We start from the raw sequence: 57,671 nt of genomic DNA, 5'->3' as shown, positions 1-57,671 counted from the left end.
TCCTATAGTGTATGGTTGTTGTTGCTTGTTTCTATTTCGCTTTTTGCATCACAAATAGAGGAAAGCGACTTACAGCGTGATATTTACGGCTTTGCGTGTTTAGTTTGGGGCTACCTTTTTGGTGGTCAAGCGCAATTTTGGGGGTGGCTACGCGATAGGCGTGGGGCGCTGATTGCGTTCGCCATTATACTTACTCTGTCTTATGAAGTCGGGTTTAAAGTAGTAGGATACCAACCTGATAACCTGCCGATAAAAACCATTGCATTATGGTCGTATTACTTAGCTAAAGTATTCAGCGTATTTGCAATTTTGGCACTGGCAGACAAAGTCTTCGTAAAGGCGAGTCCCGCGGTAGTTAAAGCGAATGGTTATGTTTTTCCTTTCTATGTAATTCATCAAAGCGTGATAATTGGCGTCAGCTATTTTATTACGAATACAGCACTGTCTGCGCCTACGGCAATGGCGTTATCTGCCGTCGTGAGTATGTTGCTTTGTTTCCTATTATTACTGCTGTGTAAATATAGTGCCGTGACAGGCGTGTTTTTAGGTAAAAAAGCGCCGGCATCCCATTGGCTGTCAGGTAAAACGGCCCAAATGATCATAACCGCTTTTACGTTGCCCTTAGCATTGAGGCTAGTAGGCTTAATATAGGGAAGGGAGGGAGTATCCAAAAGCGCAGTTTTGGCATGTTTACGTTCGCAATGAGGTACAAAAAGCAAAAAGGCGCGAATTAAAATAATTCGCGCCTTATCGTTTGTTTATTCGTTTTACGTACGCTGTGGCGTAGGTTAAAAAAAGTTGCTAAGAAAAAGCATCTGTTTCGACCCCAGCCAGCCCACATTTTTACTTAAGGTGTTTTACCAAGCCTTGAACTACCTTTGCACTACCGGCAACAATTTCGCCCTTGTGTAGTGGGTCGTTATTACCTTTAAAGTCTGTAACCAAGCCGCCTGCTTCGCGAACAATAAGTTCACCCGCTGCGATGTCCCAAGATTTGATGCCGCGTTCCCAGTAACCGTCGTGACGACCAGCTGCAACATAAGCAAGGTCTAGTGCTGCACTGCCTGCACGGCGAATGTCGCCCACTTCGTGGAATATTTTGTTCAGACTAAGTGCGTATTCACCGAATGCAGCTTTGTTTTTGAACGGAAGGCCAGTAGCAATAATGGTTTCTGTTAAATCACGAGGCTTAGAAGCGCGAATACGGTAACCGTTAAGCTGTGCACCTTGACCACGGCTAGCGGTAAATAGTTCGCTGCGAATTGGATCAAATACAACCGCCTGGTCCAAACGACCTTTATGAAGAAGTGCGATAGAAACCGCAAAGTGGGGAATGCCTTTTACAAAGTTAGTGGTGCCATCTAGTGGGTCGATGATCCACTGATAGTCTGTCTCTGTGCCGTTAACTTCGCCAGACTCTTCACCTAAGAAGCAATGTTCTGGGTAAGACTGCTGAATTTTATAGATAATTGCTTGTTCTGCTTCTTTATCAACTTGAGTAACAAAGTCGTTCAAACCTTTCGACTCTGTTGCTACTTCGTTATATTTTTCAAAACCGCGAACAATAACTGTTCCAGCCGCACGCGCAGCGCGCACCGCAATATTCAGCATAGGATGCATAGATAAACCACCAATTGTAAAAGACCAATGAAACGAACCAGCTGTATAAAAAATAGCTAGTTATTTTCGAAAACGGGCGGAGTCTACCAGAATCCACGCACGATGCAAATGAATTCAAGGGTGAACGCAAGGCGAAGTAGAATAGCTTTTTGCCACTTTAAACGGCGATGCCTAGCAATGGGGCTGACAACATAGATAGTGCCGCGGTCTTTCGTTATGAGAAACGTCGAAAGAAAGCAAACTACATAAGCAATCGAACAGGTAGCATGCCGTTGTGAGTGAATAGCCATCTATACTGCCGCTGTGATAAACTTGCCCTAATTGAAGTTCATTAGATGATGCTTAACATATCAGTATCATCCTTTTTTGAAAGTACGTAGGTATCACAGGCATGCTCGAAAATATTCGCATCATTTTGGTTAACACCTCTCACACTGGGAACATTGGCTCCACCGCACGAGCGATGAAGACTATGGGGCTCAGTAGCCTTTATCTTGTTGACCCAGTGAACGAACCTGATGGCCAAGCAAGCGCGCTTGCTGCAGGCGCTGGGGATGTACTTGCGAACGCAAAAATTGTAGGTACGCTGGAAGAAGCGGTAAAAGACTGTGGTTTAGTTGTAGGCACATCAGCCCGTTCTCGTACGCATTCTTGGCCTATGCTTGGCCCTCGTGATTGCGGTGAAAAGCTAGTTCAAGAAGTAGAGAAGTACCCGGTCGCATTGGTCTTTGGCCGTGAAAATAGTGGCTTAACAAATGAAGAATTACAGCAGTGTCATTTCCACATGTGTATTCCGGCGAACCCTGAATACAGCTCGCTTAACCTAGCTGCTGCGGTTCAAACCTTATGTTATGAAATTCGCATGGCCTTCCTAAATCGTGAAACCTACCCAAGCGTAGAGGAAACGTACCCATTAAACGAAGATTTAGAGCGTTTTTACGCGCACCTTGAAACGACACTAGAGGGGACATCGTTTATACGCAAGAGTCACCCTGGTGTGGTTATGACTAAGCTTCGTCGTTTGTTCAATCGAGCACGCCCAGAGTCGCAAGAGTTGAATATCTTGCGCGGTATTTTGGCGTCTATCGATAAATCGGTTAAGTCAGCAAGTGTAAGTCAAAGTGACTCAACTGAAGCGCCGGTTAACGAAAACACGTCGAAAGAAGAGCAAGAGTAAGCATTATGTTCGCCCGTATCAAAGATGACATTAAAGGGGTTTTCCATCGCGACCCAGCGGCAAGAAATACCTTTGAAGTGCTAACTAATTACCCCGGTCTACATGCAGTATGGCTACACCGCGTAAGCCACAAGTTGTGGAAGGCTGAATGGAAGTGGTTGGCACGCACGTTATCAACCTTTAGTCGCTGGCTGACGGGCATAGAAATTCACCCTGGAGCAACACTGGGCAGGCGGGTATTTATAGACCATGGTATGGGCGTGGTCATTGGCGAAACCGCAGAGATTGGTGACGATGTTACGCTATATCATGGCGTTACGCTTGGTGGTACTAGCTGGAAAGCCGGTAAACGTCATCCAACCCTTAAAAAAGGGGCGGTAGTAGGCGCTGGCGCTAAAGTGTTAGGGCCTATTATCATTGGTGAAAATGCCAAAGTCGGCTCAAATTCCGTAGTGGTGAAAGATATTCCAGACGGCGCCACTGCGGTGGGTATCCCCGGTCGTATTATTATCTCAAAGCAGGATGATGGGAAAGCGACGGTTAACCCCCAGCGTGACAAAATAGCGCAAAAATACGGTTTTGATGCGTACGCTGTAGCGCCCGATAACCCAGATCCTGTGGCCAATGCCATGGGAGTAATGCTTGAGCACATGCATCAAATGGATACCAAAGTTGAGGAAATGTGCAAGGTCATTCAGTCATTAGGTGGTGATGTGTGTACCGATAATTTACACAACATCAGTGCTGAAGATTTCGCGGATACGGGCTTTGACTTGACGGAGGCCCATGAACGAGAGAAAGCGCATTCGTCTTTCGACCCGGCAATTTAACGCCTTAGTTCCACGTCTGGATTAAGGTGTGTTTTACAAATTGTTAACGTACGTGTTGACTCCCCCGTAACTCCAACATACATTGAAATCAAAATGTTAGTTGTCACGTTTCAGGGCGGTTATGCAAAACACGTTGCCATTTCTAGACGTTTTAATCGTAGGGGCCGGTATCTCGGGTGTTGGCTGTGCGTACCATATTCAAAAGAAATGCCCTGACTTGTCATACACTATTATAGAAGCGCGTGCCGACCTCGGTGGAACATGGGACTTATTTAAATACCCAGGCATTCGCTCCGACTCTGATTTATTCACCTTTGGCTACGACTTCAAGCCTTGGAAAGAGAAAAAGGCCATTGCAGATGGCCGCTCGATAAAAGCTTATGTCGAGGAAACGGTAAACGAGAACGGCATAAAAGAGAATATACGATTTCGCACACGCGTTATTGATATCGATTGGCAAGGTGACAAGCAGTATTGGCTTGTCACGTTAAAATCAGAACAGAGCGAGCACACCGAGCAGGTCGCTACGAGGTGGGTGTTTAATGCCTCAGGCTATTACCGTTACGACAAAGGCTATACGCCTGATTTTAAGGGACAGTCGGCGTTTAAAGGTAAAATTGTCCACCCTCAGCACTGGCCAGAAGACCTAGAATATCAGGGTAAGCGCGTGGTGGTCATAGGCAGCGGAGCAACGGCAGTTACTTTGGTGCCAGCACTGGCTCAAACTGCTGCACACGTTACTATGCTCCAAAGAACGCCGTCTTACGTATTGCCTGTACCCGTAGAGGATCCTGTCGCAAAGTATTTACGTGCGTGGTTTAACGACAATATTGCATTTAATGCCGCCAGGCGCTTTAACATCGCGAAACAGCGCTGGGTATACGCATTTTGTCAGCGCTTCCCGAAGCGAGCTCGAAAGATAATACGCAGCCTAAACGTTAAGATGCTGCCCGAGGGGTACCCTGTCGATACGCACTTCAACCCGCCTTATAATCCGTGGGAACAGCGACTTTGTGCCGTCCCGGGCGGTGATTTATTCGAGTCTATTTCTAAAGAAAAGGCGTCCATTGAAACGGATACTATTGCTACGTTTACCGAAACAGGCATTAAGCTTGATTCAGGTAAGCATATAGAGGCCGATATTATTGTAACGGCCACGGGTTTGAACCTTCTTCCGCTAGGGGGGGTAATTCCTAAAATAGATGGCGAGGCTGTTAAACTACCTGAGTGCATCACCTATAAGGGGATGTTACTCAGTGGCGTCCCTAATTTTGCCATTGCGGTGGGCTATACGGCATCTTCTTGGACACTAAAAATTGGCCTTCTATGTGAGCATTTTACCCGTTTGCTTAATCATATGAATAAACGAGGCTTTACGCAGTGCACCCCTATTGCAGAACCGGATATGGAAACACAACCACTGCTTAACTTTGGCGCGGGTTATATTCAGCGTTCACTCGATAAGTTACCCCGGCAGGGTACGCGTTATCCTTGGTCGATGTCATTTAATTATGCCGAAGACGTGAAAATTTTCAGAAAGGGACGTGTTGACGACCCAGCGTTGAAATTTGAAAAACGTCATGAAAAAAGGGCCTGACAAGGTCGCACACGCCCAAGGTATTTTCATAAAAAAAAGCGATTGATTAAATCAATAATACTTGACTAATTTACTGGGTTTTATACTTGACCATTTTAGTCAGGTATGTGAGAATTTCGCCATTATATAACGGCGGGAGAATCCAATGAAACTCACTTCTAAAGGGCGCTATGCGGTTACCGCAATGCTTGATGTCGCTTTGCATTCAAAGCGTGGTCCAGTGCCTCTTGCCGACATTTCAGAACGACAAGAAATCTCTTTATCTTATCTTGAGCAGCTGTTTTCTCGCTTGCGCAAAGAGCAGTTAGTCGACAGTGTTCGCGGCCCCGGCGGCGGCTACCTATTGGGTCGAGAAGCGAGCGAGATAGCCATAGGTGAGGTGATCCGCGCAGTAGATGAGTCTATCGATGCGACGCGCTGCCAAGGGCAGGCCGATTGCCAAGGCGGTGATCGTTGTCTAACCCATAGTCTGTGGCAAGATTTAAGTGACCGCATTGCGGCGTTTTTAAATTCAATTACCTTAGGTGAATTAATGGCAAAGCGGGATGTACAAGAAGTAGCGGGTCGTCAAGACGGCAATGCATCACTTCGTCATATCACCAAAGATATTGAAGTAAGTATTCAACTTTAAATAGGTTTTGAGCATCGCATGGCTTTATCAACACCCATTTACTTAGATTACGCGGCAACAACGCCGGTCGACCCTCACGTCGCTGATGCGATGTCGAAGTGCCTAACCCTAGATGGCAACTTCGGCAATCCTGCTTCTCGCAGTTACCGTTTCGGCTGGATGGCAGAAGAGGCCGTCGACGTTGCCAGAAATCAAATTAGCGACGTACTTAATTGCGACCCTAGAGAGGTCGTGTTTACCTCAGGTGCAACGGAATCAAACAACCTTGCGATTAAAGGCGTAGCACAAGGATATCAGGAAAAAGGAAGACATATCATCACGGTGAACACCGAGCATAAAGCGGTGTTAGATACCTGTGAGTACCTCGAAAGCCATGGCTTTGAGGTGACTTATTTAAGCGTCAAGCAAGACGGCTTACTTGATATTAATGATTTGAAAGGCGCCATGCGCGACGACACCATTTTAGTGTCGGTCATGCATGTCAACAACGAGCTTGGTGTAATTCAAGATATGCAAGCTATTGGCGAGCTTTGCCGTGAACATGGAGTGCTCTTTCACGTGGATGGTGCACAAAGTGTAGGCAAGATTGCTATCGATTTAGCCCACGTGCCTATCGACTTGCTTTCTATCTCGGCGCATAAGATTTACGGGCCGAAGGGAATGGGAGCTTTGTATGTGCGTCGCCGCCCTAAAATTAATTTGGTTGCACAAATTCACGGTGGCGGGCATGAACGCGGTATGCGCTCTGGGACGCTGGCCACTCACCAAATTGTAGGGATGGGGGAAGCACTCGCGTTAGCCGCGTCGAAAATGAAAGATGACAGCACTCGCATACTCTCACTGAGGGAGTCGCTTTGGCAAGGTTTACAGCAGCTTGACGGCGTTTATCTAAATGGCCATGCCACTCAGCGAATCCCTGGCATCTTAAACGTCAGTTTCGCCGGTGTTGACGGTGAAAGCTTGATGATGGGACTGAACGATATTGCTGTGTCATCGGGCTCAGCATGTACATCGGCAAGCCTTGAACCCTCTTATGTGTTAAAGGCTATTGGGCGAAGTAATGAATTAGCGCACGCCGGTATCCGTTTTAGTGTTGGGCGTTTTACAACCCAAGACGACATAGATTACGTAGTAAAGAAAGTAGTAGACGTAACTACACGATTACGTGAAGCCGTAACGGCTTAAACCTTCTACGAATCTGAGCCAAAGCGAAGACGATGAACAAAAATTAATGGCCATACGGCGGTGACGAAGCCGTAGGCTCCGTTAAATTAGTATTTACCGCCGTAAATTAGTGGCTGAATATTTGAGTGAAATAGTCGGGTATTATATACTACGGCACCAAAATTTTAGGCTGTCCTCAATGTAACTGGCAGCTTCAACTGCGCTACGCAACGTTTTTATAACGAGCCGCGTTCAGGTTGAGCAGAGATTATGCGATAAATTACCAAGACCGTGGGGTAATTTATTTGCCAGTTAAGTAACGAATTTAGTGGCAGCAAATGCAGGCAAACAAGTGAGATCCCAACATGAGTGAACAGATCGAACAGGCGTTAGAAAGAAAGTACGATGCAGGTTTCTATTCAGAAATCGAGTCAGAAACGTTTGAAAGCGGCCTGGACGAGTCGGTTATCCGCCGCATATCAGCAATGAAAAACGAGCCTGAATGGATGCTTGAATGGCGCTTGAAGTCGTACCGTGCATGGCTTGAAATGGAAGAGCCAGACTGGGCGCATGTGGATTATCCAAAAATCGACTATCAGTCCATTTCTTACTACTCGGCACCAAAGAGTATGAAAGACAAGCCTCAGTCGCTAGACGAGGTGGACCCAGAGTTACTGCGTACCTACGAAAAGCTTGGTATTCCGCTTCATGAGCAAGAAATGCTGGCGGGTGTAGCTGTAGATGCGGTATTCGACTCGGTTTCCGTTGTGACGACATTCCGCGAAAAGTTGGAAGACGCGGGGGTAATTTTCTGCCCGATTTCTGAAGCGGTTCAGAAGTACCCAGACCTTGTGAAAAAATATATCGGTTCTGTGGTTCCTCGCACGGACAACTACTTTGCGGCACTAAACAGTGCAGTATTTACTGACGGTTCATTCGTTTATATTCCAAAAGGCACCCGCTGCCCTATGGAGCTATCAACCTATTTCCGTATAAATGAAATGAACACCGGTCAGTTCGAACGTACGCTTATTGTTGCCGATGAAGGCAGCTACGTGAGCTACCTAGAAGGCTGTACCGCGCCTCAGCGCGATGAAAACCAGCTGCATGCCGCTGTGGTTGAACTGGTCGCGATGGACGATGCGCAAATCAAATACTCGACGGTACAAAACTGGTACCCGGGCGATGAAAACGGTAAAGGCGGTATTTACAACTTCGTGACCAAGCGCGGTGTTGCACACACGAACGCTAAAATCTCTTGGACGCAGGTTGAAACGGGCTCTGCGGTAACGTGGAAGTACCCAAGCTGTGTACTTAAAGGCGACAATAGCGTAGGTGAGTTCTACTCAGTAGCCCTAACACGTGGTCGTCAGCAGGCAGATACCGGTACTAAGATGATTCACGTGGGTAAAAACACCAAGTCGACCATCATCTCTAAAGGTATCTCAGCAGGGAATAGTAACAATGCCTATCGTGGACTGGTTCAAATGGGCCCGCGGGCAGACGGTGCACGTAACTTTACCGAGTGCGACTCGCTGCTGATTGGCGACAAGTGTGGTGCACACACGTTCCCGTATATCGAAAGCCGCAATCCTTCAGCCATTGTTGAGCACGAAGCGACAACATCGAAGGTGAGCGACGAACAATTATTTTTGTGTCAGCAACGTGGCTTAGACACAGAGAAAGCCGTTTCTATGATTGTTAACGGTTTCTGTAAAGAAGTATTCAAAGAGCTACCAATGGAATTTGCCGTAGAAGCCGGCAAACTGCTCGAAATTAGTCTTGAAGGTTCAGTGGGGTAATCAATGCTTAGTATCAAGAATTTACATGCCAGCGTGGAAAAGAAAAACATCATTAAAGGTCTTAACCTTGAAGTTAAACCTGGTGAAGTACACGCTATCATGGGCCCCAACGGTGCCGGTAAAAGTACACTAGGTTACGTACTATCTGGCCGTGATGGCTACGAAGTGAGTGATGGTGAAGCCACGCTTAACGGTAAAGACTTACTTGAGCTTGACGTTGAAGAGCGCGCTCGAGAAGGCCTGTTTTTAGCGTTTCAGTACCCAGTTGAAATTCCTGGCGTAAGCAACATGGAATTTATGAAAGAGTCGGTTAACGCCATGCGTGAAGAGCGCGGCGAAGCGCCACTGACGGCTGCTGAGTTTCTTAAAAAAGCGAAAGAAGCCTGTAAGCAAGTTCAACTTCCCCTGGATTTCTTAAAGCGTGGCGTTAACGAAGGCTTCTCTGGTGGTGAGAAAAAACGTAACGAAATCATGCAAATGATTTTGCTTGAGCCAAAGCTTTGTATTCTGGACGAATCAGACTCTGGCCTTGACGTTGATGCACTACAAGTGGTTGCCGATGGCGTAAACAGCCAGCGCGACGGTGAGCGTAGCTTCATTGTTGTTACCCACTACCAGCGTCTTCTCGACTACATCAAGCCTGACTTTGTACACATTCTTGCCGACGGTAAAATTGTGAAAAGTGGTGATGCGTCACTGGCACTAGAAGTTGAAAAGAGTGGTTACGCTTTCCTAGGTAAGGCGTATGAGGAGGCCGAGGCATGAGTCAATGGCTAGAACAGGTCATTGATACAGCACAGCGCGACGATTATCTATCGCCCGTGCGTCAACAGGCCTTAGCACAACTAAAAGCCGACGGCTGGCCAGCGCGCAGAAACGAAAGCTGGCGCTTTACGCCGCTTACGCCAATTGAAAAGCGTGAAGCAAAGCAAGCAGTTCAAGCTGACAACTTGCCAGTACCGGCTATTGATAATTTAAATGCTATCGATCTTGTTTTTGTCGATGGCGTGCTGGTTACACAGGTTAATACGCTTGATGTGCCAGCTGGCATGAGTATTACGTCACTAAACAGTGATGATGCTGCTACGCAACAGGCGATTAGCAGCGTGTATGGCAAAGTTAAGCCTAGCCGTCATATGTTTGGTTTGGTAAACGATGCGCTATGCCAACATGGTATTTTTATTAATGTTGAAGCAGGCGTGAAAATCGACACACCAGTGCGCATTGTGAACATGGCGTCGCAAAATGTAGATGCCCACACGCGCGTGGTAGTAAAAGTAGCAGAAGGCGCAAGCGCCACTGTTATCGAGCAAGGCTTTGGTGATACTGAAAGCTTAACCACGGCGTTTGCTGAATACGATTTGGCGGATGATGCTCATCTAGAGCACTATCGTTTCGCTATGTTTACTGGCAAAGCAAAGCAACTAGGCGGTAGCCACTTCAAGCTACACAACCGCACCACGCTCAATAGCACCATGGTGGGTTATGGCAGCGAACTGTCGCGCTTAGACGTAGACATTCACCATGCGGGCGAGTTTGCTGACGCGAAAATGAATGCTGTTTATTTGTTGGCAGAAGGCGAGTTGTTCGACCTGCACTCTACCATTGAGCACGCTATGCCTAACGGTACTACCGAGGAAAATGCGCGCGGTATTGTGGGTGATAAAGCGCGCGCTGTGTTTAACGGTCGTATTCATATTCACCGAGACGCACAGAAAACGCTGGCTGAACTGAACAACCGCAATTTGTTATTGTCACGCCGCGGCGTAATTAATACCAAGCCTGAGCTTGAAATTTACGCAGATGACGTAAAGTGTGCCCACGGAGCAACCGTAGCTGAAATTGAAGAAGAAGCCTTGTACTACATGCTGACTCGTGGCATTCCGCGTAGTAAAGCACTTGTTATGCTTAACTTCGGCTTCATTCAAGAGCTGATAAACGATGTACCAAATGGGGCAATCCGTGAATGGCTTGCGCCACTGTTAAGTGAACGCTTCGCCCAAATGGAGGTGAAATGAGCCTAGACGTTGCAGCACTTCGTGCCCAGTTTCCTATTTTATCAAAGACGGTAGACGGCAAACCGCTAGTCTACCTAGATAACGCAGCGACCACGCAAAAACCACAAGCGGTAATAGACGCGTTGGTAGACTTTTATACGGGCACGAACGCGAACGTGCATCGCGGTGCTCATCACTTGTCTGATGAAGCCACCCGTCGATATGAAAATGCACGTAGCAGCGTCGCGAGTTTCATTAATGCCAACGCCCGCGAAGAAGTTATTTGGACGTCGGGTACCACTGAGGCCATTAACATCGTGGCCAATGGCCTAGGTCAGCTTCTCGGTGAAGGTGATGAAGTGATGGTCACCGAGCTTGAGCACCATGCTAACTTGGTTACGTGGCAACAGGCCTGTCGTCGCGCTGGCGCTACGCTCAACATTGTACCTATTTTCGATACTGGTGAGCTTGATGTAGAAGCCTTTGATAGACTGCTTTCAAGTAACACCAAAATGGTCGCCTTCCCGCACGTGTCAAATGCCTTGGGAACGGTAAACCCAATTAAACTGCTAACGCAAAAAGCCAAAGCAGTAGGGGCCTGGGTTTTGGTTGATGGTGCGCAGGGTATAGCCCATGGCGGTGTAGACGTACAAGACATCGGCTGCGACTTTTACGCATTTTCAGGGCATAAGCTTTTTGGCCCAACAGGCATTGGCTGCTTGTGGGGTAAAAAAGAGGTCCTAGAAACCTGGCCAGTATGGCAGGTTGGTGGCGAGATGATCAAGGATGTCACCTATCATGAAGCCACGTGGGGCTCTTTACCTAACCGCTTAGAAGCCGGTACACCAAATATCGCCGGCGCTATCGGAATGGGGGCGGCAGTTGACTGGTTTAGCGCCCTTGATGTAAACGCATTACACGAACATGAGCAAAAGCTGCTGGCCTATGCCACCGAGCAGGCTGAAGCCTTTGAAGGGATGCGTATTATTGGTACAGCACCAAACAAGGTTGGCGTGTTAAGCTTTTTGCTTGAAGGTGCGCATCCAGCCGATGTGGGCTTTATTTTAGATAGACAAGGCGTGGCTATTCGCACAGGTGATAACTGTGCGCAACCACTGATGAAGCGATTCGGCATACCGGGTACCGCTCGTGCGTCGTTTTCAATTTACAATACGCTTGAAGAAGTAGACAGCTTATTTGCTGCGCTTAAAAAAGCAAAAATGATGTTGGCCTAAGGAGGCATTATGAGTGTTGAAACGTTTGTACCTAGTACAAAACTCATTACGCTAACTGACAGTGCCGTTAAGCATTTCGAAAGTAAGCTTAAAGACAAGCCTGGTCAGTTAATTCGTTTATCAACAAAAGTAAGCGGCTGTACGGGCTATGCTTACGTGCTTGATTTCGCTGACAGCGCCCAAGCAGATGATGAAATTATTGAAATTTCTCCCCTTGTTAATGTAGCGGTTGCCGCAGATGCAACCGATCTTTTGCGTAACACCGAGATTGACTATGTTATGGAAGGCGTAAACGGCATTATCAAGTACAACAACCCAAATGTTGTTGATGAATGTGGGTGTGGCGAGAGTTTTAACGTAGGTTAATTGCCGCGCAAAAGCACTTCAGTTGTAGAATTAAAGAGTACTAAGTCGTTTATGAAACAAAAAATGGTGACCACCGAGCGCGATTGTAAAGCGCGTTTGGTGCCAGCGGGTAACCCAACTGTTATCCCTGAAGGCGAGTTTGTGAATATCACCCAAGAGCTCGGTGGTAACTACACGGTAACGTGGCGCGGTAATATGTACCGCATTGACGGTACTGACGCGGGCGCTATCGGTCGCAAAGCGATGACATTGACCTTTGATGCGCCAGAAGATGGTAACATCAGCGAACAGCAAGTGTGGGATGCCTTAGAGACTATTTTTGACCCCGAAATTCCAATTAATCTGGTTTCATTGGGGCTTATATATAAAGTCGAAATTGATCAAGCATCCGGTGACGTCAATATTGATATGACGCTTACCGCACCGGGTTGTGGCATGGGACCGGTTCTGGTCGGTGACGTGGAGTATCGTGTAGCCATGGTGCCCCATGTGAAAAACGTCAATGTTGAGCTAGTGTTCGACCCAGCATGGTCACGAGACATGATGAGTGAAGAAGCGCAGCTTGAAGCGGGCCTTTTCTTCTAAGCACACTAGCCATCGTTTATCGCCTTGTCGTTTAACCTTATTACAGATTTTAAAAGCGGAAATAGAAATGCAATTACCAAGTAGTGAAGAGATTATTGATGATTTAGCGTTCTTCGACGATTGGGAACAGCGATATCAGTACATCATTGACTTAGGCAAATCTATTCCAGGTTTACCCGAAGACGCGAAAACCCCTGAGCGCCTAGTGAAAGGCTGTCAAAGCAGTGTATGGTTAATCGAGTCCTATGACGGGAACAAAATTACCTTTGACGTAGATAGCGACGCGGTTATCGTTCAAGGTTTATTAGCATTAGTGCTTGCCGCCTACAACGATAAAACCCCAGCAGATATCGTAGCGTTTGATATCGATGGGTACTTCGAAGCGTTAGATCTGGAGCGTCATATTACCCCAACGCGGGGTAATGGCTTGCGTGCTATTGTGGGTAAAATCCAAGAACTAGCCAAAGCTAACGCTTAGTATTTGGTGGCTCATCGCTTTTCCGACATCGTTTTATTCGGTCGTCGCTGAGTTGATAGGGCAGGTTGTGTTGCAACTGAACATCTGCCTTCGCAAAATAATGTATACGTTGTCATCATATTGTCATAGCTAGTGCGCTATTCTGATATTACATTTGCAAGTAAAAACAATGCGTTAAGCCTGATTTGATAAAGGCTCTGGTCAAGCTGCTATTTATTGCCTATAATTCGCGGCCAAAATTTTAAGATACATACACTATTATTTGTTTGGAGAGATAACATGGCTCTTGAGCGTACTTTTTCGATTATCAAGCCTGATGCGGTAGCTAAAAACGTTATCGGTGCAATTTACAACCGTTTCGAATCTGCAGGTCTTCGCATTGTGGCATCTAAGATGATCCACATGAGCAAAGAGCAAGCAGAAGGCTTTTATGCAGAACACAAAGAGCGTCCTTTCTTCGGCGCACTTGTTGACTTCATGACGTCTGGTCCAGTTATGGTTCAAGTACTAGAAGGCGAAAATGCTGTTCTAGCTAACCGTGAAATCATGGGCGCAACTAACCCAGCTGATGCAGCTGCAGGTACATTACGTTCAGACTACGCTGCGTCAATCGACGAAAACGCAGTTCACGGTTCTGACGCGCCTGAGTCAGCAGCACGCGAAATTGCTTACTTCTTCTCTGAAGAAGAAATCTGCCCACGTACTCGCTAAGAATACGCTGGTAGGAAAAAACGAGGCCTTAGCGCCTCGTTTTTTTGTTTTCGGCGTTTGCAACGGTTTCTTACAGCCTAATTAAATCGTCGCTTACCCTCATCTTCTCTTCACCTATTCGCTTTTTTCACAGCTGCGCTTGAAGCCGCGCTTGAAAGTAACAACGAAAATCACTAACTAAGGTGCTTGGGGGTACCATCTATTTGCCAAGTGGAAGCAACCTCGCTGGCACGGCAATCTTAACCATACTCTGCGCTAAATCGACTTTTTCTCATTTCTCATCTGTGGTAGAATCCGCGCAAATTTTAATCAGCGCACGTCCTCTGCTCATTAGGTAGTCAGAACGCTGGTTATTACATCAATTTCAGCAGTAAGAGGGGGAACCCTCGAAGGTAAAAGGGTCATCTTATTCATGGCAAAAACTAACTTATTAAACCTAAATCGCGAAGGCTTGCGCAATTTCTTCAAGGAAATGGGCGAGAAGCCGTTTCGTGCCGATCAGGTAATGAAATGGATTTACCAGCACGGTGTTAGCGATTTCGAGGAAATGAGTAACCTCAATAAAAACCTTCGTGCCATGCTTATTGAGAACTGTGAAATTAAAGCACCTGAAATTGCGTATTTTCAAGAAGCCAGTGACGGTACTATCAAGTTCGCATTGACCCTTGAAGGTGGACAGGAAGTGGAATCGGTGTGGATCCCCGAAACCGATCGCGCAACCTTGTGTGTCTCATCACAAGTAGGTTGTGCACTAGAGTGTACGTTCTGCTCGACGGCGCAGCAGGGGTTTAATCGAAACCTTAGCGTCAGCGAAATTATTGGTCAGGTATGGCGTGTTGCTACATTCCTTGGTCTGTCGAAAGACTCAAGTAAACGCCCAATCACCAACGTAGTAATGATGGGCATGGGTGAGCCATTACTTAACCTTAAAAACGTTGTACCGGCTATGGATATCATGCTAGATGATTTTGGGTTTGGTTTGTCTAAACGTCGCGTAACGTTAAGTACCTCTGGCGTGGTGCCAGCGCTTGATATGCTGGGCGACCAAATAGATGTAGCCCTTGCGATATCGCTTCACGCGCCAACGGATGAACTACGCAACGAAATCGTGCCGGTTAATAAGAAATACAATATAGAAGCATTCTTAGCAGGCGTACGTCGTTATCTAGCGAAATCAAAGGCAAACCAGGGCCGTGTAACGGTTGAGTACGTGATGCTTTCAAATATCAACGACAGTACTGAACAAGCGCACCAGCTGGCGAAAGTATTAAAAGATACGCCGAGTAAAATTAATTTAATACCGTTCAACCCATACCCGGGGTCACCATACACCTGCTCGAGTAACTCCCGTATCGATAGATTCTCGAAAGTGCTTATGGAATACGGGTTTACCACGGTTGTTCGCAAGACCCGCGGCGATGATATTGATGCTGCGTGCGGTCAATTAGTAGGCGATGTAGTTGATAGAACGAAAAGATTGTTAAAAAAACAGGTGAAGGGCGAAGCGATTTCGGTAAAAATGGCCCAATAATCATTAAGATAATAGGGTAAGACTATGGTTGCGGGATTGCGTACTTCACTTCGGGTTAGTTTATTGAGTGCTGTTATAATGGTGACTGGCTGTGTGAGCAACAGCCAGTCTGATTTATACGGGGGCAACTTCGATCATGAGGAAGCCGCTAAAACGAGAACGTCCCTTGGTCTTACCTACCTTCAAAATAACAACTACACGCAAGCGAAAAAGAATTTAGACAAAGCGCTGGCTTTTGACCCTCGCTCTGCCGATGTTCAGTTTGCCATGGCCTACTACTATCAACTAGTAGGCGACAACCGCCGTGCCGAAGAGTTCTACAAAACAGCGATAGACTTAGCGCCTGAGAATGGTGACATTGCAAACAGCTATGGTGCGTTTAAGTGTCAAAACGGGGAATACGATAAAGCTAAAGCCTATTTCTTTGATGCTATCAACAACCGCCTTTATGCAAATGCAGCGCAAACTTACGAAAACCTTGCGCTATGTGCACAAAGCCAAGGAAAAGTGGATGAGGCGATAGGCTACCTTCAAGACGCCTTGAAACACCAACCAGCCCGAGGAAAAACCCTCTTTCTATTAAGCGAGCTCTACGCTGTGTCTGAGCAGTGGGGCCTTGCTGAGTCTTCATTGAGTAAATACGAGCGCGTCGCAAAAATCACACCTGACTATTTATGGTTAGCGTATGAAGTTGCCAAAGGCCAAGGGGATCTTGAAGCGGCTAGCGACTATGGCGAAATGATGGTTTCGGTGTTTCCCGAAAGTGAACTGACGAAACGCTACCTTGTTCAACGAGATAGTTTGCAAAATAGGGTCGTTAGAACTGTTAAGTCTTCGCCTGTCAACGAAGTAGAAAGCCAGCAGGCGGACGCTCAAGTGGAAAAGCAAAAACAGGGCGAAAAGGCAGAGCAATCAACCACTTCAGAGGCAGAACTTGATGATGCGGGGGAGCAAAGCCAGCGTGTTGAGCCCAATGACGATGAGCAAACCACAACTTCAACATCCCCTTCAGATAACGAACAAAAGCAAAATATTGAATTATCTGAGCAAAGTGACAAATTCCATGTAGTAAAAGAAGGTGAAAACTTATATCGTATTTCTTTATTGCACAATATCAAAATGGCGACACTGCTAAAGTGGAATAACCTAGAAAATACTGGCGCTATTATTGCTGGTCAGACGCTTTGGTTAGTACCACCGAATATGCAGGAGGAATAAGGTTTAATGGTGTCAGAAGAAAAAGCGAATCAAGAAGTAACTTCGCAACAACAAGAAAATACGCCAAGCCCGGGGGCAATGCTAAAAGCGCGCCGTGAAACGCTAGGTTTGTCCCAACAAGACATTGCCGATAAATTATTTCTAAAATCATTTCAAATCAATGATTTAGAAAGTGACGTTATTGATGAGAAATCGTCGGTTACGTTTACGAAGGGATACGTAAGAAATTATGCTAAGCAATTAGGCATGAATTCTCATGAGGTTATTGAAGCGTTTGAGCGGTTTCACAACCAAACATCTGTTCCGTCTTCTGAAAAGCTACAAAGTTTTTCAAAGCGTGTCGCAAAACAGACACACGATGACAGATGGATGATGGTTACTTACATTATTCTGCTTCTTATTATAGCCGGTGTAGTGGTCTGGTGGTATCAACAACCTAATGACGAGTCTGTTGCCGAGTTACCCCTTACCGAAGCGGTCAAGCGTGAAGCTGCTAATACGCCTATTTCATCAACCGAACGTGGAACGAGTAGTTCACAGGCCGAAAAGCGTATTTCATCAGACAATACTGCCTCGCAAGCATCAACCTTAGGTAATGACACGTTAACGTCGCGTAGCGCTGAAGTGGGCGAGTCGCAATCTGGCGAAGACACCGGCCCACAAGATGATGACTTTGCTCAAGACGGTAGTTTAAACGATGGGGCTATCTCGGCCCCAGATACAACCGTCGATGATAGCAATAATCTAACGGCGCTAGTTAGCGGCGACAATGAAGCTCAACAGTCTGGCCTGAAAATCAATACACAAAGTAGTGCAGCACCTATCTCAATGACTTTTACCTTTGACGATGATTGCTGGGTAAATATTAAAGACGCGTCTGGTGAAGCAATAGCCTATGGGGTTAAGCAAAAAGGGCGCGTTATGGAAATTCAAGGCGTACCTCCTGTTGAAGTTACGCTCGGTGCACCGGATAATGTGCGCATATCAGTTAACGGCGAGTCTGTTGATATTTCTTCATACCAAAATGGTAAAACAGCTCGGTTCGCACTTCCTTTATAGGTAATTAGATGTTTGCAGAAAGCCCTATTAAACGCAGAAAGTCTACGCGTATTAATGTAGGTAATGTTCCCATTGGCGATGGTGCTCCCATTGCTGTTCAATCCATGACAAATACTCGCACCACAGATGTGGCAGCGACAGTAGATCAGATAAACCGAATTGTAGCTGTCGGTGGTGAGATAGTTCGTGTATCTGTACCTACCATGGAAGCGGCAGAAGCATTCAAGGAAATAAAGAAGCAGGTAAGCGTACCCTTGGTCGCCGATATTCACTTTGACTATCGTATAGCCCTGAAAGTGGCAGAGTACGGCGTAGACTGCTTGCGCATAAACCCGGGCAACATTGGCAATATGGAGCGCATTCGGTCTGTGGTTGACTGCGCGAAAGACAAAAATATTCCTATTCGGATTGGTGTTAATGGCGGATCGCTAGAGAAAGACTTACAAGAAAAGTATGGTGAGCCCACGCCAGAAGCGCTGGTTGAGTCAGCCATGCGCCATGTAGATATTCTAGATAAACTCAATTTTGACCAGTTCAAAGTCAGTGTTAAAGCTTCTGATGTATTTTTGGCTGTTGGCGCCTATCGCTTATTGGCACAAAAAATCGACCAACCCCTTCATTTAGGTATTACCGAAGCCGGAGGGCAACGAGCTGGGGCGGTTAAAAGTGCCGTCGGTTTGGGTATGCTTCTGGCCGAAGGCATAGGTGATACAGTACGTGTTTCACTTGCTGCTGACCCGGTCGAAGAAATCAAAGTTGGCTTCGATATCTTAAAGTCGCTGCGCATTCGCTCTCGCGGTATCAACTTTATTGCATGCCCTAGCTGCTCAAGACAAGAGTTTGACGTTATCGGCACGGTAAACGCGTTAGAGCAGAGGCTAGAAGATATTCTAACCCCAATGGATGTTTCCATTATCGGGTGTGTGGTTAACGGCCCTGGGGAAGCTGAAGTATCAGACTTAGGGCTTACCGGCGCACGCAATATGAGCGGCCTTTACGAGGACGGGAAACGGGTTAAAGAGCGCCTTCCAAATGACGATCTCGTTGACAAGCTAGAAGCGAAAATCCGTGCTAAAGCAGCGCGCCTAAGCGAGCAAAATAAAATTCAGGTTTCGGTGAAAGACTAAGAGACCTTTTTGTTCGTTGTTGTTTACTCCCAAAGCCCCTATAATGCGGGGCTTTTCACTATTTAGCAGTATGAGAATTTCACGTGGCTAAGACTATTCAGGCAATTCGAGGCATGAATGACTGCCTACCGGAGATTTCCGGCACATGGCAAAAGGTAGAATCTGTACTTCGTCAGGTTGTGGCGAGTTATGGCTACCAGGAAATACGCACCCCCATCGTTGAAAGCACCGATCTATTTAAGCGCTCTATTGGTGAAGTTACCGATATCGTTGAAAAGGAAATGTATACCTTTGAAGATAGAAATGGCGATAGCTTGACGCTGCGTCCAGAGGGTACAGCAAGTTGCGTGCGTGCGGGTAACGAGCATGGGTTACTGTATAACCAGCAACAGCGACTATGGTACATGGGCCCAATGTTTCGCCACGAGCGCCCACAAAAAGGTCGCTATCGCCAGTTTCACCAATTTGGCGTTGAAACCTATGGCATGGATGGACCTGACATAGATTTAGAAGTGATCCTCCTTAGTGCACGCTTCTGGAAATCCTTTGGCATAGAGCAGCATGTAAAACTACAAATCAACACGCTAGGCTCGAACGAGGCACGTGCGGCGTACCGCGATACTCTTGTGGCGTTTTTAAAGGAAAGAGCTGACCAGCTTGATGAAGATTCGCTGCGTCGCCTTGAAACCAACCCGCTTCGCGTGCTTGATTCGAAGAACTCAGATGTTCAGGCTGCCATTGCAGACGCGCCGGCCCTTATCGACCACTTAGATGATGAGTCTAAGGCACATTTCGACACATTGTGTGCGCGACTTACACAAGCCGGTATCGAATTTGAAATTAACCCGCGCTTAGTGCGTGGGTTAGACTACTACAACAGAACAGTGTTTGAATGGGTAACCGATAGCTTGGGTGCGCAGGGCACAGTGTGTGCTGGCGGTCGTTATGATGGTCTAGTCGAACAGTTAGGTGGTAAAGCGACTCCAGCGGTTGGTTTTGCCATGGGTATTGAACGTTTGGTACTGTTACTGACTACGCTAACCGAAGAAGGCCAAGATACAAGCTTTGCCGATGTTTACGTGACAGCTATGGGTGACGATGCCCAGCCTTATGCCATAGAAGTGTCAGAAGCGCTTCGTAACGCGCTGCCTAATATCCGCATTATGATGCACTGCGGTGGCGGCAACTTTAAAAAGCAATTGAAGCGTGCAGACAAAACCGGTGCACGTTTGGCGCTGTTGTTAGGTAGTGACGAAATGCAGTCTCGTGAAGTGGGTGTAAAACCACTACGCGACGGTCAAGAACAAGTTACAGTAAGCTTTGACACCTTAGCGGATAAGGTTGCTGAGATGCTGAGCGCAAAATAAGAAGAGGACATCATGGAACAGTTCGCAACAGAAGAACAACAAGTAGAAGCGATAAAGCGTTTTTGGAAAGAGCACGGTACTGCCATCATTGTGGGCGCAGCGCTAGGTTTAGGCGGCCTTTGGGGCTGGCGCTACTATTCAGAAACACAAATTGAGAGCAAAGAAGCAGCATCAGTTGCTTATCAAAATGCGGTTGAAACCTTCGGAAGCGAAGGTAGCGATGCTAAAGTGAATGCGTTCATTGAAGAAAACAAAGACAGTGGCTATGCCAGCATTGCCGGTCTTCTTGCCGCGAAACAAGCAGTAGACGCCGGCGATTTAGATGCCGCTGCGTCTCATTTAAATAGCGTAGTCACCTTTGCTGAAAATGACGAGCTTAAGGTACTTGCGTCACTTCGTTTGTCTCGAGTGCAAATTGAAATGAACCAGCTGGACGCGGCGTTGTCTACGCTTAGCAACGTAACTAACGACGCATTTTCAGCAGAGATTTCTGAATTAAAAGGCGATGTGTATCAAAAACAAGGTAAGTTTGATGATGCTCGTTTAGCTTATTCAAATGCGTTAGAAAAAAATGCCAATAACCCGCTTTTACAAATGAAGCTAGATAACTTATCGGTTTCAGCATCTCAGTAAGCGTTAGCCTTTGGGCTGGTATAAAAAATAAAGAGGTACGCAATTTGTTTCACAACACGTGTGGCCGTAAAGGTCGATTTGCTCGCACGATAGGTATGGCATTAGCAGTGTCTATCACAATGTCTGGCTGCTCTACAATTTCAGACTGGTTTGCTGACGAAGAAGAAATCGAAATTCGTCGTTTAAAACCAATTGAAGCCAAATTCTCTCCAACGCTGGCTTGGGAGCGTGATATTGGTGATGGTGTTGATCATTACTTTTCTCGCCTTCGTCCTGTCTATGCTTATAATAAGCTTTACGCAGCAGACCGTCACGGCGCAGTAGTGGCGATGGAGCCGGAAACGGGTAAAGTGTTGTGGGAAAAAGATTTCGCGCAATTTCGCTCTGAAAGCATGATGAGCGCAGTAACCAAATTATGGCGCAGCGGTGAAACAGCACGGATCGGTGGTATTTCAGTAGCAGATAGACACGTATTTATTGGTACTGAAAATGGCTATATCGCCGCGATGGACGCAGAAACCGGCGAACTGGCGTGGGATGCAACCGTGCCAGGTGAAATCTTAGCGGCGCCAGCTGCCGATGAGGGTATCCTTGTGGTAAACACAGGTGCAGGTAGCCTTTTTGGCTTCAATACCCGTACTGGCGAAGAGGTGTGGAGACATGAAGGTGACACGCCCCCGTTAACACTTCGTGGTATTTCAGGTCCTATCGCCTCAAACGGTGGTGTCATAGTTGGAACACCCACCGGAAAAATTCAGGTAAACCTTATCGAAACCGGTGTGTTGGCGTGGGAAACGGTTATAGCAACACCATCAGGTGCAACAGAACTTGAGCGTATTGTCGATATTGATACAACACCTGTTTTATTTGGTGGAACAGTTTACACGGTTTCGTATAACGGCACGCTAGCAGCCGTTGAATTGCGCTCGGGCCGGGTTATTTGGAAGCGTGAATACGCATCGTTTCGTAACTTGAACATCGACGGCAATAAGATTTTTGTTGTTGATAACAACTCAAATGTATACGCGCTGGATAGACGAAATGGCGTAGAGCTATGGTCTCAGGGTTTGCTCAAGAAGCGCTCATTAACTGCGGCTACACCGGTTGGCGATCACATTGTGGTTGGCGACAACTGGGGCTTCTTGCATTGGATTGAGCAAGAAACTGGCGAAGTGGTAGCGCGACTGGATGTGGGTGGCGATGACGAAGACGACGCTATTTTCGCAGCACCGCTAAAAGTTGACGACAGTGTTGTTGCTGTTACGCGAAATGGTGTAGTGGCATCGGTACAAGTACCTAACTAATCGATGTAGATACGCTACAGTAAATAAGCTTAACGAAGGCGCTTCAAGGCATACTTGAAGCGCCTTTTCTTTTGGCGGGCGAAAACCCATCAACCGATTAAATAACCCCTAGGCATTCTCGAAAGGCTCACGATTAAACTCGCAGCGAACTGCATTGGTATTAGGTAGTGAACAAGGTATAATGCGGCCATTCTCAAAAGCCTCTTGTAAAACACCACGTATTTAGAGACGCAATCTCAAAACCAAGTTAGTTGTATTTGGTGTGTGGCTTGTGCTTTTTTAGCTTTCATGACCCTTAGGATCTGATAAATGTTACCCGTTGTTGCTTTGGTTGGCCGCCCGAATGTAGGTAAGTCAACCTTGTTTAATCGCCTTACAAATACCCGTGACGCACTTGTTGCTGACTATCCGGGGCTAACTCGTGACCGTAAATACGGCCAAGCGAAATTTGAAAAGCGTCAGTTTATTGTAGTGGATACCGGCGGTATTACAGGCGACGAAGAGGGCATTGATGCAGAAATGGCACAGCAGTCGCTTTTAGCCATAGAAGAAGCAGACGTCGTACTGTTTTTGGTTGACGCACGAGCGGGTTTACTTCCTGCAGATCAAGGTATTGCCGATCACTTACGCCGTATTAATAAACAGATCTTTGTCGTTGCTAACAAAGTTGACGGTATTGACGGTGACAGTGAAAGTGCAGAGTTTTACTCCCTCGGACTTGGTGCAATAAAGCAAATTGCTGCGGCACATGGTCGCGGTGTTAGCCAGTTACTGCAAGATGCGCTAAAACCCCTTGAGTCAGACTTCCCTGATATGGAGATCATCGACGAAGCGCCTGAAGAAGAGGAAGATGCAGAAAGTCAGCGTCAGCGCTTACAAGAGTTGCCTATTAAACTGGCTATTGTGGGTAAGCCAAATGTGGGTAAGTCTACGTTAACAAACCGTATTCTTGGTGAAGAGCGGGTGGTCGTTTACGACATGCCTGGTACCACACGCGACAGCGTTTACATCCCAATGGAAAGGGACGAACGAGAATATATTTTGATTGACACCGCAGGTGTTAGAAAGCGTAAAAAAATCAGCGAAGCGGTAGAAAAATTCTCGATTGTAAAAACGCTACAGGCTATCGAAGAAGCCAACGTCGTGCTGCTGGTTATCGATGCAAGAGAAGGCATCACCGATCAAGATTTGAGTTTATTGGGTTTTGTACTCAATTCTGGACGCTCACTGGTGGTGGCGGTAAATAAGTGGGATGGGTTAAGTACCGATATTAAAGATGATATAAAGCGCGAGATGGACCGTCGTCTAGGCTTTATAGACTTCGCGCGTATTCACTTTATTTCTGCTTTGCACGGTTCAGGCGTTGGAAACTTATTTGAGTCGGTACAAGAAGCTTACATGAGCGCGACGAAGCGTATTAATACTGCGCTGCTTACTCAAATTATGGAAATGGCGCAAGATGACCACCAACCGCCACTTGTGCGCGGTCGCAGGGTGAAAATGAAATACGCTCATGCAGGCGGGTACAACCCACCTGTTATCGTTATTCATGGTAATCAGGTAGATGATTTACCGAGCTCGTATAAACGCTTCTTAATGAACTACTTCAGAAAAGCGTTAGAAATAATGGGCACGCCTATCAAGATTGAGTTCAGAGAGGGTAACAACCCTTTTGAAGGTAAAAAGAACAACCTTACTTTGGCGCAGCAGCGCAAGCGCCGTCGTATGATGTCTTACTACAAAGAGAAAAAGTAAGCGTCGATTTAAATAGCTACCTAGTTGTATCTAGGTAGCAACCCCTTCCTTTATTTGCGTGCTTTTAAGCTGCCGCCCCTCGCTATATTGTGAGTAAAACTCCACATAATCTAAACCTTTTTGCCTTTGATGGGTATTTCGCTTATTCCAGCCTCCTAAGCAGTACGTGCAGGATATATAGGGCACGAAGTCTTGATGTATCGAATTACATGGCGCGTGTAAACCTTGCAGGAATGGGTGGGCCGAGTCGAGGCAAGAGAGGCTTCATTACTTATGTTTACGACGTGTACCGGGCGCGCTATCAATAGAAAAGCGCATGCGTAGAAATATGCGTAATTAATTGAATGCTGGTGTTCTTTTTGCACTACCTAGTTGCTACGCATGTTCTTCTGTCTACGGCGAGGGCTTGCTAAACAGCAATAAACATCATTTATAAATGACATTGGCAAGCAGCATTAGGGAGTTACTGTGTCAGTAGTGAAATCATATAACCACACCTCATCACTTCAAAAAAACCAGGTGTATAACTGGTATGACAGATACAAACCAAAAGAACAGTTAAAAACTTATGTACTTAGCGATAATGTGAAGCCAAAAGCAACGCCTAAAACCTCTTTTATCAAGCGTCTTTCCGCGAAATAGCGACCTCGCTTAATTGCCTGAATATCAATGTAAGCTACCCAATGGCAAATGTACTTACTGTTGAGGCCGCTGCAACAGCAGTGCGCGCACGTTTTTCATCATTTTAGATTCTTCTGGTACTTCTATTTTTACAATGAGTTTATCCACTATATTGTCGGAATAGTCGGGCGGGAAAGTGGTAGATACTTTAATAATTTTATCTTGTCGTCGAAAAACGTAGGTGGTGGCATAGATAGATGGTGATGATTCAGAAGTTGCGCTAAGGCCTAATCGCCATCCAAAAATTTGATTATTAACCTCGTAGCGAGCAGCGGGCTTTACTTGGGACAAGGTGAGTTTTTGTATTTGTGCGTTACTCTTGGCTCGCTTTAGGTCTTCCTCTAACTGCTTTGGCAGCAACTCATTTTCGTCGAGAGTAAGTTGTTCTAAAAAGGGGTAAACGGTAACGTCAATTAATGCATCTTCGTATGCCGGATGCGTATAACGGGTTATCGCGCCGCTAAAGGGGTCAGCGTAAAGCTGAGTAGCTAATTTGGTAAATTCACCCACCGCACTAGGTACCTGTAACGCGCTTTCATAATTGCTTGCCTCTAGCGCGGTAAATAAATATTGGCTTGTGAATAGCCCCGTACGTTCTGCATAGTCAAGCCATTTTGAAACAAGTGTTTGTGGGGCTTGTTGTTGGGCGTTAGCTATACCTTCTTGTGAACCCTGCCTTTTACTTTTTATTTTATTAGTATCGTTATTTAATGACGCACTAAACGACGCTGAGTCTATTTCAATGCCGCGCCACTGTATTGTAAATTCAGCATATTGTTTAGCGTCTTTTGGCATTAAATTATCATGTGTAGAACTTGGTGCTGGGCCGACATTTGCTATAAGCAATTCGTAGTCGTTACCCTCGCCAAAAGGGCGAAGGTTAGTAAAAACGCCAGATTTTATTATTTGCTCAATAAAGGCATCGGGGGATATGGCATCTTCGATACATAATTCGTTGTTAGCAAATAAGGCACTTTCATTGACGTAGCCATCAATACTTTCATGTTGAGGTTTAAAAGAAGTGACCGTTTTAGTTTCAACATCTATTTGGCGTTGGGTTTGACAGGATTGTTGCAGGGCGTCGCTGGGATAGGTAGAGAAAACGGATACCGGTAGGTTAACTTCGGCTCCCCAGGCCAAACTGGGTAAAAGTGAGAGGGAAAAATACAGGGTAAAAAGCAACACAAACCCCTGTATAACGGGTGCTGCAAAAAGCGCCCGTCGGTGTAATGTGAAAAAAGAATTCGGGTTTACCTTAACGGGCATAAAACTAAAGGCTACCTATTGCCGTTGAATATTTGTCACTGTACTGGTTATTTCGCCATCAGTCACTCGTGTTTTTATCTCATCGCCTACATTAACCTTGCTAACGTTATTAACCGTAGTGCTATCAGTAAGGGTAATGCTGTAGCCTCGAGCCAACGTAGAGAGCGGGCTTACAGATTGTAAGAGTGTTACGGAACCACCGAGTTCACTTTTCTTGTTTTTGAGCAAGGTAGTCATAGTAGCGATCAACTTAGCGTTTGCGTAACTAAGTTTGTCTTTCGCTCGGGCTACACGCGCCGCAGGCGATTGTTGATTTAATCGGTAGTTAAGCGCATGAACGCGCTTTTCCGCCGTGGACATATCCCTTTGCATTGCGTGTACTAAGCACAGCTGTAACCTGTCTAAGGTTTGCCACTGAGACTGTATACGACTTTGCGGGTGCAGAGCATCTAAGCGCTGCTTTTTAAGGGTCAGTTGTTGCTTATTCGCCTGAATACAATGGTTCATCGCGCGGGCCAAACGCTGCTTCTGCTGGTTTATGGTTTGATAGAGCGCTGTAGAGTCTTGACTTAAAATTTCTGCCGCAGCAGATGGGGTGGGAGAGCGTACATCAGCCACAAAGTCGCTAATGGTAAAGTCTACTTCGTGGCCAACGGCGCTCACGATGGGAAGGGGACTGGCGGCTATTTCTCTGGCCAAGCTTTCATCGTTAAAGCACCATAAATCTTCCAGCGAGCCTCCGCCTCTGGTGAGTAGAAGCACGTCGACCTCTGAACGTTGGTTAGCTTTACGCAGCGCATTAATTAGCTGAAGCGGTGCGGCTTCACCCTGTACCATAGATGGGTAAACAATAACCTCAGTTTGCGGACTTCTGCGTTTCAATACGCTTAAGACATCGTGAAGCGCTGCGCCGCTTGATGAAGTGATCACTCCAATGCGATTTATACGTTCAGGCAGTGGCCGCTTATTCGTTGCATCAAATAGCCCTTCATTATTAAGCTTGAATTTTAATGCTTCAAACGCTTGCTTAAGCGCACCTTCACCGTCGCTTTCCATGTGCTCAACAACAAGTTGATAGTCACCGCGGGCTTCATATAGTCCTACCGAAGCGCGCACTAAAATTTTATCGCCTTCTTTTGGGCGAAGGCGTACATTGCGATTAGCGCCTTTAAACATGGCGGCGCGAACTTGCGCTTTATTATCTTTCAGGGTGAAGTACCAATGCCCTGAAGCGGCGGCCACGAAGTTTGATATTTCCGCAGATAGCCAAATAAGACCAATTTCGCCCTCTAGTACGGTTCTGGCGAGGCGATTTAGCTTAGTAACTGTTAAAATTTGTCGAGAGGTAGATGGCGAATTTGTAAACATAAAAAAAATCACAAGGTTTAATACATTTAGAGTTTACCTGAAAAACAAAAAACACTACAATTGCGCCGCAATTAACCCTCAACTGAATAGGTGTTGTTGCATGCTACGTATCATCCAAGAAGCCCTGACGTTCGACGATGTGTTGCTGGTTCCCGGCCACTCGACCGTCCTCCCTCACACTGCAAACTTACAAACGCGCCTTACGCGTAATGTAACGCTTAATATCCCAATGGTGTCAGCTGCCATGGACACGGTTTCTGAAGCCCGCCTAGCAATCGCGTTAGCGCAAGAGGGTGGTATTGGTTTCATTCACAAGAATATGAAGCCAGAAGAGCAAGCTAAACACGTACGCGAAGTTAAAAAATACGAAAGTGGTGTGGTATCTGACCCGGTAACGGTAGATAAAGATGCGACTATCGGTGACGTTATTTCCCTTTCTAAACGCCTTGGTTACTCGGGTTTCCCTGTAACAGATAAAGACAATAACCTTATTGGTATTGTTACTGGTCGAGACCTTCGCTTTGAAAAGCGCTTAGAGCTACCTATTAGCAATGTGATGACCGGCAAAGATGATTTGGTTACGGTTAAAGAGGGTGCAAGCTCTGACGTGGTGTTAGACCTTATGCACGAACACCGTATTGAAAAAATTCTCGTCGTTGATGATGCATTCAAGCTAACCGGCCTCATCACCGTTAAAGACTTTCAAAAAGCTGAAAATAAACCTAATGCATGTAAAGATGAATTAGGCCGCCTTCGTGTTGGCGCTGCAGTGAGTGTAGGGCCAGGTACTGATGAGCGAATTGCACTATTGGTTGACGCTGGCGTTGACGTTCTGCTTATCGATACTTCACACGGCCACTCACAGGGCGTTATTGACCGCGTTAAGAAAGTACGCGCAGATTTCCCAGACATCCAAATTATTGCGGGTAACGTTGCAACGGGCGACGGCGCAAAAGCACTAGCTGATGCGGGCGTAGATGCGGTTAAAGTAGGTATTGGCCCTGGTTCAATTTGTACTACCCGTATCGTAACCGGGTGCGGTGTACCCCAAATTACTGCGGTATCTGATGCTGTTGAAGCGCTTGAAGATACCGATATTCCCGTTATTGCTGACGGCGGTATTCGTTTCTCTGGTGATATTGCCAAGGCACTGGCTGCCGGCGCAAGCTGTGTAATGGTTGGCAGTATGCTAGCGGGCACCGAAGAATCACCAGGTGAAGTAGAGCTGTTCCAAGGCCGCTACTACAAGTCGTACCGCGGTATGGGCTCGCTAGGTGCAATGAACCAAAGCCATGGTTCATCAGATCGTTACTTCCAAGAGTCTAACAACGCTGAAAAATTGGTACCAGAAGGTATCGAAGGTCGCGTCGCCTATAAAGGGCCGATTGCGAACATTATTCATCAGCAAATGGGCGGTTTACGTTCAGCTATGGGCTTAACTGGCTGTGCTACTATTGAAGAGATGAACACCAAAGCGCAATTCGTGCGCGTTACGTCTGCCGGAATGGGCGAGAGTCACGTACACGATGTAAGCATAACCAAAGAAGCGCCAAATTACCGTTTAGGTTAAGGCGACCGACGACTGCGAGGCTGGTACTACACCAGCCTTTGTTCTTTTATTTAACGGGTAAAAACAAAACATGACCACAAATATCCACGACCAACGCATACTCATTTTGGATTTTGGCTCGCAATACACGCAGTTAATTGCACGTCGCGTTCGCGAAATTGGTGTTTACTGTGAGCTATGGGCTTGGGATGTCACGGAAGAGCAAATTCGCGAATTCAATCCGCAAGGTATCATTTTATCTGGTGGGCCTGAGTCGGTCACAGAAGAAGGCTCTCCGCGAGCGCCAGATTATGTATTTGAAGCTGGTGTGCCTGTATTAGGCGTGTGCTACGGCATGCAAACAATGGCTCACCAATTAGGCGGTGGTGTATTAGGTTCTGATAAGCGCGAGTTTGGCTACGCGCAGGTTGAAGTGATTAAACCAAGCCCGCTACTTGATAAAATTGAAGATGCCATTGGTGATAACGGCGCAGCCCTGCTTGATGTATGGATGAGTCATGGGGACAAAGTGGCCGCTATTCCTGAAGGCTTTGAAACTATTGCGCAAACGGCGTCATGCCCTCACGCTGCAATGTATAACGAAGAGAAGCAATTCTACGGTGTTCAATTCCACCCAGAAGTGACTCACACCCGCCAAGGTATGCGCTTACTTACCCAATTCGTAATGGATATTTGTAAGTGTGAAAAGCTGTGGACGGCAGGAGCGATAATAGAAGATGCCATTGAGCGCATTAAAGAAAAAGTAGGTGATGAGAGAGTTATTCTTGGTCTTTCAGGTGGCGTAGACTCTTCAGTTACTGCCATGCTGCTTCACCGTGCTATAGGCAAAAACCTCACCTGTGTATTTGTAGATAACGGGCTGTTACGCCTAAATGAAGCTGACCAGGTAATGGAAATGTTTGGCGACCACTTTGGGTTAAACATTATCCGTGTCGATGCAGAAGGGCGTTTCTTAGACCGCCTTAAAGGCATTGAAGACCCAGAGCTTAAGCGCAAAGCCATCGGTAACGAGTTTGTTCGCGTATTCGATGAAGAGGCGAGTAAGTTAGAAAATGCCAAGTGGCTAGCACAGGGTACTATCTACCCAGACGTGATCGAGTCAGCGGGCTCTGCAACAGGTAAAGCACACGTAATTAAGTCTCACCATAACGTAGGCGGCCTTCCAGAAGATATGGAACTGGGTCTTGTCGAGCCACTGCGTGAGCTATTTAAAGACGAAGTACGCAAAATCGGCCTAGAGCTAGGTTTGCCGTACGACATGCTATACCGTCACCCGTTTCCTGGTCCGGGACTAGGCGTACGTGTGTTAGGCGAGATAAAGAAAGAGTATTGCGACTTACTGCGTCGTGCCGATGCTATCTTTATCGAAGAACTATACGCGGCTGATTTGTATCAAAAAGTTAGCCAAGCGTTCACGGTATTCCTTCCTGTGCGCTCGGTAGGCGTAATGGGTGATGCCCGTAAATACGACTGGGTAGTAAGTTTACGTGCGGTAGAAACCATCGACTTTATGACAGCGCATTGGGCACACCTTCCATATGATTTCTTAGGTAAAGTGTCGAACCGGATTATCAACGAAATCGACGGTATCAGCCGTGTGGTCTATGATATTTCAGGTAAACCGCCTGCTACCATTGAGTGGGAATAACCTGCTTTAATGCAATAAACAAAAAAGAGCTTTCGGGCTCTTTTTTTGTGGGGGCTACTGCGAACAATATTCGTATGAATCGTTATATAAACGTATGCTTATTTATACGTACCATGTAACCATACCGTCATAAAAATATCATTTAATGGCGACGTCCTTCTTTGAATTTATACTAAAGGTTAAGCCGTGTTCAACTACACTAGCATCAGCCGTTTGGTGATGACGCCCGTTCTAGCCAGCTTCTTTATCCTCGTATTGTTAAACGGTGCGTCTATTTTAAAATCGTTTTCACTGCTTAATGCTTTTGATGAACTAGAAAATACCCTAGTACAGTCAGAGCGTGACGTAAATACTACGCTTAGTACGTTTAAAACTCAGGTGCAAGAGTGGAAAAACGTACTGCTTCGCGGCCATAAAAAAGAGGATAGAGTAAAATATTGGGAGCGCTTCAAACAACGTGAAGCGGATATTACTCGCCAATTCGACAAAATGTTATCAAGTGCGGTTATCAACGATAGCGTTAAATCGAACATTAGGCAGTTTCAACAGGCTCACGCCGTCATGGCTGAAAAATACCGCGAAGGTTACAACGCATTTGTCGATTCGGGGTTTGATCCAAAAGTAGGCGATAGTTATGTTCGTGGTATTGATAGAGAGCCGGCGAAGCTTTTAAGCGGCATTGCCTCAGATATAGCGTCGGATTCAGCCAGTGCAATTGCTGCACTTAAAGCGAATACGCGAAGTATGCTTTGGGTGATAATACTGGCAGCAATCGTATTGTCTGTATTGTCTGTAGTTTATGTCATCGCCCGCTTGCGTTCGCAAGTCATTAAGCCTACTAAAGAGGTTGCTGCATGTATATCAAACCTAGCGAACAGTCATTATGACTATGCGCTTACTTATACAAGCGATCATGAGCTTGGTATGCTGGCGAACTCTGCACGGGCTTTACAGTACAAGCTAAAAGAGTCTGTTGCACAGCTCCAGCAGGCAGAGAGAGAAATTGATAAAGCGTTTGGTACCCTTGGGAATGTCAGTCAGTCGATTATGGAAGGCGCTAATGATCAACGCGACGCGTCCCGCTCTTTAGATAGTAGTACTGACAAGCTAAAAGAAATCGTACAAAACTTGGTAGCGATAACCGATCAGGTAGCGGTAGCAACCAATAATTCTGAAAAAAATGTGGCAAGCTGTTATGCCACATTCGAAAGCGCCAATGCCGGGTTTAAACAATTAGCTAAAACGGTGACTGAATCAAGCGACATTGTTTCAGATTTACAAACCCGCAGTACGAATATTTTAAAAGTTGTGAATGTCATCAATGAAATAGCGGACCAAACCAATCTTTTAGCGCTTAACGCAGCAATTGAAGCCGCGAGAGCAGGAGAGCACGGGCGAGGGTTTGCGGTGGTCGCTGATGAGGTGCGCGCCCTCGCCGCTAAAACGCAGCAATCGACGAAAGAAATTAACGATATTTTGAGCAGCTTTGAAGCGGAAGCAAAAGGCGCGGTTGCGGCGATGTCCTCTGGCAAGCAGTTATCCGATACTAATGCGGCAGAGGCTGCTACAGCGCTTGAAACGTTAAATAACGTGGTAAAAGATATTCAAGAGACTGCGAGTGTAGTGGTTGCGCTTAACGAGGCTGCAGATGAACAAGAGGCCGTATTGCATCAAGTTGAGATGATAATAAGCAATGTGGTTAACTCTTCAGAGAAGTATCACCAGCTCGCACAGCGCGACGATATGTCTCACTCTATGAAAAGTATGTCAGAAAACGTAGAAAAAGTGGTGAACAGTTTGACCCGCTAGCGTCCCTTTGTCAGTATCAAACGCTATTTATTGAAAAAGGAGCAGTCATGCTCCTTTTTTCGTTGCCAAGCCGCAAGTAATTAAAACCAGTACGTGAAGTGAAGAGTGTACCGAAATTGATGACAACGCCATTAGTCTTTCACCCCATATACAGTCAGCTAGACCTTCCCGAACGGCATCGCTTTCCCATAGAGAAATATGTGGGTATTCGAGATGAATTAATAAGGCGAGGAATAGACAAGGCGCGTTTTATTACTCCGTCGCCTTTAGATTTCTCTGTGTTGACAGACAACTACGACCGTCAATATGTAGAGGCGCTCACATCCGGCAATTTAGATAAGAAAGCCATGCGGCGCATTGGTTTTCCGTGGTCACAGCAGCTCATCGAGCGCACCCGAACCGCGGTTGCTGGCACATGCTTAACTGCCTCATTAGCATTACAGCACGGCAAAGCGCTTAACTTAACCGGTGGGTATCATCATGCTTTTGCTGATTTCGGCTCAGGGTTTTGTTTATTTAACGATTTATATCTTGCGGCGAAAACCATGCAAAAATCGTCCGCTATTGATAATGTACTTATCGTTGATTTAGACGTGCACCAAGGCGATGGAACGGCAAAGCTTGCTGAAAATGATAGAGATATCTTTACCTTGTCTATACATGGAGAAAAGAACTTTCCTTATAGAAAGCAGCAATCAGACATCGATATTGGGCTTGCCAAAGGTACCGAAGATGATGAGTACCTACAAACACTTGAACAAGCGCTGGCACTAGCAAAAAGGCAATTTCAGCCCGATGCTATTATTTATGATGCCGGTGTTGATGTGCACGTGAATGACGATTTAGGGCATTTACATATCTCCACCGAAGGGGTGTACGAAAGAGACAAAATCGTATTCGCGCTGGCCGAACAATTAGGTGTGCCTATTGCAGCCGTTATTGGTGGAGGGTATCAGCGAGATATTGCAGCGCTGGTGGATGTACATATTCAGCTATATCGCGCCGCGGGGGTAATAAGTTAGGCGCTGTAAAAAGCGAGTAGCTAAATAAAAAGCGCGCTAAACATGTAAGCGTAGCGCGCTTGATTTACTTCATAGGGTGAGGGGTATCAGCCTATAAGAAAAGCAGCTGGAAACCCAAACCAATGCGCTCTTGCGACCGGTTATAGTCGATAAGTGAATCACCATAGCCGTTGAAATATTGCAGTAAGATTTCGTACCTATCAGAAATGGGGTAAGTCAAATCTAGTTGAATACTGCCTCGGTTTTCATCGAAATCTAAATTGTTTCTAAGTAGGGCGAGTACTTTGAATGCTCCAATTTTTCTACCATATCCGAACTCCATTCGCCCGTAATAGTCCTCTATATCAGGGTTATCATCGCCCGTAGGATCTAATGGATCTTCTTTTTCGTCTTCAGGAATACGATACCAGGTTTTTAGGTAATAAATGTCGTCGTTATCACTGAATACAATAGAGGCAAATAAGCGGTTCCAGCTTCTTGATTGTAGGCCGCTTTGACCATTAGACATGTGATTGAAGCCTACTTGAAATGTATTAAATTTATACCCCAGTACGGAATAATCAGCGGTTTCCTGCCAAAAAATTTCTGGCTCGTAGTTGGTCTCGCGAAACGGCTTAGATGCCTCGCTATTATACAGCTGCCAAAATGATGTCAGCGTAAAGCCAAAATACACCCCGTCGAATCCTGTATCTTCTAAGTAAAGGGGGAGTTTGGCACTGACTTGGAATTTTGCTTCTTTATTATCGACGTTTTCGTCCGTCAAGTCTTCGTTTCCAGTGGTATTGGGGTTGGAAACGTAAGTAATGGGAAGCAGGTAATTTTGTCGATGTTGCGTAATAGCAAACACGTTATCCAGCGCTTCTTTATCACCTTCTAAACGGTCATCTAACGCGCTTTCTGAGGTGGTATCACGCTTTATAATGTCAATGACTTCGATACCTTCTTCATCTTGAGAGGGATCGTTGGTTTCGTTTTGATTGCTTATTTGTTGCTCGCTGCTATCAACGATTTGAGGTTGAGTGCTAACAACATCTGAGGATGTTTCTTGTCCACACACACTTGTGCTAGCAGCAAACGCTGCCAAAAATACGAAAGGCTTTAACACTGACACCTTTAATTCTCCGTAACATGGGGTTATTTTTATGCTTAACTGAAGTCCAGTGTGAGGCCTTCTGAGGAAGCAAATACGTGTAAAGTAGACTCTGCCACTGTGACATATTCATTACAATGTTTTACAACATCATCTATATCGTCATCTGTGCGTTCTGGATCATGACTGTATAGTGCTAATTTTTTTGCATTGGACGCCATAGCCAGTTTAACCGCCTCCTCAGCCACAGAGTGGCCCCACCCGTTTTTAGCAGGCATATCAGACAGCATATACTGTGCATCGTGAATAAGTAAGTCTGCATTCTCAGCAAATTTAGCAAAATCAATAAAGTCGGTTTCTTTCTTATAAGGAGGGTAAAGCTCATTATCTGTAATGTAAGCAACCTTCACACCATCAGCGTTTATGCAATAGGCGCTGCCGCTTCCCGGATGATTCATTGCAAGTCGCGTGATCTTTGCGCTTCCTATTGCAAAGGTGTTGTCCGCTTTCGGTATTTCAATAAGCGAGATGTTTGCTCTGAGCGCACTTCTTGGTACGGGAAATAACGATCCTTCCATTTGTTTTAAAATTTGGTCCGGTTCTTCAAACAGAATTTGTCCTGGATAGATATTTATTTCGCGTTCGGCTTGATATATGGGAGGAAAGAAGGGGAAACCTTGTATGTGGTCCCAATGATTATGGCTCAGCAAAAGATGGATAGGGGTGTTCTTTTTCGCTAAGTGCTCACCAAGAAGGCGAATACCCGTTCCAGAGTCGAGGACGATATCGGTACCGTCCTCAAGCTCGATATGAACGCATGCTGTATTGCCACCATAGCGGACGAAAGCTGCTCCCGGAGTGGGTATAGACCCTCTAACGCCATAGAATGTTAACCGCATACGCCCTCTTTATACTTAACTTATGGGCAAGTTCAGATGTTAGAGTGCGGCTACAAATTCTTTTGCTGCGCTGAGGTCTAATAACTGCTTCTCGCCAGTACGTCTATTTTTATACTCAACCTGTTGATTATCTAGGTTTCTTTCACCAATAACAATACTATGAGGTATGCCAATTAATTCCATGTCATTGAACATAACACCCGGGCGCTCTTTCCTATCGTCAAATAGCACTTCTATGCCTAATGCAACAAGCTCTTCATAAAGGGCTTCGGCTGCTTCTTTGATACGGTGAGACTTATGCATATTCATTGGTATTAATGCAATTTTAAACGGTGCGATAGGATCTGGCCACTTTATGCCAAATTTATCGTGATTTTGCTCAATGGCCGCCGCCACAATACGTGATACACCAATACCGTAACAGCCCATAGTAAGGGTTTGGTGCTTGCCTGTTTCGCTCAATACACCGCAGTTCATTGCTTCTGAATATTTTCTACCAAGCTGGAAGATATGACCTACTTCAATACCGCGTTTGATATCGAGCGTACCTTGGCCATCAGGTGATGCGTCGCCGGCAACGACATTGCGGATATCAACGGTATTGATACCATCTGGCCAGTTAACGTTGACGTTAACTTTTCCGCCTGCGCCAGCACCTGTTGTGAAATCAGCAAGGGCTGCTGCACTTGCGTCAACGTAAGCAGGTACGGGCAGGTTAGTTGCATCTGCAAAGAAAGGCGATACACCAAGCACATCTTTTGCTTGTTCAAATGACGCTTCAACAAGAGGAATCGCAACGCCGTCTATTTTTTCAGCTTTAATGTCGTTTAGCTCATGGTCTGCACGTAGTACGAGCGCTACCCATTTATCACAAACAACGTCTTCGCCTTTATCATTGAGTTCATTAGCCCCTTTTACTAATACGACTTTAACGGCGTTAGTAGCGTTGGCATCGACACTCTTTAAAATCGCATTAAAGTCTTTGCCTTTGGCATCTTTGGTTTCAACATCGGCGCCGGAAGGCACTGCTTTTTCAGGCGCAACAGCCGCAGCCATTTCAACATTAGCGGCGTAATCGCTGTCGCTTGAAAACGCGATAGCATCTTCACCTGATTCAGCAAGTACGTGGAATTCGTGCGAGTGGTTACCACCAATAGAGCCAGAGTCAGCAATAACCGCTCTGAAATCGAGCCCCATGCGAGAGAAAATCGCACAGTAGGCGTCGTACATTTTCTGGTAGGTCTCTTCTAAGCAGCTATCTTCCAAGTGAAAGCTGTAGGCGTCTTTCATTGTAAATTCGCGACCGCGCATAATACCGAAACGAGGGCGAACTTCGTCTCGGAATTTGGTTTGAACCTGATACAGATTCAAAGGAAGCTGCTTGTAGCTGCTAATTTCATTGCGTACAAGCGCCGTGATCACCTCTTCATGGGTTGGACCTAGCACGAAATCTCGCTGGTGGCGGTCTTTAACGCGAAGTAGTTCAGGGCCGTATTCTTCCCAACGGCCAGATTCTTCCCACAAATCCGCGGGCTGAACAACGGGCATTAGCACCTCAATAGCACCTGCTTTGTTCATTTCTTCGCGAACAATATTGGCTACTTTGTTTAGTACACGAAGACCAGAAGGTAGCCAAGTGTAAAGACCTGAAGCTAGCTTTCTGATCATGCCAGCTCTAAGCATAAGCTGGTGGCTAATAACCTCTGCGTCTGCAGGTGTTTCTTTCTGCGTGGCAAGCAAATATTGACTAGTGCGCATGTAAAGCAGGTTTCCTGTTAAATTTATAATATAAATAGTGAGTGTGAAGGCAATACGCTCAACTTTTTATGTCACAAAACGTTAGTAAGAAGGGCGTGGCATCACTTATTTTGGCGTATTCTAATTAACTGTGAGCAATTACGCCACAGACGGTTACCACTTATCGGTGATTTATCCTAGTTGAACAAGCTCAGTCACGCACACCGCAGCATTTTTAATAGTGAACCCCACATCGATATCATATAGCGTGACGCGATAGATTTTTTCATCATTATCAAGATGTTGTTTATACGCAGGGCGGGGGTCTTGGGCGAGAACTGCAGTTACTAGGGCTGAAAAATCGCTATGTTTCGTTTCTATTTTCGCCAGCATAGACGAGAGACTAGGAGCGAAAAAAACATCCCGGTGGGGGATAGGGTTAATATCGTCTAGCTTGTCTTTTGCGTTATCAACACTATCGGCATATGAAATATAAGGCTTAACATCGATGAGCGGCGTGCCGTCTACAAGGTCTACGCCTTCAACACAAAGCTGCGTTTGCCCGTTTCTGCTGATAATGCCCTTATTAACTACGACCGACATTCCAATGCCGTTAGGTCTATGCGTACTTCTGCTTGCTAGTACGCCCATTGTTGCATTACCACCTAACCGAGGGGCTTTTATGGTACTTTTCCAGCCACGCTCTAGATTTTGGTGAAAAATGAACAAAAGCCATAAATGACTGTAGTGCTCTATTCCTTTTAGCATATTGATGTCGTTAAACCCTTCCCCGAACGTAATAACACCTTGTGCTTTTGCTAGGTTTGGCTGCCTAGGAATGGCGAATTTTTGTTTGAACGGGGTGGCGATAGTGGCAATACTGGCTATGTCGAAAGAAGAAGGGGCGGTCACGCTTTGTTCCTAACGCAGTTAAAGAAAATATTATTTGTCATATTACTCTCATATATTGAAGGTAAGGTAGCCTTTCAAGTGAAAACTTGGTCCAAATTAAACGCCGACTATTTGTGCCGTTAGCGGGTTTGTTTGGATTCCCTGGAGTAATCCAATGCTTTAAGCCTGCCTGAGTAACGGTTAAAACGGTGCTAAATAGTAGTGTAGTGTTTTCAGATTAACCTATCTCTAATCAAACGCATCGCTATTCTTGCCTTACTCGGCGGGCTTGTCTTTTTTAATTTCTTTTAGCACTTTTTCGAAGTACGGACAGCCTAGTGACTGTGCTTTTTCAATGTTGTGACTGAAAATCTTCTCTGCATCTTCTTCTTTTTTCATATAGCGCGTAATATCGGCTTCGCGAATAAGGTGTAGAAGGGGATAGGGAGAGCGATTAGTAAAGTTTTCAGCGTCACTCGCCTCACTGCCATCAAATATATAATCAGGGTGGAAACTCGCGAGTTGATAGGTTCCGCTATAGCCCCAGTCATGAAGCATATTATCCGCGATGGCTAAGACATCAAGGTATTCGTCGAAGTCCCCAAGGGTTGTGTGAGTAAGTGCAATTAGCGTAGTAGCAGTGTCTTCGTTCTCTTCTAAATGCCTGACTTCATCATAGAGCGATTGGATAACGTCGCCCACATCACCGCTTATAACTACGCATCGAATACCGCTTGGTGTTCTTACATAGCGGGCGAAGGGGCAGAAATTGTGCTCTATAACAATATCATCAACCCATTTTAGCGTTGCATCAATAACGTGCTGTTCGAGTAAGGGGGAAGTTAAATTAGCCATAGTAGGAATAAAATAAGTAGGGTTGTATGTTGTGTTGTAGCGTGGGCTTAACAAAAAGGCAGACATCACTCTCTGCCTTTGTTTGTTACGCTATTAAGGTTGCTTATTGATGTAAAATGAAGATGGACTATTAAGAGTGATACTTAACATACGCTTCTAACGTATTTTCAATAAGGCTAGCTACGGTCATTGGCCCTACACCGCCAGGAACCGGCGTGATCCAACCGGCCCGTTCCTTCGCTTTATCAAAGTCTACATCTCCCACCAAAGAGCCATCGTTAACCCGGTTAATGCCGACATCAATTACAATAGCACCAGGCTTCACCCAGTCTCCTGGAATGAAATTTGGTTTACCTACAGCAACAACCAGCAAGTCCGCACGTTGAACATGGCTTTTTAAGTCTTGAGTGAACTTGTGGCAAGTGGTCACTGTGCAGCCTGCTAACAATAGCTCAAGGCTCATTGGGCGGCCTACAATATTTGAAGCGCCTACAATAACCGCGTCCAAACCTTTCACAGGGCGCTTAGTCGACTCTATCATTGTCATGATGCCTTTAGGCGTACACGGGCGTAATGCGGGGATACGCTGTGCAAGGCGACCAATATTATAAGGGTGGAACCCGTCTACATCTTTATGCGGATGGATACGTTCTAGCACCTTTTCCGCATTTAAACCTGCGGGAAGCGGAAGCTGCACTAAAATTCCGTCTATTTCTTTATCTTCGTTAAGCTGATCCACTAAGTTAAGCAGTGTTTCTTCAGTCGTATCAGACGGAAGGTCGAATGAACGAGAAACGAAACCTACTTCATCACAAGCTTTTCTCTTGTTAGATACATACACTTGTGAGGCGGCATCGCTACCCACTAAGACAACCGCAAGGCCTGGCTGTCTTTTACCTGCTTGAGTTAACGAGTCAACGTAGGAAGTAACGTGTTGGCGAACTTGTTTGGCAATTAATTTGCCGTCAATAAGATGAGCGGTCATAGTCTTGTACGATTCTTATATGGTTGAGTGGTCAACAAGTGGGCTATATTGTTTCATAAAACAGGGCTAATACTCTAGCAATTATTGGAGGTTATTACGCGTTAGCATAAGCGTTATGGTAAGTTAAAAATTCATTTAACAGGGTTTTGCCCCTACGATTACACGTCTTTGTATATCAAATAAATTAATTCACAGTTACAAGGGGGCCCACATCCTCTTCATTAACAGAAAAATCATTTCAAAGAAGGCCCGAATTAAGGCGCTGTTGTTCAAAAAAACGTGAGAATGCGTGCTTTGTGAGCGGTTGATTATTTTATTTAAAAAAGTGTTTGACGAGGTGGGGGGATGTCAGTAATATTCGCACCCCGTAACGGCACAGAGGCTAGCGCTTCAGGTCGGTACAACAGTCGGTGAGTGGCGCAGCTTGGTAGCGCACTTGTTTTGGGTACAAGGGGTCGCAGGTTCAAATCCTGTCTCACCGACCATTTTTGCAGCGAAGATTCGCCAAGCGCCCGTAGCTCAGCTGGATAGAGCAACGGCCTTCTAAGCCGTGGGTCGCAGGTTCGAATCCTGCCGGGCGCGCCATGCGAGTCAGGTAGGTCCTGACAGCAAGGCTGAATTTTTTATTTTACACTGCTAAGATAAAGCGTGTAAGTTGCAAACACACCCTATGGTGGGCGTAGCTCAGTTGGTAGAGCCCCGGATTGTGATTCCGGTTGTCGTGGGTTCAAGTCCCATCGTCCACCCCACTTTTTCGCGGAAGTGGTGGAATTGGTAGACACGCTGGATTTAGGTTCCAGTGCTTCACGGCGTGAGAGTTCAAGTCTCTCCTTCCGCACCATATTTTCAAGCTTTATTAAAAGCTTAACAAAGCATTCCAGTCGGTGAGTGGCGCAGCTTGGTAGCGCACTTGTTTTGGGTACAAGGGGTCGCAGGTTCAAATCCTGTCTCACCGACCATTTTTGCTTTTTCGATTCATCGAATTCCCAGAGTTCACTATGCAATCGCCTAGCGCATGGCAGATTTGAATCGATTATCGAGCGTGTAAGTTAGGTCCTGACGGCTCGAGCGATGTTTATGTGTTCAATTCACACATAAACAGATACAGGACTACTGTGGTGGGCGTAGCTCAGTTGGTAGAGCCCCGGATTGTGATTCCGGTTGTCGTGGGTTCAAGTCCCATCGTCCACCCCACTTTTTCGCGGAAGTGGTGGAATTGGTAGACACGCTGGATTTAGGTTCCAGTGCTTCACGGCGTGAGAGTTCAAGTCTCTCCTTCCGCACCATGTTTTCAAGCTTTATTAAAAGCTTATCTTTAAAGATATCTCTGTCGGTGAGTGGCGCAGCTTGGTAGCGCACTTGTTTTGGGTACAAGGGGTCGCAGGTTCAAATCCTGTCTCACCGACCATTATCTTACATCTACACACGCTATTCTCCTTAGTACTTATACGATTTCCCCCGTTTCTTTGCATATTTTTACGCTTAGCTTCGCTGTTTGTTTAAATTGCGTTCAATTGCGTGTTACAAACTTGTGTTTGCCTCTCGACTCTTGTGGTGTGCGGCTGTATACTACCGCGTCTTTTTTTAACCAGTATGTTTGATTCGGGTTAGCACATTGACACGATAATTGTGTCCTAATCATGAATTTTCAAACGTCGAATAACGACCTCTACCCCGGAGTGATGTGCAAATAATGCATGACGGGTGAGGGGATTGAGAACAAAACGCCTGTAGAGGCGTATAGTTGAGGTAACATAATGCAAGTTTCAGTCGAGACGACCCAGGGTTTAGAACGCCGTCTTACAATCACCGTTCCATCTGACACGGTTGATTCAGCAGTTAAGTCACGCCTACAGCAGTTGGCAAAAACGCAACGCATCAACGGCTTCCGTCCAGGTAAAGTACCTGTGAGCGTAATCAAGAAGCGTTTCGGCCAGGCAGTTCGCCAAGAAGTTGCTGGCGATGTTATGCAGCAAAACTTCTACCAAGCGGTCATTCAAGAAAAAATTCAGCCTGCAGGTATGCCTAAGTTTGAGCTGACTAAAGACGAAGACGGTCAGGACCTAGAATTTACAGCATCTTTTGAAGTTTACCCAGAAGTAGAAGTGAAAGGTGTTAGCGATATCGAAATCGAAAAGCCAGTAGTGGAAATTACTGACGAAGATCTTGATAACATGATGGAAACACTTCAGAAGCAGCACGCCACTTGGAAAGAAGTTAAGCGTAAAGCGAAGAAAGACGATAAAGTAATTATCGACTTTGTTGGTTCTATTGACGGTGAAGAGTTCGAAGGTGGTAAAGCTGAAGACTTCGCGCTAGAGCTTGGTAAAGATCGCATGATCCCTGGTTTCGAAAAGCCACTAGTTGGCGCGAAAGCAGGTGAAGAAGTAACTATCGAAGTTACTTTCCCAGAAGATTACCACGCTGAAAACCTAAAAGGTAAAGACGCGGTTTTCCAAGCTACCGTTAAGAAAGTTGAAGGTTTAGATCTTCCAAAAGTTGACGAAGAGTTTGCTAAACTATTCGGTGTTGAAGAAGGCGGTGTAGATGCGCTTAAAGCAGAAGTTCGCAAGAACATGCAGCGTGAACTAGACCAAACGCTTAAAGCACAAGTTAAAGAAGACGTTATCTCTAAATTGGTAGACGCTAACGAGATTGATATTCCTCAAGCGCTTATCGACCAAGAAGTTAACGCACTTCGCGAGCAAGCTAAGCAACGTTTCAGCCAGCAAGGCGGTGGTCAGAACCTTCCAGATCTACCGGCTGAGTTGTTCACTGACAACGCTAAGCGCCGCGTATCTATTGGTCTACTTCTAGGTGAAGTGATCAAAGAGAACGAACTTAAAGCAGACGAAGCTAAAGTTAACGAGATGATCGAAACTGCTGCTTCAGCGTATGAAGATCCTCAAGAAGTTGTTGATTACTACAACAATAACCAAGAGCTTATGCAGCAAATGCAAAACGTTGCACTAGAAGAGCAAGCTATTGAGTGGGTTCTTGAGCAAGCAAAAGTTACCGAAGTAACTAAAGCTTTTGACGAGGTTATGAACAAACAGGCGTAATTTTTTACTGTCTGATTGACAATACTTGTCAGCAACTGCTTAAATGCTCGGAGCCTTCCGAGCATTTTTGTTTTTAACGCTAGATAATCAAGGTAGCTATGACTAATACCCCGTTTGACCCAATGAATGCACTTGTTCCTATGGTTGTTGAGCAAACCTCTAAAGGTGAGCGCTCATACGACATTTATTCGCGACTATTAAAAGAAAACGTTATTTTCTTAGTAGGGCAAGTTGAAGATCACATGGCCAACCTCATCGTTGCTCAAATGTTGTTCTTAGAAGCTGAAAACCCAGAGAAAGACATTTTCCTATACATCAACTCACCAGGCGGTTCAGTAACTGCTGGTATGGCAATTTATGATACGATGAGATTTATCAAGCCAGATGTGAGCACGGTATGTATGGGCCAAGCTGCCAGCATGGGTGCATTTCTACTATCTGCAGGAGCAAAAGGTAAGCGTTATTGTCTACCTAACTCGCGCGTAATGATTCACCAACCACTTGGTGGATTCCAAGGTCAGGCGTCTGACTTTGAAATACATGCGAAAGAAATTCTGTCTATTAAAGAGAAATTGAATCGCCTATTGGCAGACCATACTGGTCAAGACTATGAAAAAGTCGCGCGCGATACAGACCGTGATAATTTCTTGAGCGCAACTGAGGCAAAAGAATATGGCCTTGTTGACCAAGTTTTAGCAAATCGATCTGACGTAGCTGCAACTAAGTAGTATAGTTATAGTAGACCTGAGCCAGTGCAACGCACGTTTTGGTTTCGGCTCGGGCAAGGCAGAGGCAAAAGTAATGAGTGATAAGCAAAGCGGTGACGGTGATAATAAGCTACTGTACTGTTCGTTTTGTGGCAAAAGCCAACACGAAGTAAGAAAGTTAATAGCAGGCCCGTCGGTATTTATTTGCGACGAGTGTGTTGAGTTATGTAACGATATCATTCGCGAAGAAATTAAGGAAATCGCGCCTAAGCAAAAGCAGGACGCTTTACCCAAACCAACCGAAATTCATGCACATCTTGACGATTACGTAATTGGGCAAGAACACGCGAAGAAGGTACTATCAGTAGCGGTTTACAACCACTACAAGCGTTTGCGCAATGGCGATGTTCACGAAGGCGTTGAATTAGGCAAAAGTAATATTTTGCTTATAGGCCCAACAGGCAGCGGTAAAACGCTGCTTGCTGAAACCTTAGCGCGTTTACTTGACGTTCCATTTACTATGGCTGACGCCACCACGCTTACCGAAGCGGGTTATGTAGGTGAAGATGTTGAGAACATTATTCAGAAGCTGCTTCAGAAGTGCGACTACGATGTAGAAAAAGCCCAAAGGGGTATTGTTTACATCGATGAAATCGACAAGATTTCTCGTAAGTCTGACAACCCTTCTATTACTCGAGATGTATCGGGTGAAGGTGTGCAGCAGGCGCTACTTAAGCTAATTGAAGGTACCGTGGCTTCAGTTCCTCCGCAAGGCGGCCGTAAGCATCCACAGCAGGAGTTTTTGCAGGTTGATACCTCTAAGATCCTGTTTATCTGTGGTGGTGCATTTGCAGGGCTTGATAAAGTTATCGAGCAACGCGCACAAAAAGACACAGGCATCGGTTTTGGCGCTACGGTCAAGTCGAAAGACAACAGCAAACAAATCAGCGAACTCTTTAAGCAGGTTGAGCCCGAAGATTTGGTTAAATATGGCTTGATACCAGAGTTCATTGGCCGTTTACCTGTTGTAACCAGCCTTGAAGAGTTAAATGAAGACGCACTAATTCAAATTCTACGTGAGCCTAAGAACGCAATTACCAAGCAATATGGTGCATTGTTCTCGATGGAAGATGTAGAGCTTGAGTTTAGAGATGACGCACTAAACGCGATTGCTAAGAAAGCAATGGAGCGTAAAACGGGTGCTCGTGGTCTTCGCTCAATCGTTGAGGCAGTGCTACTTGACACTATGTATGACCTTCCATCAATGGATGACGTGAGTAAAGTTGTTATTGATGAGACGGTTATTCGCGGTGAGTCAAAACCCATTTTGATTTACGATAGCAACGAAAAGAAAGCTGCCTCTGAATAATTGAGCGCGTTTTTTATATTGTTTTTAAAAGGTCCTTCGGGACCTTTTTTGATCGCGTGCTTCCTCGGCCTAATAGATAAAACTTACTTTTTGTTCATGTTTACCTAGCCTGATTTTATTGTTTATGCTCGCAAAAAGAATTGAAATTTCGATGCTCCCTGCCAGATTTGGTTGAAATTTGAACGGTCGTGGGCGCGTAGTCTATCCTTTCTACTAGATTTTCCAGTTAGGTATTGCTATACGCGAGAAAATCGATAATGGTTATACTAAGGTCAACAGGCCCTAGAGCAGGGAAGGTAAGGTTAAGGAATTAACGCACTTTAATAAGTTTCGATTGAACTTTGCTCTTGCATCCCCATATAAAAATGACATTTCAAACTAATTGAGAACAAGTATGACAGTTGAGCGTGAAAATCGCATTGAAATTCCTGTGCTTGCCTTGCGGGACGTAGTTGTTTACCCGCATATGGTCATACCCCTATTTGTTGGGCGTGAGAAATCAATCCGTTGCCTAGAAGCGGCGATGGATAATGACAAACAAATCTTCTTAGTAGCACAAAAAGATGCCGGCGTAGATGAGCCTGAAGCCGACGATATTTATACCGTAGGGACTATTGCTACTATTTTGCAGTTATTAAAGCTGCCTGACGGTACGGTTAAGGTACTGGTTGAAGGAAGCGTGCGTGGCGAAATAGAAAGCTATAAGCAGTCCGATCCTTTCTTTGTTGCTAATGTCGATAAGTTAGAAGACGAAGGCATTGATGAAAGCGAGCAAGAAGTGTTAATTCGCTCGGCGGTTTCGCAGTTTGAAGGCTACGTTAAGCTTAATAAGAAAATACCGCCAGAAGTACTGACTTCGCTTAATGGTATTGAAGATGCAGCGCGTTTAGCTGACACCATGGCAGCGCACATGCCGCTGAAACTTACCGAAAAACAAAAAGTGCTTGAGATGCAGGGCGTAAATGAGCGTTTAGAATACCTCATGGCACTGATGGAAGGTGAGATTGATTTGCTGCAGGTCGAAAAGAAAATTCGAACCCGCGTTAAGAAGCAAATGGAAAAAAGCCAGCGCGAATATTATTTGAATGAACAAATGAAGGCGATTCAAAAAGAACTCGGTGAGTTAGATGACGCGCCAGATGAGTTCGAAGCGCTGTCTAAAAAAATTACCGACGCGAAGATGCCAAAAGAAGCGGAAGACAAAGCGAAAGCAGAGCTTCAAAAGCTTAAGATGATGTCGCCCATGTCGGCGGAAGCTACCGTACTTCGTAGTTACATCGAATGGCTGACCAACGTGCCTTGGAACAAGCGTTCGCCGGTTAAGAAAGATCTTTCTCGTGCAGAAGGCGTGCTTAATGAAGATCACTACGGTCTTGAAAAGGTAAAAGAGCGTATTCTTGAATACCTCGCAGTTCAACAGCGTGTTAAAAAGCTTAAAGGCCCAATTCTGTGCCTTGTAGGTCCTCCAGGTGTAGGTAAAACCTCGTTAGGGCAATCTATTGCTAAAGCGACTGGACGCAAATATGTACGTATGGCGCTAGGTGGCGTGCGCGATGAAGCTGAGATTCGCGGTCATAGACGTACTTACATCGGCTCTTTGCCGGGTAAACTGGTGCAGAAAATGGCAAAGGTTGGCGTAAAAAATCCGCTGTTCTTGTTAGATGAAATCGACAAGATGTCTTCGGATATGCGCGGTGACCCAGCTTCGGCACTACTTGAAGTACTAGACCCTGAACAAAACAACAGTTTCAGCGATCACTACTTAGAAGTGGATTACGACTTGTCTGACGTTATGTTCGTCGCCACTTCAAATAGTATGAACATTCCTGGGCCGCTACTTGATCGTATGGAAGTGATTCGTCTCTCTGGTTACACCGAAGACGAGAAGCTAAACATTGCGAAGAACCACTTAATTGGTAAGCAAATGGAGCGTAACGGGCTTAAAGCAAAAGAGCTAGAAATTACTGACTCTGCTGTTATTGGTATGATTCGCTACTACACCCGAGAAGCAGGTGTGCGTAGTTTAGAACGCGAAGTGTCTAAAGTCTGTCGCAAGGCCGTGAAAGATATCTTGCTTAAGAAGAGCAAAGATAAAGTAGTTGTAACGCAAGACAATCTAAAAGATTACCTTGGTGTACAGCGTTTTGATTACGGAAAAGCGGACAAAGACAATCAAATCGGTCAGGTTACGGGTCTTGCATGGACTCAAGTGGGCGGTGACTTACTGACCATTGAAACAACATCGGTGCCTGGTAAGGGCAAAATGACCTCTACGGGGTCGTTAGGTGATGTGATGCAGGAGTCAATTAAGGCTGCTATGACAGTAGTACGAAGCCGTGCAGAAAAGCTTCGTATCAACGACGACTTCTACGAAAAGCGTGATATTCACGTTCACGTACCGGAGGGAGCAACGCCTAAAGATGGCCCGAGTGCGGGTATCGCCATGTGTACGGCTTTGGTTTCTTCGTTAACGGGTAATCCAGTGAAGTGCGATGTTGCCATGACCGGTGAGATTACGCTACGGGGTGAAGTGTTAGCCATAGGTGGCCTAAAAGAGAAATTACTTGCGGCTCATCGTGGTGGCATAAAAACCGTAGTAATTCCAAAAGACAATGAGCGAGATCTGGAAGAAATTCCAGATAATGTGAAGAAAGATTTATCAATTCACCCCGTTAAATGGATTGATGATGTTCTTGATATTGCACTTCAGGAACCCGTCGAAAGCTTCGAAGTGGTTAAAAAGTAACTCGTCATATTGGCTGCAAGCCTTTAATTTTAAAGGCGTGTAGCCATATTTTTTTTATAAATTTGCAGTAATTGACTAAAAAACGTGCATTGAGCGAAAGAAAAGCCCATTTTTTTAAAAATAGGGCTTTCATGTCGCAAAAGTTGTGTTACCTTTAAGTGGTATTCGCTTGAAGCCTTGCCACAAAAGGGATTGCAGCGATTCATTTAAAAAGTTAATTATTTGTGACTGAAGCTTGATGTTAACGATCAAGCTTGCTATAACGTTCAAGCAAAATCGTTTTGGACAAACAGTATAATAACAATCGAAGGGGATCATAATTGTGAACAAGTCTCAACTTATCGACCAAATCGCTGCTGGTGCAGACATTTCTAAAGCAGCCGCTGGCCGCGCTCTTGACGCATTCACTGACTCAGTAACTGCTGCGCTTAAAGACGGCGACCAAGTAGCACTAGTAGGCTTTGGTACTTTCTCAGTTCGCGAACGTTCAGCTCGCAGTGGCCGCAACCCACAAACTGGTGAGACTATTCAGATTTCAGCAGCGAAAGTTCCATCTTTCAAAGCTGGTAAAGCACTGAAAGACGCTTGTAACTAAGCAAAAAAATTATAGAAAAAGGCGATGGCTAGTCCATCGCCTTTTTTATTTGTGAAACAAAGAATTGAATATTGGGGGCAGAGTCTTGTCACTGAGCCCATTATTAAACAGCAAATTTATATCTCAATGGCTTGCCAAGTTTTGTACTTGTTCTCGCGCCGTTGCGGTTAAACGAAAGACAGCATAAATAGTGCGTTTTGGCGTTTATATTCAGCGGCATTGGGTTATAATCAGCGCTTATTTTACTGGGTACCCGACAAAATGAAGGGTTACTGGTAACTGTAGTAAGCAACGGAGTTGAAGAACAATCATGCTAGAAAGAATCAGAGAAGGTTCTCAAGGCCCATGGGCGATGGCGATTATTGCGCTTATCGTTTTGAGTTTCGTATTCGCAGGTGTGGGTAGTTACCTTACATCAAATGGTACTACCGCAGTAGCCACCGTAAACGGCGAAGAGATTTCGGCACAAGAACTAGAGCGTGCATATCAAAATCAACGTGCACAAATGGAATCACAATACGGCGAAAGCATTGCGCAGCTTTTCTCTAGTGAACAGTACCTCGCGGATTTTAGAAAAAATGTGTTGGACAGACTTATCGCTGAAAAGCTTATTCAGCAACAAGCCACTAACATGGGATTGCGCGTAAGCGATGAGCAAATTCGCGAAACCATCGTTCAAATGCCAGAGTTTCAGTTTGGTGGCCAATTCGACAATGAACGCTTTCAAGCTATTCTTCGTCAAAATGGGTTCCAAGTAGCAGATTTCCGTGATTACCTTCGCACTCAAATGACACAGAATCAGCTGGCGGCTGCGCTAACTAATTCATCATTTGCGCTTGACGGTGAAGTTGAACAAGCCAATGCGCTTCAGCGCCAAACACGCAACGCCAAGTATGTGCTTGTAAGCTCAGATGAGTTTGCAGATTCTATTGAAGTGACAGACGCGGACATTGAAGCGTTTTATAACAATAACATCGCGTCGTTTGATACAGAGGAGCAGGTTAAACTTGCTTACGTTAAACTTAGCGTAGAAGACCTTAAAGGCCGCGTTTCTGTAGATGAAGATGCAGTGCGTACGTATTACGATAACAACCTTGGGAGTTATGGTACCGAAGAGCAGCGCCGTGTTTCGCATATTCTTATAGAGGCAGGGGATGACGCAGATGCAGCAAAAGCAAAAGCCGAATCGCTAAAAGCCGAGATTGATAGCGGTGCTGACTTTGCGGCGTTAGCAGAAGCGAACTCAGACGATACATTTTCTGCTGAAAATGGCGGTGACCTAGATTTTATAACGCCTGAAATGATGGACCCCGCGTTCGATGAAGCCGCATTTAGTTTAGAAAATGTAGGTGATGTGTCTGACGTCGTTGAAACCGAGTTCGGTTACCACATTATTAAGCTTACTGAAGTAAAAGAAGCGCAGGTGAAAACCTTCGATGAAGTGGCGGGCGAAATTCGCGATACACTTCTTTATGATGCCGCTATGGAAAAGTACTTTGAACTTCAAAATACGTTGGCGGAAATAGCGTTTGAGGTTCCCGATACGCTTGACGACGCGGCTAATGCAGTTGATTTACCTATTCAAGAGTCAGTGCTTTTCAGTCGAAATACTGCGCCTGCTGAATTAAGTTCTCCCGGGTTATTAGACGTTGCTTTCTCTTCAGAGCTTGTTGAAGAAGGACTTAACAGCGACATTATTGAGTTAGATGATGAGACCGTAGTAGTAGCACGTGTTGTCGAGCACCAGCCTCAGCGTACCCAGTCTCTAGATGAAGTGCGTGAAGGTATTGAAGCATCAGTGAAAGCTGAGAAATCGAAAGAAGCTGCTGAATCTTGGGCGTTTGATGTCGCGCAGAAAGTTCGTGCAGGCGAAAGCGTTGAAGATGAACTGGCAGCGAAATCGGTTGAGTGGGAAACGGCTGCTAACGTGCAACGAGCGGGCGGTACGCTAGCGCGTGCACTAGTAGACACACTGTTCTCATTAGCCCTTGAAGGGGATGATCAGGTTGACGTAGCGACTACCGTAAATGGCGACGTTGCTGTTGTTATGCTAGAAGGCGTAAACCCTGCGCCAGCGCTTGAAAGCGAGTTAGGTAAAAGCCTGAAGCAACGCTTAGCACAGGTGCAAGGACAGCGAGTTTATCAACAGTACATCGACGCACTACGCGCGAACGCTGAAGTAACAATCTCTGAAGCACTGTAAAGTCTTATCCCACACTTAACTAACGAGTGTGGATAACACCAAGAAACGTTAAAGGCCAGTATCGTTTAAGATACTGGCCTTTTTTATGGGCTTGGTGAAGCGCCTACGTGGTTGATGCTTTCAAGGCCCCGCGCGGTCATCTTGATAAAGGAGGAGGTTTCGCTTTTTCGATTACATTATGGCTTGTTGCTAATGGGTTAAAAATAGCATTAGGGTATAAAACGCTGCAATAACCCCCGATAGTACAAAGATATAGAGAAAACCTTGCTTGCCCTGTTCAAGGGTATAGTTTTTGGTTTGCAGGTAGCCAAACCAAAGTAGAGACAGAATTAGAGGTATTAAGACAATTATTTTTAACACGGCCGCGCCTTTTTTTACAGTGAAGGTCTATTTCAACGCTTCTATTTATAACAAGCTGTTGCACGTTAAACAAATACTAAAGCTTGTAGGGCTTTATACTTCAATGTTCAGCGCGAGTTACGCCTAAGTGATTGTGGTTGTATAGAAATTCAATCGTACCTGTCATTGCATCTTCTCAAAACTGTTATAAACGTGTCACCTTAAATTCGTCTAATAAACCCAAGTTTCATTTAGGTGATTTACGAATGTCTATTCAGCCTTCAATAACCGCTGCTCCGGCCCGTAGCCTTCATTTTGCCGAAGTTTTGATGGCGAGAGAGTCCATAACGCCCGTTGACGCAGGGTGTCAAAGTTACCTCATGTATAAGCTTGAAAAGCTCGGGTTTGTCTGTGAGCGTCACACGATAAATGGTGTTAAAAACCTCATTGCCAAATGGGGGTGTGGCCCGTTACATTTCGCGTTTAGTGGTCATACTGATGTGGTACCGCCAGGCCTTCTTGAGAAATGGAAGTCGCCTCCCTTCAGCCCTGTTGTAAGCCAAAATAAATTATATGGCCGAGGGGCTGCGGATATGAAGACTGGAATTTCAGCCATGCTAGCAGCAACCGAACGGGCAATTGCTTCGCTAGATGAACGTGAGGTGACGTACTGGTGGCTTATCACCAGTGACGAAGAGGGAGAGGCTGAATGGGGCTCTAAATGGATAAACGAGTATTTGACCAAACGTAATGTTCAACTTGATATGTGCTTGGTCGGTGAGCCTTCGGCCACTACTCAAACCGGTGATACTATTAAAGTAGGGCGCAGAGGGTCGCTCTCAGGCACCATTACTGTTGCAGGTAAACAAGGTCACGTTGCATACCCCAAAACGGCTGTTAATGCTATCCACAAAGCCAGCAATATCGTTAATGCGCTCACCCACTATCCCTTCGAAGAGGGAAGTGATGACTTTCCAGGTACCACGCTTCAAATAACGCATATGGACACGGGAAGCTTTACCGATAATATCGTGCCTAGTGCGGTAAGAATAGAGTTTAACGTACGCTACTCATGGCAATACAACCAAGGTAGTTTGGCTGAATTACTTCGCCAAATCATCAGTTCGGTAGATATGTCTGCATTAGTGAGTTTTTCGAGGCCTTGCGAAGCCTATTTAAGTAAGCCACATAACAACGCCAAACGTTGTCTTATTACTAGCGTAGAAAAAGCTATTAAAGCGGCAACAGGGCGTTATCCCGTAATCAGTACTTCGGGTGGCACTTCTGACGGGCGATTCTACGCCAGCGAAAAAACACAAGTTGTAGAGGTGGGGGTGCCGAATGCCACAATTCACCAGGTAAACGAACATATTCACCTGTCAGACTTACTCACTCTTGAAGATATCTACACTGATATCCTGCTTAACTTAAGCAAATAAAAGCTAATAAAACTAAGCGCGGCTTGGCGTATTAGTTTTGAACTGCGGCATCAATAAAGCGTAAAAAGGAGCGGAATTAACCGCTCCTATCTTTTTATTCACTTTACTGTCACGCGCATGTCTATTGCATTAGGCTGACGCTTTTAATTGGATATCATTCAAATAGCGCTTGCGCTTTTTATCAGTTAAGGTCTGCATATCAACTACTACTAGGCCATCAATGCAATCGTTGAAATCCGGGTCAACGTTAAAGCCTAAAAACGCAACGCCGCCGTCCTTAGCTACTTCTGAGTACTGTTTATAAAGGGTAGGAACATTAACACCCATATTCGCCAATAGGTGTTTTAACTGTGTAAACTCAGCTTTATAGTCATGGCCGGTAAATTGGTGCAGCGCATCGTTAGCCATTTGATAAGGGCGTTTACAGGTCGCTTCACCAAACTTTGCAGGAAAATACGTGGAGTAAAATTGTACCAATAGGTCTTTAGCTGGTTCTGGATAGGCATTACTAAGTGACACTGCACCAAATAGATAACGATATTTGGGATAACGACTTAAAAATGCGCCTATGCCAAACCAGAGGTAATCTAAGCTGCGTTTTCCCCAGTATTGAGGCTGAACGAAACTCCGTCCTAGCTCTAACCCTTCTTTAAAAAGTTTATCGTTATTTTTGCTGTAATTAAATAGGGTGGCCGAGTACAAGCCGGTAGGGTGGTCTGGGGCGGTCAGTAGTTCTGCATCCCCGAAGCGATAGGCACCAACAATTTCTAAATCACTCTCATCCCAAAGTACTAAATGATAGTAGTGAGAGTCATAATGATCGATGTCTCTGCGCTTATTTGTGCCTTCGCCGACGGCTCTGAACGCGACTTCTCGTAAGCGACCAATTTCTCGCATAATTGGTGAGCAGCTTTTATGTTGATACAAGTAAATAGATTTACCGTCCCCCGTGGTACCTAGGTGCTCACATTCACGTATTGCACGTGAAAGTTCTTTTCTATCTTCAGGCATAGCGATTGATGCTTGTGTTTCGAAAACGCCTTTTTTGTTACTGCCAATACGGTACAAGTGACGTTTAAAAAGCTTCACTTGCTCTTTTAGCGGGATGTTTGTTTGTTGATAAGACTCGAAAGGAATGAGCTCTCCAATACGCATAGGCAGGTGCTTTTTGCGTTGCTTAAACATCTCTTTGACCAAGAGTGCGGTAGCAAGGGGTTTATATACCATAGACACCCCATAAAAAAGGGGGCTATTTTTTGCGTCAATATAAACCGGCAATATCGGCGCTTTAGCTTGCTTTGCAATACGCAAAAAGCCAGTGTGCCATCGCGTGTCGCGAACACCTTGCGGGCGTAATCGAGAGACTTCACCAGCAGGGAAAATCAATATAGCACCGTCGCTTTTGAGGTGTTTTTGGATAGCCGATAAATGCTGCTTAGGTGTACCACCCTGCATATTATTTACTGGTAACAACATATCGTGAAGAGGCTCAATAGCCATTAGCATTTCATTTGCCACAACTTTTAAATCGTGACGTACTTCACTTACAAGCTTTATCAACGCCAACGCATCGAGAGAGCCTATCGGGTGATTAGCAATAATAACCACGCGCCCTTCACTCGGAATCCGTTCTTTTTCCACGTCGCGAGTCGAATAGCTGATATTAAAGTACTCGAGAACCTGCTCCACAAAATCAATATCTTCATAATGAGGGTAGGTCTCACCGAACTCCGTAATTTCACGCTCATGGAGCAAGTGTCTCAATACGAAAGATAGCGATTTAAAAAGAATGGGGTTGTTCGCTACCTGAGGGTAGTGCTTGTTCAGTACTTCATTTACAGTAAACATAGAACCTTTTTCTCTTTCGGTTTTGGCGAACAATAGCAATACAATGTGACGCTTTTTGCACAGTTTAATGGCAGTTATTTGACAGTGTTAAAAAGATGTTATTAATGCTGGCTCGACAAGTTTATTTCGCGTAGAAAGGTTAAACAAAAGCATTTAACAGGGGGCCTGTAAGCCCCCCTGAAAAGTAGCAGTAACTACGCAGCTTTTGACCGAGAGGTTTTGGTTGTGATTGATGTTACCGTAGCTGATTCTAGTGAATCGAGATAATGAATAAGAGATAAATGACCATTCATGTCTTCAGCGAGAGCGCTACAGTTCTCTATCCAGTCACCATCATTAATGTAGTGTATGCCTTTTTCAAAACTACTTTCGGGGTGATGAATATGACCACACACTACGCCATCTAGCCCCATATCGTCGGCGCGCTTGCAGCATGCTTCGCGATATCGAGCAATGGCTTCATTTGCTCCCTTAATGTGCTTTTTAATGTAGCCCGCTAGTGACCAGTATTCCCGCTTGCGCCACGCGCGAAAACGGTTGAACTCGCGATTTAGGAAAAGCAAGAGGTCATAACCTTTATCGCCAATCCAAGCATGGAATCTGCCCATGGTCACATCGCCATCGAACTGATCGCCATGTAAAACCAGGTAACGTTTTCCCTGTGCCGTGGTGTGCACTAGCTCACGCTCTATTTCAATATCGCCAAAGGCCATACCAGAGTAAGATTGAATTGGCTCATCATGATTGCCGGGTAAATACACTACACGTGTACCTTCCTGGCTCATTTGCATGAATTTATGCATGACTTGATTGTGTGCTTTTGGCCAGCGAAATTGCTTCGTCATTTGCCACATATCAACAATGTCACCCACCAAATACAAGGTGTCTACTGTGATGCTGTCCAGAAAGGAAAGTAAGTATTCAGCTTTGCAGTCGCGATTTCCCAAATGGATATCTGAAAGCCAAAGCGTACGATAGTGTGTCTTTTTCATAGCGGTTTCCCAAAGCGATGCCTCGGACCATCACTATAGGTCTGCAAATTGACACTACCGTGACGCTTGCTTGACTATTGTGTTACAAACTTAATCTAAAGTATAAGAAGATGGCGGCAATTATCGTTATAAATTACATGCAAATTAAATTCGTATCGGATACTCTGGTGTTTCAAGGATGAAGTTTCGTAACGTACAAGGTAGTTCAGTCTCAGTATTCAGACCGTTATTAATATCCTCTCGTTCTCTCTTCGTCCTTAGTTTCTATTGCGATGTAACGTAAAAACTAAGAGGCCACTCATGAAAATAAATAAAAAGCTCGCCCCGATCCCACTTTTTGTATCTCTCGCTCTTACAGGATGTATTGAAGTTGATGACGATAGTAACGACGGAGTTGTTGATGCGCTTAATCAACAAAATGCTGTACTTACTGAACAAAATAACCTGCTTGCAGAGCAAATCGAAAATAATCAAACATCGGTTACGCTGGCAGGCGCTGTAGTTGATACACGAACTGATACTCCTTTAGTGGGATTAAATGTTACTGTTTATCAAGGAAATAAACTGGTTGCTGAAGGTGTAACCTCAGAGAACGGCGGTTTTAACTTAGAAGGCTTACCAGCAAGTGCAGACTTGACCGTTGTTGTTTCATCCACTGATAAAAGCTATTTAGAGCGCGCATTCTTCATAACTACTGGGCCTGTGGATGCAGGAGAAGGCTACGATGACATCGGTATCGTTGGGGTTTCAGCACCAGTCGAAGTAGAGTTTAGCGTTACAGACGCAGAAAGTGGGGAAGCAATAAGCGGGCTTAGCTTTATCGGTTTCTCTTTTTCAGGTTCGTCTACCAGCAATGTGTTTGACTTTGCCCATGAGAGCGAATTCAATGACGAAACACAAACTTATCAAATCACTTTACCGCGTGACTTGAACGTTACACTACGCGCGAATATCGACATAGATAACGACGGAGAAGCAGACTTCGATTTCACTAACACCGGCAACGTGAATATTTCTGGTGATACACTGTTTATTTACGATGCAAGTGAGTTTTCAGGAGAGGAAATCAGCCTTAGTCAATACGATGAAGCGGCAGCAGAAGAGAAAACTGTTGTAATAAGTCTGATTGACAGTATGGGCGAGCCTATCGCAGGCGCTGAGTTCATGATGGATTCGACAGGTGAGACGTACACATCTGAATATGATGAAGAAAGTGGTTCTTACGAGTTGGTCGTTCCATTTGATGGTGGTATTTCGTTCGAAATGTCCTCTTTCCAAGTAGGTGATATCACCTATTCGACGGGCAGTATTAATCTCAGTCGTTCAACACGTTATGCGACGGGAGAAACTTCAATTAACGTTAATACGAGTGGGTTTGAATCAAATAGCTATTACTCAGTCGCCGATTCTGAAATTATTAACTTAGTACTAGTCCCTACTGAAGTTGAGCCTCAAGCAACCGTTGAAGTTATTACTACGAATGTTAACCCGTCTAGTTTTGCTTATTCAGTGTATTACAGCGAAGCAGTCGACATAGATCTTGACGAGGTCAGCCTGACCTATGATCAAGTTTCAATTGTTCGTGGTAACGAGTCGGCTGATGATAGCGTTCCTAATGGTTACACTTATATTTTAAGTGAAGAGGCAAGCGTAGAGCTAAGTCAGAATGTGGCCTTAAGCGGCGTTAAGCACACATTTACTCCCGCAACCGAATTACAAACTAATACTAACTACCGTTTTGCAATAGGAGAGGTTTCTCCAACCTCTGGTGGCGTTTCAGCAAATGTTTATGGTGACGATTATTCGTTCACCACTCCCACAGATGAAACCGCAGAGTTCGATATAAACGCGCTAAAATTAGATAACAGCAATTTTTACTCTAATGGTTCAGTTATCGTGAGTGAAAATACAGCTGGAGTCTCAAACTCGGCAAATAATTATGGAAATTCAGTGAGTATCTTGCTGCCAACATCAGTCGAGTCGCTTAATTACCTTATTATTAATTTCGAAAGTTACACTGAATATGGAAATCAATACGCGTTTGTTAACAGCTATGAGCTAGTTCGAGACGAAAACATTTTTATGCAGCGTCAGTTTGCAATAAACGTGGCCCAAAATGAGAGTATTTCTAACCAGTCTGGTATGTCTTATCTAAGAGGTACTACAGTAGCCGACGGTGAGTACATCTACAGAGATAGTATCGGCCTATATCTAGAGGATAATACTGCTGAAAATCCAGTGAGTGCGACCTTTAGTTATGAATATCAAACAAAAGCTGGGGAAAATGCATCGGGTAAGTTAACACTTCCAATTCTTTAACTCTAGAAAAGTGATGTGAATATAAGCCGATACCTTAGTGTATC

Annotated in this window: 47 protein-coding genes and 8 tRNA genes (1 of these 55 running past the window's edge); 43 read left to right on the top strand and 12 right to left on the bottom strand. The window is 45.3% G+C overall.

Annotated features, from left to right (window positions below; all coding sequences use genetic code 11):
• Window positions 1–651: the 3' portion of an acyltransferase family protein gene (locus ACTRWF_RS08520; RefSeq protein WP_462835379.1), read on the top strand. 567 nt of this gene lie to the left of the window's left edge; the window shows 651 of its 1,218 coding nt (coding positions 568–1,218); the start codon falls outside the window, past its left edge; it ends in the stop codon at window positions 649–651.
• A 192-nt stretch (window positions 652–843) separates the two neighbouring features.
• Here the strand turns inward: ACTRWF_RS08520 and suhB are convergent, their stop codons facing one another.
• Entirely contained in the window at window positions 844–1,620 is a 777-nt protein-coding gene (gene suhB / locus ACTRWF_RS08515; RefSeq protein ID WP_012519013.1) for an inositol-1-monophosphatase, read from the bottom strand.
• Between the two features lie 391 nt (window positions 1,621–2,011).
• Between suhB and trmJ the strand changes: the two genes are divergently transcribed.
• The 22 genes from trmJ to ACTRWF_RS08405 all read left to right on the top strand — a co-directional run bounded on the left by trmJ (window position 2,012) and on the right by ACTRWF_RS08405 (window position 24,829).
• Complete coding sequence (gene trmJ / locus ACTRWF_RS08510) at window positions 2,012–2,797, top strand: tRNA (cytosine(32)/uridine(32)-2'-O)-methyltransferase TrmJ (RefSeq protein WP_012519012.1); 786 nt, start codon at window positions 2,012–2,014, stop codon at window positions 2,795–2,797.
• A 5-nt stretch (window positions 2,798–2,802) separates the two neighbouring features.
• Entirely contained in the window at window positions 2,803–3,627 is an 825-nt protein-coding gene (gene cysE, locus ACTRWF_RS08505) for a serine O-acetyltransferase (RefSeq protein ID WP_012519011.1), read from the top strand.
• A 121-nt stretch (window positions 3,628–3,748) separates the two neighbouring features.
• On the top strand, window positions 3,749–5,224 hold the full coding sequence (locus ACTRWF_RS08500; protein ID WP_462835378.1) for a flavin-containing monooxygenase: 1,476 nt from the start codon (window positions 3,749–3,751) through the stop codon (window positions 5,222–5,224).
• Window positions 5,225–5,369: 145 nt separating this feature from the next.
• Window positions 5,370–5,855, top strand: coding sequence for a Fe-S cluster assembly transcriptional regulator IscR (gene iscR / locus ACTRWF_RS08495; protein WP_012519009.1), 486 nt, complete (start codon window positions 5,370–5,372; stop codon window positions 5,853–5,855).
• 18 nt (window positions 5,856–5,873) lie between these two features.
• A complete protein-coding gene (locus ACTRWF_RS08490; protein WP_462835377.1) occupies window positions 5,874–7,040 on the top strand; it encodes an IscS subfamily cysteine desulfurase in 1,167 nt (388 codons plus the stop codon).
• 344 nt (window positions 7,041–7,384) lie between these two features.
• A complete protein-coding gene (gene sufB, locus ACTRWF_RS08485) occupies window positions 7,385–8,821 on the top strand; it encodes a Fe-S cluster assembly protein SufB (RefSeq protein WP_012519007.1) in 1,437 nt (478 codons plus the stop codon).
• Window positions 8,822–8,824: 3 nt separating this feature from the next.
• The gene (sufC, locus tag ACTRWF_RS08480) at window positions 8,825–9,586 is read left to right on the top strand and encodes a Fe-S cluster assembly ATPase SufC (RefSeq protein WP_462835376.1); all 762 of its coding nucleotides are present in this window, start codon (window positions 8,825–8,827) and stop codon (window positions 9,584–9,586) included.
• On the top strand, window positions 9,583–10,839 hold the full coding sequence (gene sufD, locus ACTRWF_RS08475; protein WP_462835375.1) for a Fe-S cluster assembly protein SufD: 1,257 nt from the start codon (window positions 9,583–9,585) through the stop codon (window positions 10,837–10,839). Before sufC ends, sufD begins: the two co-directional genes overlap by 4 nt.
• The gene (locus tag ACTRWF_RS08470; RefSeq protein ID WP_012519004.1) at window positions 10,836–12,053 is read left to right on the top strand and encodes an aminotransferase class V-fold PLP-dependent enzyme; all 1,218 of its coding nucleotides are present in this window, start codon (window positions 10,836–10,838) and stop codon (window positions 12,051–12,053) included. Before sufD ends, ACTRWF_RS08470 begins: the two co-directional genes overlap by 4 nt.
• A 9-nt stretch (window positions 12,054–12,062) precedes the next feature.
• A complete protein-coding gene (locus ACTRWF_RS08465; protein ID WP_012519003.1) occupies window positions 12,063–12,419 on the top strand; it encodes a HesB/IscA family protein in 357 nt (118 codons plus the stop codon).
• A gap of 51 nt (window positions 12,420–12,470) precedes the next feature.
• Window positions 12,471–13,004, top strand: a complete 534-nt coding sequence (sufT, locus tag ACTRWF_RS08460; RefSeq protein WP_020743950.1) for a putative Fe-S cluster assembly protein SufT — start codon at window positions 12,471–12,473, stop codon at window positions 13,002–13,004.
• A 67-nt stretch (window positions 13,005–13,071) separates the two neighbouring features.
• A complete protein-coding gene (locus ACTRWF_RS08455) occupies window positions 13,072–13,482 on the top strand; it encodes a SufE family protein (protein ID WP_012519001.1) in 411 nt (136 codons plus the stop codon).
• 279 nt (window positions 13,483–13,761) lie between these two features.
• The gene (gene ndk / locus ACTRWF_RS08450) at window positions 13,762–14,193 is read left to right on the top strand and encodes a nucleoside-diphosphate kinase (RefSeq protein ID WP_012519000.1); all 432 of its coding nucleotides are present in this window, start codon (window positions 13,762–13,764) and stop codon (window positions 14,191–14,193) included.
• Window positions 14,194–14,605: 412 nt separating this feature from the next.
• Entirely contained in the window at window positions 14,606–15,724 is a 1,119-nt protein-coding gene (gene rlmN / locus ACTRWF_RS08445) for a dual-specificity RNA methyltransferase RlmN (protein WP_012518999.1), read from the top strand.
• A 24-nt stretch (window positions 15,725–15,748) separates the two neighbouring features.
• Window positions 15,749–16,942, top strand: coding sequence for a type IV pilus biogenesis/stability protein PilW (gene pilW, locus ACTRWF_RS08440; RefSeq protein ID WP_462835374.1), 1,194 nt, complete (start codon window positions 15,749–15,751; stop codon window positions 16,940–16,942).
• Window positions 16,943–16,948: 6 nt separating this feature from the next.
• Window positions 16,949–18,001, top strand: coding sequence for a RodZ domain-containing protein (locus ACTRWF_RS08435; protein ID WP_462835373.1), 1,053 nt, complete (start codon window positions 16,949–16,951; stop codon window positions 17,999–18,001).
• Window positions 18,002–18,009: 8 nt separating this feature from the next.
• On the top strand, window positions 18,010–19,128 hold the full coding sequence (gene ispG / locus ACTRWF_RS08430; protein WP_012518996.1) for a flavodoxin-dependent (E)-4-hydroxy-3-methylbut-2-enyl-diphosphate synthase: 1,119 nt from the start codon (window positions 18,010–18,012) through the stop codon (window positions 19,126–19,128).
• A gap of 83 nt (window positions 19,129–19,211) precedes the next feature.
• A complete protein-coding gene (gene hisS / locus ACTRWF_RS08425; RefSeq protein ID WP_462835372.1) occupies window positions 19,212–20,495 on the top strand; it encodes a histidine--tRNA ligase in 1,284 nt (427 codons plus the stop codon).
• Window positions 20,496–20,507: 12 nt separating this feature from the next.
• Window positions 20,508–21,128 carry a YfgM family protein gene (locus ACTRWF_RS08420; RefSeq protein WP_012517545.1) on the top strand — a complete coding sequence of 207 codons (621 nt, stop codon included), beginning with the start codon at window positions 20,508–20,510 and terminating at the stop codon, window positions 21,126–21,128.
• 44 nt (window positions 21,129–21,172) lie between these two features.
• Window positions 21,173–22,432, top strand: coding sequence for an outer membrane protein assembly factor BamB (gene bamB, locus ACTRWF_RS08415; protein ID WP_012518994.1), 1,260 nt, complete (start codon window positions 21,173–21,175; stop codon window positions 22,430–22,432).
• A 309-nt stretch (window positions 22,433–22,741) separates the two neighbouring features.
• Entirely contained in the window at window positions 22,742–24,187 is a 1,446-nt protein-coding gene (der, locus tag ACTRWF_RS08410; RefSeq protein ID WP_012517547.1) for a ribosome biogenesis GTPase Der, read from the top strand.
• A gap of 468 nt (window positions 24,188–24,655) precedes the next feature.
• The gene (locus tag ACTRWF_RS08405; RefSeq protein ID WP_020746278.1) at window positions 24,656–24,829 is read left to right on the top strand and encodes a hypothetical protein; all 174 of its coding nucleotides are present in this window, start codon (window positions 24,656–24,658) and stop codon (window positions 24,827–24,829) included.
• 54 nt (window positions 24,830–24,883) lie between these two features.
• Here ACTRWF_RS08405 and ACTRWF_RS08400 read toward each other — a convergent pair whose 3' ends face one another.
• Both ACTRWF_RS08400 and xseA read right to left on the bottom strand, forming a co-directional pair.
• Window positions 24,884–26,134, bottom strand: coding sequence for a hypothetical protein (locus tag ACTRWF_RS08400; protein ID WP_020746277.1), 1,251 nt, complete (start codon window positions 26,132–26,134; stop codon window positions 24,884–24,886).
• Window positions 26,135–26,149: 15 nt separating this feature from the next.
• On the bottom strand, window positions 26,150–27,502 hold the full coding sequence (gene xseA / locus ACTRWF_RS08395) for an exodeoxyribonuclease VII large subunit (RefSeq protein ID WP_462835371.1): 1,353 nt from the start codon (window positions 27,500–27,502) through the stop codon (window positions 26,150–26,152).
• Window positions 27,503–27,602: 100 nt separating this feature from the next.
• Here xseA and guaB point away from each other — a divergent pair, with 100 nt between their 5' ends.
• The 4 genes from guaB to ACTRWF_RS08375 all read left to right on the top strand — a co-directional run bounded on the left by guaB (window position 27,603) and on the right by ACTRWF_RS08375 (window position 33,551).
• A complete protein-coding gene (guaB, locus tag ACTRWF_RS08390; protein WP_287148752.1) occupies window positions 27,603–29,072 on the top strand; it encodes an IMP dehydrogenase in 1,470 nt (489 codons plus the stop codon).
• Between the two features lie 70 nt (window positions 29,073–29,142).
• On the top strand, window positions 29,143–30,720 hold the full coding sequence (guaA, locus tag ACTRWF_RS08385) for a glutamine-hydrolyzing GMP synthase (protein ID WP_012517552.1): 1,578 nt from the start codon (window positions 29,143–29,145) through the stop codon (window positions 30,718–30,720).
• 186 nt (window positions 30,721–30,906) lie between these two features.
• Window positions 30,907–32,529, top strand: coding sequence for a methyl-accepting chemotaxis protein (locus tag ACTRWF_RS08380; RefSeq protein ID WP_012518988.1), 1,623 nt, complete (start codon window positions 30,907–30,909; stop codon window positions 32,527–32,529).
• A 119-nt stretch (window positions 32,530–32,648) separates the two neighbouring features.
• Window positions 32,649–33,551 carry a histone deacetylase family protein gene (locus tag ACTRWF_RS08375; RefSeq protein WP_041703397.1) on the top strand — a complete coding sequence of 301 codons (903 nt, stop codon included), beginning with the start codon at window positions 32,649–32,651 and terminating at the stop codon, window positions 33,549–33,551.
• 91 nt (window positions 33,552–33,642) lie between these two features.
• On the opposite strand, the gene ACTRWF_RS08370 is transcribed toward ACTRWF_RS08375, so the two are convergent.
• The 6 genes from ACTRWF_RS08370 to folD all read right to left on the bottom strand — a co-directional run bounded on the left by ACTRWF_RS08370 (window position 33,643) and on the right by folD (window position 40,008).
• Window positions 33,643–34,662, bottom strand: a complete 1,020-nt coding sequence (locus tag ACTRWF_RS08370; RefSeq protein WP_012517557.1) for a phospholipase A — start codon at window positions 34,660–34,662, stop codon at window positions 33,643–33,645.
• Between the two features lie 35 nt (window positions 34,663–34,697).
• On the bottom strand, window positions 34,698–35,540 hold the full coding sequence (locus ACTRWF_RS08365) for an MBL fold metallo-hydrolase (RefSeq protein ID WP_462835370.1): 843 nt from the start codon (window positions 35,538–35,540) through the stop codon (window positions 34,698–34,700).
• Window positions 35,541–35,579: 39 nt separating this feature from the next.
• Window positions 35,580–37,298, bottom strand: a complete 1,719-nt coding sequence (locus ACTRWF_RS08360; protein ID WP_012517559.1) for a proline--tRNA ligase — start codon at window positions 37,296–37,298, stop codon at window positions 35,580–35,582.
• Between the two features lie 171 nt (window positions 37,299–37,469).
• Entirely contained in the window at window positions 37,470–38,189 is a 720-nt protein-coding gene (gene tsaA, locus ACTRWF_RS08355; protein WP_462835369.1) for a tRNA (N6-threonylcarbamoyladenosine(37)-N6)-methyltransferase TrmO, read from the bottom strand.
• A gap of 255 nt (window positions 38,190–38,444) precedes the next feature.
• Entirely contained in the window at window positions 38,445–39,089 is a 645-nt protein-coding gene (locus tag ACTRWF_RS08350; RefSeq protein WP_278382931.1) for a DUF1415 domain-containing protein, read from the bottom strand.
• Between the two features lie 64 nt (window positions 39,090–39,153).
• The gene (gene folD, locus ACTRWF_RS08345) at window positions 39,154–40,008 is read right to left on the bottom strand and encodes a bifunctional methylenetetrahydrofolate dehydrogenase/methenyltetrahydrofolate cyclohydrolase FolD (RefSeq protein ID WP_012517562.1); all 855 of its coding nucleotides are present in this window, start codon (window positions 40,006–40,008) and stop codon (window positions 39,154–39,156) included.
• Window positions 40,009–40,416: 408 nt separating this feature from the next.
• On the opposite strand from folD, the gene ACTRWF_RS08340 reads away from it, so the two are divergent.
• The 14 genes from ACTRWF_RS08340 to ACTRWF_RS08275 all read left to right on the top strand — a co-directional run bounded on the left by ACTRWF_RS08340 (window position 40,417) and on the right by ACTRWF_RS08275 (window position 50,690).
• Window positions 40,417–40,493: transfer RNA gene (locus tag ACTRWF_RS08340), tRNA-Pro, on the top strand.
• 23 nt (window positions 40,494–40,516) lie between these two features.
• Window positions 40,517–40,593, top strand: a tRNA-Arg gene (locus ACTRWF_RS08335).
• 88 nt (window positions 40,594–40,681) lie between these two features.
• Window positions 40,682–40,757 (top strand) — tRNA-His (locus ACTRWF_RS08330).
• A 7-nt stretch (window positions 40,758–40,764) separates the two neighbouring features.
• Window positions 40,765–40,849, top strand: a tRNA-Leu gene (locus ACTRWF_RS08325).
• A 41-nt stretch (window positions 40,850–40,890) separates the two neighbouring features.
• A tRNA-Pro gene (locus ACTRWF_RS08320) sits at window positions 40,891–40,967 on the top strand.
• Window positions 40,968–41,126: 159 nt separating this feature from the next.
• Window positions 41,127–41,202, top strand: a tRNA-His gene (locus ACTRWF_RS08315).
• A 7-nt stretch (window positions 41,203–41,209) separates the two neighbouring features.
• Window positions 41,210–41,294 (top strand) — tRNA-Leu (locus tag ACTRWF_RS08310).
• Window positions 41,295–41,339: 45 nt separating this feature from the next.
• Window positions 41,340–41,416, top strand: a tRNA-Pro gene (locus ACTRWF_RS08305).
• A 349-nt stretch (window positions 41,417–41,765) separates the two neighbouring features.
• Window positions 41,766–43,070, top strand: coding sequence for a trigger factor (gene tig, locus ACTRWF_RS08300; RefSeq protein ID WP_012518983.1), 1,305 nt, complete (start codon window positions 41,766–41,768; stop codon window positions 43,068–43,070).
• A 98-nt stretch (window positions 43,071–43,168) separates the two neighbouring features.
• A complete protein-coding gene (gene clpP, locus ACTRWF_RS08295; protein ID WP_012518982.1) occupies window positions 43,169–43,798 on the top strand; it encodes an ATP-dependent Clp endopeptidase proteolytic subunit ClpP in 630 nt (209 codons plus the stop codon).
• A 73-nt stretch (window positions 43,799–43,871) separates the two neighbouring features.
• Window positions 43,872–45,146, top strand: a complete 1,275-nt coding sequence (gene clpX / locus ACTRWF_RS08290) for an ATP-dependent protease ATP-binding subunit ClpX (protein WP_012518981.1) — start codon at window positions 43,872–43,874, stop codon at window positions 45,144–45,146.
• A 394-nt stretch (window positions 45,147–45,540) separates the two neighbouring features.
• Complete coding sequence (gene lon, locus ACTRWF_RS08285; RefSeq protein ID WP_020743944.1) at window positions 45,541–47,892, top strand: endopeptidase La; 2,352 nt, start codon at window positions 45,541–45,543, stop codon at window positions 47,890–47,892.
• 322 nt (window positions 47,893–48,214) lie between these two features.
• Window positions 48,215–48,487: a nucleoid-associated protein HU-beta gene (hupB, locus tag ACTRWF_RS08280; protein ID WP_012518978.1), complete on the top strand. Its 273-nt coding sequence runs from the start codon at window positions 48,215–48,217 to the stop codon at window positions 48,485–48,487.
• Window positions 48,488–48,797: 310 nt separating this feature from the next.
• Window positions 48,798–50,690: a SurA N-terminal domain-containing protein gene (locus ACTRWF_RS08275; protein WP_020743943.1), complete on the top strand. Its 1,893-nt coding sequence runs from the start codon at window positions 48,798–48,800 to the stop codon at window positions 50,688–50,690.
• Window positions 50,691–50,879: 189 nt separating this feature from the next.
• Here ACTRWF_RS08275 and ACTRWF_RS08270 read toward each other — a convergent pair whose 3' ends face one another.
• Entirely contained in the window at window positions 50,880–51,050 is a 171-nt protein-coding gene (locus ACTRWF_RS08270) for a hypothetical protein (protein ID WP_012518976.1), read from the bottom strand.
• Window positions 51,051–51,295: 245 nt separating this feature from the next.
• Here ACTRWF_RS08270 and dapE point away from each other — a divergent pair, with 245 nt between their 5' ends.
• The gene (dapE, locus tag ACTRWF_RS08265; protein ID WP_012518975.1) at window positions 51,296–52,468 is read left to right on the top strand and encodes a succinyl-diaminopimelate desuccinylase; all 1,173 of its coding nucleotides are present in this window, start codon (window positions 51,296–51,298) and stop codon (window positions 52,466–52,468) included.
• 129 nt (window positions 52,469–52,597) lie between these two features.
• Here dapE and olsF read toward each other — a convergent pair whose 3' ends face one another.
• Both olsF and ACTRWF_RS08255 read right to left on the bottom strand, forming a co-directional pair.
• Window positions 52,598–54,316: a bifunctional ornithine lipid synthase OlsF gene (gene olsF, locus ACTRWF_RS08260; RefSeq protein ID WP_041703389.1), complete on the bottom strand. Its 1,719-nt coding sequence runs from the start codon at window positions 54,314–54,316 to the stop codon at window positions 52,598–52,600.
• A gap of 194 nt (window positions 54,317–54,510) precedes the next feature.
• Window positions 54,511–55,308, bottom strand: a complete 798-nt coding sequence (locus ACTRWF_RS08255; RefSeq protein WP_462835368.1) for a metallophosphoesterase — start codon at window positions 55,306–55,308, stop codon at window positions 54,511–54,513.
• A 300-nt stretch (window positions 55,309–55,608) separates the two neighbouring features.
• On the opposite strand from ACTRWF_RS08255, the gene ACTRWF_RS08250 reads away from it, so the two are divergent.
• Window positions 55,609–57,627, top strand: a complete 2,019-nt coding sequence (locus tag ACTRWF_RS08250; RefSeq protein WP_462835367.1) for a hypothetical protein — start codon at window positions 55,609–55,611, stop codon at window positions 57,625–57,627.
• Window positions 57,628–57,671: the final 44 nt, after the last annotated feature.

It is taken from the genome of Alteromonas sp. G5_S2_22_S1 (genome assembly GCF_054968525.1).
Note: the sequence above shows the minus strand (reverse complement) of the source record. Positions and strands in the feature narration are given on the sequence as shown.

What these genes read in the sequence shown, in the direction of transcription:
- clpP (WP_012518982.1), top strand. Translation starts at nt 43,169, where the DNA reads ATGACTAATACCCCGTTTGACCCAATGAATGCACTTGTTCCTATGGTT.
- ACTRWF_RS08420 (WP_012517545.1), top strand. Translation starts at nt 20,508, where the DNA reads ATGGAACAGTTCGCAACAGAAGAACAACAAGTAGAAGCGATAAAGCGT.
- guaA (WP_012517552.1), top strand. Translation starts at nt 29,143, where the DNA reads ATGACCACAAATATCCACGACCAACGCATACTCATTTTGGATTTTGGC.
- ACTRWF_RS08465 (WP_012519003.1), top strand. Translation starts at nt 12,063, where the DNA reads ATGAGTGTTGAAACGTTTGTACCTAGTACAAAACTCATTACGCTAACT.
- lon (WP_020743944.1), top strand. Translation starts at nt 45,541, where the DNA reads ATGACAGTTGAGCGTGAAAATCGCATTGAAATTCCTGTGCTTGCCTTG.
- trmJ (WP_012519012.1), top strand. Translation starts at nt 2,012, where the DNA reads ATGCTCGAAAATATTCGCATCATTTTGGTTAACACCTCTCACACTGGG.
- der (WP_012517547.1), top strand. Translation starts at nt 22,742, where the DNA reads ATGTTACCCGTTGTTGCTTTGGTTGGCCGCCCGAATGTAGGTAAGTCA.
- tig (WP_012518983.1), top strand. Translation starts at nt 41,766, where the DNA reads ATGCAAGTTTCAGTCGAGACGACCCAGGGTTTAGAACGCCGTCTTACA.
- iscR (WP_012519009.1), top strand. Translation starts at nt 5,370, where the DNA reads ATGAAACTCACTTCTAAAGGGCGCTATGCGGTTACCGCAATGCTTGAT.
- olsF (WP_041703389.1), bottom strand. Translation starts at nt 54,316, where the DNA reads ATGTTTACTGTAAATGAAGTACTGAACAAGCACTACCCTCAGGTAGCG.
- clpX (WP_012518981.1), top strand. Translation starts at nt 43,872, where the DNA reads ATGAGTGATAAGCAAAGCGGTGACGGTGATAATAAGCTACTGTACTGT.
- ACTRWF_RS08435 (WP_462835373.1), top strand. Translation starts at nt 16,949, where the DNA reads ATGGTGTCAGAAGAAAAAGCGAATCAAGAAGTAACTTCGCAACAACAA.
- sufB (WP_012519007.1), top strand. Translation starts at nt 7,385, where the DNA reads ATGAGTGAACAGATCGAACAGGCGTTAGAAAGAAAGTACGATGCAGGT.
- ispG (WP_012518996.1), top strand. Translation starts at nt 18,010, where the DNA reads ATGTTTGCAGAAAGCCCTATTAAACGCAGAAAGTCTACGCGTATTAAT.
- ACTRWF_RS08360 (WP_012517559.1), bottom strand. Translation starts at nt 37,298, where the DNA reads ATGCGCACTAGTCAATATTTGCTTGCCACGCAGAAAGAAACACCTGCA.
- ACTRWF_RS08470 (WP_012519004.1), top strand. Translation starts at nt 10,836, where the DNA reads ATGAGCCTAGACGTTGCAGCACTTCGTGCCCAGTTTCCTATTTTATCA.
- ACTRWF_RS08500 (WP_462835378.1), top strand. Translation starts at nt 3,749, where the DNA reads ATGCAAAACACGTTGCCATTTCTAGACGTTTTAATCGTAGGGGCCGGT.
- xseA (WP_462835371.1), bottom strand. Translation starts at nt 27,502, where the DNA reads ATGTTTACAAATTCGCCATCTACCTCTCGACAAATTTTAACAGTTACT.
- sufT (WP_020743950.1), top strand. Translation starts at nt 12,471, where the DNA reads ATGAAACAAAAAATGGTGACCACCGAGCGCGATTGTAAAGCGCGTTTG.
- cysE (WP_012519011.1), top strand. Translation starts at nt 2,803, where the DNA reads ATGTTCGCCCGTATCAAAGATGACATTAAAGGGGTTTTCCATCGCGAC.
- ACTRWF_RS08455 (WP_012519001.1), top strand. Translation starts at nt 13,072, where the DNA reads ATGCAATTACCAAGTAGTGAAGAGATTATTGATGATTTAGCGTTCTTC.
- ACTRWF_RS08375 (WP_041703397.1), top strand. Translation starts at nt 32,649, where the DNA reads ATGACAACGCCATTAGTCTTTCACCCCATATACAGTCAGCTAGACCTT.
- ACTRWF_RS08400 (WP_020746277.1), bottom strand. Translation starts at nt 26,134, where the DNA reads ATGCCCGTTAAGGTAAACCCGAATTCTTTTTTCACATTACACCGACGG.
- ndk (WP_012519000.1), top strand. Translation starts at nt 13,762, where the DNA reads ATGGCTCTTGAGCGTACTTTTTCGATTATCAAGCCTGATGCGGTAGCT.
- sufD (WP_462835375.1), top strand. Translation starts at nt 9,583, where the DNA reads ATGAGTCAATGGCTAGAACAGGTCATTGATACAGCACAGCGCGACGAT.
- folD (WP_012517562.1), bottom strand. Translation starts at nt 40,008, where the DNA reads ATGACCGCTCATCTTATTGACGGCAAATTAATTGCCAAACAAGTTCGC.
- dapE (WP_012518975.1), top strand. Translation starts at nt 51,296, where the DNA reads ATGTCTATTCAGCCTTCAATAACCGCTGCTCCGGCCCGTAGCCTTCAT.
- ACTRWF_RS08255 (WP_462835368.1), bottom strand. Translation starts at nt 55,308, where the DNA reads ATGAAAAAGACACACTATCGTACGCTTTGGCTTTCAGATATCCATTTG.
- ACTRWF_RS08490 (WP_462835377.1), top strand. Translation starts at nt 5,874, where the DNA reads ATGGCTTTATCAACACCCATTTACTTAGATTACGCGGCAACAACGCCG.
- ACTRWF_RS08250 (WP_462835367.1), top strand. Translation starts at nt 55,609, where the DNA reads ATGAAAATAAATAAAAAGCTCGCCCCGATCCCACTTTTTGTATCTCTC.
- suhB (WP_012519013.1), bottom strand. Translation starts at nt 1,620, where the DNA reads ATGCATCCTATGCTGAATATTGCGGTGCGCGCTGCGCGTGCGGCTGGA.
- guaB (WP_287148752.1), top strand. Translation starts at nt 27,603, where the DNA reads ATGCTACGTATCATCCAAGAAGCCCTGACGTTCGACGATGTGTTGCTG.
- ACTRWF_RS08350 (WP_278382931.1), bottom strand. Translation starts at nt 39,089, where the DNA reads ATGTCTGCCTTTTTGTTAAGCCCACGCTACAACACAACATACAACCCT.
- ACTRWF_RS08365 (WP_462835370.1), bottom strand. Translation starts at nt 35,540, where the DNA reads ATGCGGTTAACATTCTATGGCGTTAGAGGGTCTATACCCACTCCGGGA.
- rlmN (WP_012518999.1), top strand. Translation starts at nt 14,606, where the DNA reads ATGGCAAAAACTAACTTATTAAACCTAAATCGCGAAGGCTTGCGCAAT.
- pilW (WP_462835374.1), top strand. Translation starts at nt 15,749, where the DNA reads ATGGTTGCGGGATTGCGTACTTCACTTCGGGTTAGTTTATTGAGTGCT.
- sufC (WP_462835376.1), top strand. Translation starts at nt 8,825, where the DNA reads ATGCTTAGTATCAAGAATTTACATGCCAGCGTGGAAAAGAAAAACATC.
- ACTRWF_RS08275 (WP_020743943.1), top strand. Translation starts at nt 48,798, where the DNA reads ATGCTAGAAAGAATCAGAGAAGGTTCTCAAGGCCCATGGGCGATGGCG.